Annotated in this window: 54 protein-coding genes and 2 tRNA genes (2 of these 56 running past the window's edge); 16 read left to right on the top strand and 40 right to left on the bottom strand. The window is 49.5% G+C overall.

Annotated elements, in window-relative coordinates; translation table 11 throughout:
• The 9 genes from carB to ispH form a co-directional block, all read left to right on the top strand.
• Positions 1-2,492 carry the 3' portion of a carbamoyl-phosphate synthase large subunit gene (gene carB, locus ACTHSQ_RS03530; RefSeq protein WP_440371708.1) on the top strand. Its footprint begins 724 nt before the window's first position, so 2,492 of the gene's 3,216 nt are visible here — the last part of the coding sequence; its start codon lies off the left edge, out of view; it ends in the stop codon at positions 2,490-2,492.
• A 406-nt stretch (positions 2,493-2,898) separates the two neighbouring features.
• Positions 2,899-4,578 (top strand): type IV-A pilus assembly ATPase PilB, encoded by a 1,680-nt coding sequence (pilB, locus tag ACTHSQ_RS03525; RefSeq protein WP_070749190.1) that lies wholly within the window; start codon positions 2,899-2,901, stop codon positions 4,576-4,578.
• A gap of 79 nt (positions 4,579-4,657) precedes the next feature.
• Positions 4,658-5,899: a type II secretion system F family protein gene (locus tag ACTHSQ_RS03520; RefSeq protein ID WP_003685840.1), complete on the top strand. Its 1,242-nt coding sequence runs from the start codon at positions 4,658-4,660 to the stop codon at positions 5,897-5,899.
• A 1-nt stretch (position 5,900) separates the two neighbouring features.
• Positions 5,901-6,788: a prepilin peptidase gene (locus tag ACTHSQ_RS03515; RefSeq protein ID WP_003685842.1), complete on the top strand. Its 888-nt coding sequence runs from the start codon at positions 5,901-5,903 to the stop codon at positions 6,786-6,788.
• Positions 6,788-7,408, top strand: coding sequence for a dephospho-CoA kinase (gene coaE, locus ACTHSQ_RS03510; RefSeq protein WP_003685867.1), 621 nt, complete (start codon positions 6,788-6,790; stop codon positions 7,406-7,408). The genes ACTHSQ_RS03515 and coaE overlap by 1 nt, the downstream gene beginning before the upstream one ends.
• Entirely contained in the window at positions 7,405-7,587 is a 183-nt protein-coding gene (gene yacG / locus ACTHSQ_RS03505; RefSeq protein ID WP_003682475.1) for a DNA gyrase inhibitor YacG, read from the top strand. Before coaE ends, yacG begins: the two co-directional genes overlap by 4 nt.
• Positions 7,588-7,668: 81 nt before the next feature.
• A complete protein-coding gene (gene glyQ, locus ACTHSQ_RS03500; RefSeq protein ID WP_003685919.1) occupies positions 7,669-8,568 on the top strand; it encodes a glycine--tRNA ligase subunit alpha in 900 nt (299 codons plus the stop codon).
• A 148-nt stretch (positions 8,569-8,716) separates the two neighbouring features.
• Positions 8,717-9,223: a signal peptidase II gene (gene lspA, locus ACTHSQ_RS03495; RefSeq protein ID WP_070633008.1), complete on the top strand. Its 507-nt coding sequence runs from the start codon at positions 8,717-8,719 to the stop codon at positions 9,221-9,223.
• Positions 9,224-9,236: 13 nt separating this feature from the next.
• On the top strand, positions 9,237-10,205 hold the full coding sequence (gene ispH, locus ACTHSQ_RS03490; protein ID WP_440371709.1) for a 4-hydroxy-3-methylbut-2-enyl diphosphate reductase: 969 nt from the start codon (positions 9,237-9,239) through the stop codon (positions 10,203-10,205).
• Positions 10,206-10,326: 121 nt separating this feature from the next.
• Here the strand turns inward: ispH and ftsZ are convergent, their stop codons facing one another.
• The 27 genes from ftsZ to mraZ form a co-directional block, all read right to left on the bottom strand.
• Positions 10,327-11,526 (bottom strand): cell division protein FtsZ, encoded by a 1,200-nt coding sequence (gene ftsZ, locus ACTHSQ_RS03485; protein WP_440371710.1) that lies wholly within the window; start codon positions 11,524-11,526, stop codon positions 10,327-10,329.
• Positions 11,527-11,778: 252 nt separating this feature from the next.
• Complete coding sequence (gene ftsA / locus ACTHSQ_RS03480; protein ID WP_003685882.1) at positions 11,779-13,026, bottom strand: cell division protein FtsA; 1,248 nt, start codon at positions 13,024-13,026, stop codon at positions 11,779-11,781.
• Between the two features lie 74 nt (positions 13,027-13,100).
• Positions 13,101-13,820, bottom strand: a complete 720-nt coding sequence (locus ACTHSQ_RS03475) for a cell division protein FtsQ/DivIB (RefSeq protein ID WP_003685892.1) — start codon at positions 13,818-13,820, stop codon at positions 13,101-13,103.
• A complete protein-coding gene (locus ACTHSQ_RS03470) occupies positions 13,810-14,724 on the bottom strand; it encodes a D-alanine--D-alanine ligase (protein WP_049328387.1) in 915 nt (304 codons plus the stop codon). The genes ACTHSQ_RS03475 and ACTHSQ_RS03470 overlap by 11 nt, the downstream gene beginning before the upstream one ends.
• Positions 14,725-14,811: 87 nt before the next feature.
• Complete coding sequence (gene murC / locus ACTHSQ_RS03465; RefSeq protein ID WP_003685896.1) at positions 14,812-16,221, bottom strand: UDP-N-acetylmuramate--L-alanine ligase; 1,410 nt, start codon at positions 16,219-16,221, stop codon at positions 14,812-14,814.
• 254 nt (positions 16,222-16,475) lie between these two features.
• Positions 16,476-17,303, bottom strand: coding sequence for a class I SAM-dependent methyltransferase (locus ACTHSQ_RS03460; RefSeq protein WP_440371711.1), 828 nt, complete (start codon positions 17,301-17,303; stop codon positions 16,476-16,478).
• Between the two features lie 134 nt (positions 17,304-17,437).
• Positions 17,438-18,505, bottom strand: a complete 1,068-nt coding sequence (gene murG / locus ACTHSQ_RS03455; RefSeq protein ID WP_003685904.1) for an undecaprenyldiphospho-muramoylpentapeptide beta-N-acetylglucosaminyltransferase — start codon at positions 18,503-18,505, stop codon at positions 17,438-17,440.
• Positions 18,506-18,509: 4 nt separating this feature from the next.
• Positions 18,510-19,772: a peptidoglycan glycosyltransferase FtsW gene (locus ACTHSQ_RS03450; protein ID WP_036473144.1), complete on the bottom strand. Its 1,263-nt coding sequence runs from the start codon at positions 19,770-19,772 to the stop codon at positions 18,510-18,512.
• Positions 19,773-20,043: 271 nt separating this feature from the next.
• Positions 20,044-21,540, bottom strand: a complete 1,497-nt coding sequence (locus ACTHSQ_RS03445; protein WP_440371712.1) for an amidase — start codon at positions 21,538-21,540, stop codon at positions 20,044-20,046.
• 202 nt (positions 21,541-21,742) lie between these two features.
• Positions 21,743-22,303, bottom strand: a complete 561-nt coding sequence (locus ACTHSQ_RS03440; RefSeq protein ID WP_036473141.1) for a L,D-transpeptidase family protein — start codon at positions 22,301-22,303, stop codon at positions 21,743-21,745.
• 13 nt (positions 22,304-22,316) lie between these two features.
• The gene (murD, locus tag ACTHSQ_RS03435; RefSeq protein WP_003685911.1) at positions 22,317-23,654 is read right to left on the bottom strand and encodes a UDP-N-acetylmuramoyl-L-alanine--D-glutamate ligase; all 1,338 of its coding nucleotides are present in this window, start codon (positions 23,652-23,654) and stop codon (positions 22,317-22,319) included.
• Between the two features lie 34 nt (positions 23,655-23,688).
• Positions 23,689-24,213: a hypothetical protein gene (locus ACTHSQ_RS03430; protein WP_003685875.1), complete on the bottom strand. Its 525-nt coding sequence runs from the start codon at positions 24,211-24,213 to the stop codon at positions 23,689-23,691.
• 24 nt (positions 24,214-24,237) lie between these two features.
• Positions 24,238-25,311 (bottom strand): hypothetical protein, encoded by a 1,074-nt coding sequence (locus ACTHSQ_RS03425; protein ID WP_003685836.1) that lies wholly within the window; start codon positions 25,309-25,311, stop codon positions 24,238-24,240.
• Positions 25,312-25,333: 22 nt separating this feature from the next.
• Positions 25,334-25,825: a hypothetical protein gene (locus tag ACTHSQ_RS03420; protein WP_152332609.1), complete on the bottom strand. Its 492-nt coding sequence runs from the start codon at positions 25,823-25,825 to the stop codon at positions 25,334-25,336.
• Positions 25,826-26,322: 497 nt separating this feature from the next.
• Positions 26,323-26,931 carry a DUF4760 domain-containing protein gene (locus ACTHSQ_RS03415; protein WP_003685887.1) on the bottom strand — a complete coding sequence of 203 codons (609 nt, stop codon included), beginning with the start codon at positions 26,929-26,931 and terminating at the stop codon, positions 26,323-26,325.
• 54 nt (positions 26,932-26,985) lie between these two features.
• Complete coding sequence (locus tag ACTHSQ_RS03410) at positions 26,986-27,465, bottom strand: group II truncated hemoglobin (protein WP_003685880.1); 480 nt, start codon at positions 27,463-27,465, stop codon at positions 26,986-26,988.
• A gap of 115 nt (positions 27,466-27,580) precedes the next feature.
• The gene (gene mraY, locus ACTHSQ_RS03405; RefSeq protein WP_003685861.1) at positions 27,581-28,663 is read right to left on the bottom strand and encodes a phospho-N-acetylmuramoyl-pentapeptide-transferase; all 1,083 of its coding nucleotides are present in this window, start codon (positions 28,661-28,663) and stop codon (positions 27,581-27,583) included.
• Between the two features lie 101 nt (positions 28,664-28,764).
• On the bottom strand, positions 28,765-28,914 hold the full coding sequence (locus ACTHSQ_RS03400) for a hypothetical protein (protein ID WP_003748282.1): 150 nt from the start codon (positions 28,912-28,914) through the stop codon (positions 28,765-28,767).
• A gap of 15 nt (positions 28,915-28,929) precedes the next feature.
• Entirely contained in the window at positions 28,930-30,294 is a 1,365-nt protein-coding gene (locus ACTHSQ_RS03395; protein WP_440371713.1) for a UDP-N-acetylmuramoyl-tripeptide--D-alanyl-D-alanine ligase, read from the bottom strand.
• A gap of 50 nt (positions 30,295-30,344) precedes the next feature.
• Positions 30,345-31,076: a hypothetical protein gene (locus tag ACTHSQ_RS03390; RefSeq protein ID WP_440371714.1), complete on the bottom strand. Its 732-nt coding sequence runs from the start codon at positions 31,074-31,076 to the stop codon at positions 30,345-30,347.
• 40 nt (positions 31,077-31,116) lie between these two features.
• Positions 31,117-31,977, bottom strand: a complete 861-nt coding sequence (locus ACTHSQ_RS03385; protein ID WP_440371715.1) for a peptidase — start codon at positions 31,975-31,977, stop codon at positions 31,117-31,119.
• A gap of 24 nt (positions 31,978-32,001) precedes the next feature.
• Positions 32,002-32,523, bottom strand: coding sequence for a M23 family metallopeptidase (locus ACTHSQ_RS03380; RefSeq protein ID WP_308887929.1), 522 nt, complete (start codon positions 32,521-32,523; stop codon positions 32,002-32,004).
• 180 nt (positions 32,524-32,703) lie between these two features.
• Positions 32,704-34,182, bottom strand: coding sequence for a UDP-N-acetylmuramoyl-L-alanyl-D-glutamate--2,6-diaminopimelate ligase (locus tag ACTHSQ_RS03375; RefSeq protein ID WP_440371716.1), 1,479 nt, complete (start codon positions 34,180-34,182; stop codon positions 32,704-32,706).
• A 26-nt stretch (positions 34,183-34,208) separates the two neighbouring features.
• Entirely contained in the window at positions 34,209-35,957 is a 1,749-nt protein-coding gene (locus ACTHSQ_RS03370) for a peptidoglycan D,D-transpeptidase FtsI family protein (RefSeq protein ID WP_440371717.1), read from the bottom strand.
• Between the two features lie 78 nt (positions 35,958-36,035).
• Positions 36,036-36,299, bottom strand: coding sequence for a cell division protein FtsL (gene ftsL / locus ACTHSQ_RS03365; RefSeq protein ID WP_003681879.1), 264 nt, complete (start codon positions 36,297-36,299; stop codon positions 36,036-36,038).
• Positions 36,300-36,362: 63 nt separating this feature from the next.
• Positions 36,363-37,325 (bottom strand): 16S rRNA (cytosine(1402)-N(4))-methyltransferase RsmH, encoded by a 963-nt coding sequence (gene rsmH / locus ACTHSQ_RS03360; RefSeq protein WP_440371718.1) that lies wholly within the window; start codon positions 37,323-37,325, stop codon positions 36,363-36,365.
• The gene (gene mraZ, locus ACTHSQ_RS03355) at positions 37,322-37,777 is read right to left on the bottom strand and encodes a division/cell wall cluster transcriptional repressor MraZ (RefSeq protein WP_036473121.1); all 456 of its coding nucleotides are present in this window, start codon (positions 37,775-37,777) and stop codon (positions 37,322-37,324) included. The genes rsmH and mraZ overlap by 4 nt, the downstream gene beginning before the upstream one ends.
• Positions 37,778-38,179: 402 nt before the next feature.
• Here mraZ and ACTHSQ_RS03350 point away from each other — a divergent pair, with 402 nt between their 5' ends.
• From ACTHSQ_RS03350 to ACTHSQ_RS03340, 3 genes are all read left to right on the top strand, one after another.
• Positions 38,180-39,331 (top strand): SAM-dependent methyltransferase, encoded by a 1,152-nt coding sequence (locus ACTHSQ_RS03350; RefSeq protein ID WP_036473117.1) that lies wholly within the window; start codon positions 38,180-38,182, stop codon positions 39,329-39,331.
• Positions 39,332-39,437: 106 nt separating this feature from the next.
• Positions 39,438-39,514: transfer RNA gene (locus tag ACTHSQ_RS03345), tRNA-Met, on the top strand.
• A gap of 6 nt (positions 39,515-39,520) precedes the next feature.
• Positions 39,521-39,596 (top strand) — tRNA-Ala (locus ACTHSQ_RS03340).
• Positions 39,597-39,736: 140 nt separating this feature from the next.
• On the opposite strand, the gene ACTHSQ_RS03335 is transcribed toward ACTHSQ_RS03340, so the two are convergent.
• The 6 genes from ACTHSQ_RS03335 to ACTHSQ_RS03310 all read right to left on the bottom strand — a co-directional run bounded on the left by ACTHSQ_RS03335 (position 39,737) and on the right by ACTHSQ_RS03310 (position 44,594).
• The gene (locus ACTHSQ_RS03335; protein ID WP_003685902.1) at positions 39,737-40,141 is read right to left on the bottom strand and encodes a ClpXP protease specificity-enhancing factor; all 405 of its coding nucleotides are present in this window, start codon (positions 40,139-40,141) and stop codon (positions 39,737-39,739) included.
• Positions 40,142-40,152: 11 nt separating this feature from the next.
• Positions 40,153-40,758 carry a glutathione S-transferase N-terminal domain-containing protein gene (locus tag ACTHSQ_RS03330; RefSeq protein ID WP_049328411.1) on the bottom strand — a complete coding sequence of 202 codons (606 nt, stop codon included), beginning with the start codon at positions 40,756-40,758 and terminating at the stop codon, positions 40,153-40,155.
• 214 nt (positions 40,759-40,972) lie between these two features.
• Complete coding sequence (locus ACTHSQ_RS03325) at positions 40,973-41,758, bottom strand: cytochrome c1 (RefSeq protein ID WP_039864285.1); 786 nt, start codon at positions 41,756-41,758, stop codon at positions 40,973-40,975.
• Positions 41,759-41,772: 14 nt separating this feature from the next.
• Entirely contained in the window at positions 41,773-43,122 is a 1,350-nt protein-coding gene (locus tag ACTHSQ_RS03320) for a cytochrome b (protein ID WP_049328413.1), read from the bottom strand.
• 18 nt (positions 43,123-43,140) lie between these two features.
• On the bottom strand, positions 43,141-43,722 hold the full coding sequence (petA, locus tag ACTHSQ_RS03315; protein WP_440371719.1) for a ubiquinol-cytochrome c reductase iron-sulfur subunit: 582 nt from the start codon (positions 43,720-43,722) through the stop codon (positions 43,141-43,143).
• Positions 43,723-43,844: 122 nt separating this feature from the next.
• Positions 43,845-44,594 carry a Nif3-like dinuclear metal center hexameric protein gene (locus ACTHSQ_RS03310; RefSeq protein WP_440371720.1) on the bottom strand — a complete coding sequence of 250 codons (750 nt, stop codon included), beginning with the start codon at positions 44,592-44,594 and terminating at the stop codon, positions 43,845-43,847.
• Positions 44,595-44,769: 175 nt separating this feature from the next.
• Between ACTHSQ_RS03310 and ACTHSQ_RS03305 the strand changes: the two genes are divergently transcribed.
• A complete protein-coding gene (locus ACTHSQ_RS03305; RefSeq protein ID WP_440371721.1) occupies positions 44,770-45,696 on the top strand; it encodes a LysR family transcriptional regulator in 927 nt (308 codons plus the stop codon).
• Between the two features lie 74 nt (positions 45,697-45,770).
• Here the strand turns inward: ACTHSQ_RS03305 and ACTHSQ_RS03300 are convergent, their stop codons facing one another.
• The 3 genes from ACTHSQ_RS03300 to dnaJ all read right to left on the bottom strand — a co-directional run bounded on the left by ACTHSQ_RS03300 (position 45,771) and on the right by dnaJ (position 48,450).
• Positions 45,771-46,421 carry a TIGR01621 family pseudouridine synthase gene (locus ACTHSQ_RS03300; protein ID WP_440371722.1) on the bottom strand — a complete coding sequence of 217 codons (651 nt, stop codon included), beginning with the start codon at positions 46,419-46,421 and terminating at the stop codon, positions 45,771-45,773.
• 1 nt (position 46,422) lies between these two features.
• Positions 46,423-47,001: a TMEM165/GDT1 family protein gene (locus ACTHSQ_RS03295; protein ID WP_440371723.1), complete on the bottom strand. Its 579-nt coding sequence runs from the start codon at positions 46,999-47,001 to the stop codon at positions 46,423-46,425.
• Positions 47,002-47,298: 297 nt separating this feature from the next.
• Positions 47,299-48,450, bottom strand: a complete 1,152-nt coding sequence (gene dnaJ / locus ACTHSQ_RS03290) for a molecular chaperone DnaJ (protein ID WP_440371724.1) — start codon at positions 48,448-48,450, stop codon at positions 47,299-47,301.
• A gap of 201 nt (positions 48,451-48,651) precedes the next feature.
• Here dnaJ and ACTHSQ_RS03285 point away from each other — a divergent pair, with 201 nt between their 5' ends.
• Both ACTHSQ_RS03285 and leuS read left to right on the top strand, forming a co-directional pair.
• On the top strand, positions 48,652-48,987 hold the full coding sequence (locus ACTHSQ_RS03285; protein ID WP_440371725.1) for a hypothetical protein: 336 nt from the start codon (positions 48,652-48,654) through the stop codon (positions 48,985-48,987).
• Positions 48,988-49,187: 200 nt separating this feature from the next.
• Complete coding sequence (gene leuS / locus ACTHSQ_RS03280) at positions 49,188-51,818, top strand: leucine--tRNA ligase (RefSeq protein WP_440371726.1); 2,631 nt, start codon at positions 49,188-49,190, stop codon at positions 51,816-51,818.
• 263 nt (positions 51,819-52,081) lie between these two features.
• On the opposite strand, the gene adhE is transcribed toward leuS, so the two are convergent.
• From adhE to ACTHSQ_RS03260, 4 genes are all read right to left on the bottom strand, one after another.
• Positions 52,082-54,016, bottom strand: a complete 1,935-nt coding sequence (adhE, locus tag ACTHSQ_RS03275) for a bifunctional acetaldehyde-CoA/alcohol dehydrogenase (protein ID WP_440371758.1) — start codon at positions 54,014-54,016, stop codon at positions 52,082-52,084.
• The gene (locus ACTHSQ_RS03270) at positions 53,898-54,221 is read right to left on the bottom strand and encodes a hypothetical protein (protein WP_440371727.1); all 324 of its coding nucleotides are present in this window, start codon (positions 54,219-54,221) and stop codon (positions 53,898-53,900) included. The genes adhE and ACTHSQ_RS03270 overlap by 119 nt, the downstream gene beginning before the upstream one ends.
• Positions 54,222-54,245: 24 nt before the next feature.
• Entirely contained in the window at positions 54,246-54,698 is a 453-nt protein-coding gene (locus ACTHSQ_RS03265) for a hypothetical protein (RefSeq protein ID WP_440371728.1), read from the bottom strand.
• A gap of 319 nt (positions 54,699-55,017) precedes the next feature.
• The gene (locus ACTHSQ_RS03260) at positions 55,018-56,337 is read right to left on the bottom strand and encodes an MFS transporter (RefSeq protein ID WP_440371729.1); all 1,320 of its coding nucleotides are present in this window, start codon (positions 56,335-56,337) and stop codon (positions 55,018-55,020) included.
• Positions 56,338-56,700: 363 nt separating this feature from the next.
• Here ACTHSQ_RS03260 and ACTHSQ_RS03255 point away from each other — a divergent pair, with 363 nt between their 5' ends.
• Positions 56,701-57,671, top strand: the 5' portion of a protein-coding gene (locus tag ACTHSQ_RS03255) for a Na+/H+ antiporter family protein (protein WP_440371730.1). Its footprint extends 403 nt past the window's final position; only the first 971 of its 1,374 coding nucleotides appear in the window; its start codon is at positions 56,701-56,703; the stop codon falls past the right edge of the window.

Raw genomic sequence — 57,671 nt, 5'->3', positions numbered from 1 at the left:
TGCATACCGGCGACTCCATCACTGTTGCGCCTGCACAAACATTGACCGACAAAGAATACCAAATCATGCGTAATGCTTCGTTGGCAGTATTGCGTGAAATCGGCGTAGATACCGGCGGTTCAAACGTTCAGTTTGCTGTGAACCCTGAAAACGGCGAGATGATTGTGATTGAGATGAACCCGCGCGTGAGCCGTTCGTCCGCGCTGGCATCTAAAGCAACGGGCTTCCCGATTGCGAAGGTGGCGGCCAAACTGGCTGTCGGCTTTACACTGGACGAGTTGCGCAACGACATCACTGGCGGCCGCACGCCTGCATCATTCGAGCCTTCCATCGACTATGTCGTGACCAAAATCCCGCGTTTTGCGTTTGAAAAATTCCCTGCCGCAGACGACCGCCTGACCACGCAGATGAAATCGGTGGGTGAAGTGATGGCGATGGGCCGTACCATTCAAGAAAGCTTCCAAAAAGCCTTGCGCGGTTTGGAAACCGGCTTGTGCGGCTTCAATCCGCGCAGCGAAGACAAAGCGGAAATCCGCCGCGAACTGGCCAACCCGGGCCCTGAGCGTATGCTGTTTGTAGCCGATGCTTTCCGCGCAGGCTTCACACTGGAAGAAATCCACGAAATCTGCGCCATCGACCCTTGGTTCTTAGCTCAAATTGAAGATTTGGTGAAAGAAGAGCAGCAGGTAAGTGCAGGCTGCCTGCAAGATTTGGATTTCGCCGCTTTACGCCGTCTGAAACGCAAAGGCTTCTCTGACAAACGTTTGGCACAATTGTTGAACGTAAGCGAAAAAGAAGTCCGCGAACACCGCTACGCGCTGAAACTGCATCCGGTTTACAAACGCGTCGACACTTGTGCCGCCGAGTTTGCCACCGAAACCGCCTACCTCTACTCCACTTACGAAGAAGAATGCGAATCCCGTCCTTCCGACCGTAAAAAAGTGATGATTCTCGGCGGCGGCCCAAACCGTATCGGCCAAGGTATTGAATTTGACTACTGCTGCGTTCACGCCGCGCTCGCCCTGCGCGAATCGGGCTTTGAAACCATCATGGTCAACTGCAACCCCGAAACCGTGTCCACCGACTTCGACACCAGCGACCGCCTGTACTTCGAGCCGCTGACATTGGAAGACGTATTGGAAATCGTCCGCACCGAAAACCCATGGGGCGTGATTGTTCATTACGGCGGCCAAACCCCACTCAAACTGGCCAATGCTTTGGTAGCAAACGGCGTGAACATCATCGGCACATCCGCCGACAGCATCGACGCCGCCGAAGACCGCGAACGCTTCCAAAAAGTGTTGAACGACTTAGGCCTGCGTCAACCGCCTAACCGCATCGCCCACAACGAAGAAGAAGCACTCGTTAAAGCCGAAGAAATCGGTTATCCGTTGGTTGTCCGTCCTTCTTACGTACTCGGCGGCCGCGCCATGCAGATTGTTCACTCTGCCGAAGAATTGCAAAAATACATGCGCGAAGCCGTACAAGTTTCCGAAGACAGCCCTGTATTGCTCGACTTCTTCTTGAACAACGCCATCGAAGTGGACGTAGACTGCGTTTCAGACGGCCAAGACGTCGTGATCGGCGGCATTATGCAACACGTCGAACAAGCAGGTATCCACTCCGGCGACTCCGGCTGTTCATTGCCTCCATACTCATTGGATGAAGAAATTCAAGATGAAATCCGCCGTCAAACCAAAGCCATGGCATACGCACTGGGCGTGGTCGGCTTGATGAACGTACAGTTTGCCGTACAAGATGGCGTGGTCTTCGTACTGGAAGTGAACCCACGCGCCAGCCGTACCGTACCGTTCGTATCCAAAGCCACCGGCGTACCGCTCGCCAAAGTCGGCGCACGCGTGATGGCAGGCATTTCGCTGAAAGAGCAAGGCGTAGAAAAAGAAGTCATCCCAGACTTCTATGCCGTTAAAGAAGCCGTGTTCCCATTCATCAAATTCCCGGGTGTGGACACCATTCTCGGCCCTGAAATGCGCTCTACCGGCGAAGTCATGGGCGTAGGCGCAAGCTTCGGCGAAGCCTACTTCAAAGCCCAACTCGGTGCAGGCGAACGCTTGAGCACAACCGGCAAAGTGTTCCTCGCCGTACGCGACGAAGACAAACCGCTCATCGTCAAAACCGCACAAAACTTCCAAGCACTCGGCTACGGTGTCTGCGCCACACGCGGTACCGCCGAATACTTGAAAGAACACGGCATCATCGTGCAAGCGGTCAACAAAGTGCAGGAAGGCCGCCCACACATCGTGGACGCCATTAAAAACGGCGAAATCGCACTGGTGGTCAACACCGTCGGCAGCACAGTACAATCAGTTACCGACAGCCACAGCATCCGCCGCACTTCCCTCACCCAACGCGTACCGCAATACACCACCATCGCCGGCGGCGAAGCCATGAGCGAAGGCGCAAAAAGCCGCGAGCACTTGGGCGTGTACAGCGTACAGGAATTGCATGGCCGTCTGAAAAACAAAGCCTAATAATCAATCCTATCGGATTTAAATAGTTAAAAGGCCGTCTGAAACCTGATTGCTCAGTTTCAGACGGCCTTTTCATATTTCAAATTCCAACCGTCTGTCCATCAAAACAACCTTTTCTGCCATCTCCAAACAAGCAATAGCAACATGAAATATAATTTCGTTATTGATTGGATTCATACGACAAAATTGTTGTTTTTTCATCATAATCCAAAAATATCGAGTTTAACGCCTATTCTCCTTGCTTTATAATGGCCGTCTGAAATAAAAATACAATTAAAGCAGAAGCATGTCTTTGCAATTTAAGCAGATTTGCATAATTAAACATATGCTTTAATCATAATAATGATAAAATAATACGGCTTTCCTCTAAATTAAAGGGAAAACTGCACAAGAAACGGAAAATAAAATGAGTGTCGGATTATTGCGTGTTTTGGTTCAAAGCCAGACCATCTCAAATCAACAAGCGGAACATTACAACAGCCTTTTACAATCGGGCAAAGAAATCCTGCCCAACCTGTTTTCAGACGGCATCATCTCCCCTAAAGCTTTGGGAGAGTTGGTTGCGCGCGTATTCAGCTATCCCCTTTTGGATTTGCGCTACTACCCGCGCAATAATGTAGTCAGCGACATTCTGACGGAAGAGCAAATGGTGCAAAACCGTTGCATTCCGATTTTCAAACGCGGACGCAAGGTTTATTTCGCCGTATCCGATCCGACCCAAATCCAAAAATTTCAAAAAATTGCTTTTGCTTCAGGTTTAAATGTCGACTTGGTAGTAGTTCCAGACGACCAGCTCAGCTCATTGCTGGAATGGCTGGGTCAACGTTCGACCACCATTCTGAAAGAAATCAACGACGAACATGAAGCAACGCAGCAATCGCAATCGCTTTATATCGACAATGAAGAGGCTGAAGACGGTCCAATCCCCCGCTTCATCCATAAAACCTTATCCGATGCCCTGAACGCGAGCGCATCGGACATCCACTTTGAATTCTACGAACAAATGGCGCGCGTTCGTTTCCGCGTGGACGGGCAGTTGCGTGAAGTCGTACAGCCTCCTGTCGCAGTACGCGGCCAGTTGGCATCGCGTATCAAAGTGATGGCGCGTTTGGATATTTCCGAAAAACGTATTCCTCAAGACGGCAGAATTCAAATTGCCTTCCATAAACACGGCCGTCCGATTGACTTTCGTGTCAGCACGTTGCCGACATTGTTTGGCGAAAAAGTGGTGATGCGTATCCTAAATTCCGATGGGACATCGCTCAATATCGACCAGCTCGGCTTAGAGCCTTTCCAAAAAGAAATGCTGCTTGAGGCCATCAACCGCCCTTACGGCATGGTGTTGGTTACCGGTCCGACAGGTTCGGGCAAAACCGTTTCACTCTATACCTGCCTGAGTATTTTGAACACGGAAGATGTGAACATTTCGACGGCCGAGGATCCGGCCGAGATTAACCTGCCGGGCGTCAACCAAGTCAACGTCAATGAGAAACAAGGTCTGACGTTTGCTGCCGCACTCCGATCCTTCTTGCGCCAAGATCCTGATATTATTATGGTCGGTGAGATCCGAGACTTGGAAACCGCCGACATCGCCATTAAAGCCGCCCAAACCGGCCACATGGTTTTCTCGACCCTGCATACCAATAATGCACCGGCCACGCTGTCCCGCCTTTTGAACATGGGCGTAGCGCCTTTCAATATCGCCAGCTCGGTCAGCCTGATTATGGCGCAAAGGCTGTTGCGCAGACTGTGTCCAAACTGCAAACGCGAAGTTGAACGCCCGCCGGTTCCGGCATTGAAAAAAGCCGGCTTTACCGATACGGACTTGGCTCAAGATTGGAAACTCTACCGCCCGGTTGGCTGCGACAGCTGCCGCGGCAAAGGCTTTAAAGGCCGCGTCGGTATTTATGAAGTCATGCCGGTCAGCGATGAAATGCAAAAAGTCATTATGAACAACGGTACAGAAGTTGATATCATGAACATGGCCTATCAGGAAGGCATGGTAGACTTGCGTCGCGCCGGCCTCATGAAAGTCATGCAAGGCCTGACCTCGTTGGAAGAAGTGACTGCTCATACCAATGACTAAACTGCCATATTTTCGAAAATTAAAATAAAGCGGCACGGGGAAACAGTCCGCTTTATTTCTTACTAACAAGGGATAACACATGGCTCAAGCAGAGCAAAAAAGAAGTCTGTTCGGCTCAAGAAGCAAAGGCAAGCGTTTTACTTTTGAAGGAAAAAATACCGAGACCGAACGTCTTGTCCATGGTGAAGTAGTTGCCAAAGACGAAGAAGAAGCACGCAAGAAACTCCAACGCAGAGGCATTCGTCCTTTGCGTATCAGCAAAGTTAAAACCGCACGCAAACGCCGTATTACCCAAGAAGACATTACAGTGTTCACCCGCCAACTGGCAACGATGATGAAGGCAGGCTTACCGCTGATGCAGGCTTTTGAAATCGTTGCGCGCGGCCACTCCAATCCGAGCATGACCGAAATGCTGATGCAGGTTCGCTCCGATGTCGAACAAGGTAGCGCATTGGGTAAATCGTTCTCCAAATATCCAAAATATTTCGACCGCTTTTATTGTAATCTGGTTAGCGCAGGCGAGTCCGGCGGCGTACTGGAAAGCCTATTGGACAAACTGGCTGTCTATAAAGAAAAAACGCAAGCCATTAAGAAAAAGGTTAAAACCGCACTGACCTACCCGATTGCCATTATCGTGGTGGCAATTGCGCTTATCTTCATCATGATGATGTTTGTACTGCCTGCCTTTAAAGAAGTTTATGCCAATATGGGGGCAGAGCTGCCAAGCCTTACCCAACTCGTCATGAGCTTGTCCGATTTATTCGTCGACTATGGCTGGATTATGATCATCCTTTTGATTGTTTCCGCCTTCGGCCTGTACAAACTCCATGAAAAATCGCCTACCTTCCAAAAACGAATCGATGCTCTGATTTTGAGACTCCCTGTTTTTGGCGCCATCGTCCGTAAAGCAACCATTGCCCGTTGGGCGCGTACGACTTCCACCCTCTTCGCAGCCGGCGTTCCTTTGGTGGAAGTATTAGATTCAGTTGCAGGCGCATCCGGCAATATTCTCTATGAAGAAGCCACTCAAGACATCCGCGCCAAGGTAACCCAAGGTCTGTCGCTGACATCCAGTATGCAAAGTACGGATATGTTCCCCAATATGGTGATCCAAATGGCGGCCATCGGCGAAGAGTCAGGCTCTTTGGACGATATGCTGAACAAAGCTGCCGAATTCTACGAAGATGAAGTAGACAACTCCGTCTCCCGATTGTCTCACTTGATGGAGTCTATCATCATGGTGGTATTGGGTTCGATCATCGGTATCTTGCTGATTGCCATGTATCTGCCGCTGTTTAAATTGGGTAATGTCGTAGGTTGATATGCTTGATAGTATTTACTCTGCCATCGACGCCCTCTCCGTTCTTGCGCCATTCGCCATTCCTTTAGCCGTTATTTTAGGATTGCTGATTGGCAGCTTTCTAAACGTTGTCATTTATCGCACGCCGATAATGATGGAACGCGAATGGACACAATTTTCTAAAGAGCATTTGGGCATCAAGCTGACAGATGAAGAAAAACAGCCATTTAATCTGTGCAAACCGAATTCACGCTGCCCAAAATGCAAAAACCCAGTCAAACCTTGGCAAAACATCCCCATCCTCAGCTATGTTTTACTGGGCGGGAAATGCCACTCCTGCAAAACCGCTATCGGCATACGCTATCCGCTGATTGAGCTGCTGACAAGTGTCTTATTCGGTATTGTCGCGTGGCAATACGGCTGGTCATGTACAACTATTGGCGGATTAATTTTGACTGCCATATTGATTGCGCTGACCTTTATTGATGCCGATACACAATATTTACCCGACAGCCTGACTCAGCCCCTAATCTGGATCGGCCTGCTGTTTAATCTGAATGACACATTCGTACCCCTGCATTCAGCCGTTTTAGGCGCAATCGCAGGCTATATGAGCCTTTATACTTTATGCGCCGTCTATAAACTTCTGACCGGTAAAATCGGCATGGGCAATGGCGACTTCAAACTTTTGGCCGCGCTCGGGGCATGGCTGGGCGTAGGTATCTTGCCTGTTCTGATCTTCATGGCTGCCTTAGTCGGACTGGTGGGCGCACTCATTGCCCGCGTCGGTAAAGGTCAATATTTTGCTTTTGGTCCCAGCCTTGCTGTAGCAGGATGGATTATTTTGGTTGCCAATGCACCTATTACCCAACTGGTACAATGGTGGCTCGTACAATCAGGATTCCGATAATGACATTATGGATAGGCTTGACCGGCGGTATCGGTAGCGGTAAATCATCTATTGCCCAAATGTTTGCCGAACTTGGCGCACCCATTATCGATGCCGATGCCATCAGCCGTTCACTGACCGCTGAAAACGGTGAAGCCCTTCCTGCCATCCGCCAGCTTTTCGGCGATGAGGTTTTTGACAGTGAAGGCCGTCTGAATCGTATGGCTTTACGGGAAGAAGTTTTCAGACGGCCTCAATCCAAAAAACAACTGGAAAACCTGCTTCTGCCATTAATCTTAAACAAAATCCAACAGCAGAAACAACAACTTGCCTCCTCTGCTTACGGCATTGTCGATGTACCGCTTTTAATTGAGAATCCGGCATTTAAAGCGGAGACTGACCGCATTTTGGTTGTAGATGTTCCAGAGTCCGTCCAAATCGAACGCGTACATCAACGCAATGGTTTTTCAGAAGAACAAACGCGTCAAATCATGGCTACCCAAGCTTCTCGATGTGACAGACTGCTGCATGCCGACGATGTATTGGACAATACCCATAACATGGAAGAAGCAAAAATCAAGGTTGCCCGCTTGCATCAATACTATCAATCCATTGCACAATCACTGAAAGAAACTGCATGACCGCTCCTGTTGTAAAATGTCCGACCTGCCACAAAGAAGTCGTTTGGAACACCGACAGTCCCTACCGCCCTTTCTGCAGCAAACGGTGCAAACTCATTGATTTAGGTGAATGGGCACAAGAAAAATACACCGTTTCTTCAGAAGACGACCCCTTTTCAGACCTGTTGGACGGCAAATAAACTGCGCCACTTCCTTCAGCCTATCCAAAACAGGCTCAAAACAGTAAAATACCCTCTTTATTCCAATCTATTCCATCCACCATGCTCACCTTCCAACAAATTATTTTCAAATTACAAAACTACTGGGCAGACAAAGGCTGTACCGTTATCCAACCTTTCGATATGGAAGTCGGTGCCGGTACTTCGCATCCAGCCACCTGCCTGCGCGCGTTAGGCCCAGAGCCTTGGTTTGCCGCTTACGTTCAACCCAGCCGCCGCCCCAAAGACGGCCGCTATGGCGACAACCCCAACCGTCTGCAACACTACTATCAATTCCAAGTTGCGCTCAAACCTGCACCAGCCAATATTCAAGACCTCTATCTCGACTCCCTGCGCGAATTGGGTATCGACCCTAAAGTACACGACATCCGTTTTGTCGAAGACGACTGGGAAAACCCTACGCTCGGCGCTTGGGGCTTGGGCTGGGAAGTTTGGCTCAACGGCATGGAAGTAACCCAATTCACCTACTTCCAACAAGTCGGCGGTATCGACTGCTCCCCTGTACTCGGCGAAATCACCTACGGTATCGAGCGCCTTGCCATGTATCTGCAAGGCGTGGAAAACGTATACGACCTCGTTTGGGCAAAAACTCTTGATGGCAACATCGTCACTTACGGCGACGTTTATCATCAAAATGAAGTCGAGCAATCCACCTACAACTTCGAATACAGCGATGCCGATTGGCTCTTGCGCCAATTCAACGACTATGAAGAACAAGCCAAACGCCTGCTTGCAGTTGAAGACACCAGTCTTGCCCTGCCTGCTTACGAGCTTGTACTCAAAGCCGGCCATACGTTCAACCTCTTGGATGCACGCGGCGCCATTTCCGTTACCGAACGCGCAACCTACATCGGCCGCATTCGTGCACTGAGCCGTATCGTTGCACAAAAATTCGTTGAAAGCCGCGAAAAACTGGGCTTCCCATTGCTTAAAAACCAATAAGCCCACACATACTTACTATGCCGCCCTTTGATATATTCAATTGGCGGCGTTTCTATTTTCAGACGGCCTTGACGTCAATGCCATCGTAAACACTTCCAGCCTGCTTTCAGGTAAAATAAACCCTTTATTACATAAGCCGTCTGAAAACATGAGTTCATCCTCTTCTGCAAAAATTCCCTTTTTCTTACTTTCCCTCGTTGCCATCATTCTTGACCAACTGAGCAAATGGGAAATCTTGAAACACTTTACCGAAGGCGAACGCCTCAATATCATTCCAGGCTTCTTTGACCTGACCCTTGCCTATAATCCAGGCGCGGCATTCAGCTTTTTGGCCGACCAAGGCGGCTGGCAGAAATTCTTCTTTTTAGGTCTGGCCGTCGTTATCAGCTTGTATTTAGCCCGTGCCATTTTGCGTGATGAGTTTGGCCGCTGGGGCAAACTAGGGGCTGCCATGATTATCGGCGGCGCGATTGGCAATGTGGTTGACCGTCTGATTCACGGCCACGTTGTCGATTTTCTGCTTTTCTATTGGCAAAACTGGTTCTACCCCGCATTTAACATTGCCGACAGCTTTATCTGCGTTGGCGCAGTTTGCTTGGTAATAGACGGTTTGCTGCACAAAAAAACACCTTCAAACGACACAAAGGCCGTCTGAAAACGGAACACACATGACTCAAAAAACCATTATCCTTGCCAATCCCCGCGGCTTCTGTGCCGGTGTTGACCGTGCCATCAGCATTGTTGAACGTGCACTCGAAGAATTCGGCGCGCCTATTTACGTCCGCCATGAGGTCGTTCACAACAAATTCGTCGTCGACAATCTGCGGGCAAAAGGTGCCGTATTTGTCGATAACTTGGCGGATGTCCCAAAGGGTGCCACACTGATTTACTCAGCTCACGGCGTATCCAAAGCAGTCCAGGAAGAAGCGGCACAACGTGGTTTCCGCGTTTTTGATGCCACCTGCCCTCTGGTAACCAAAGTCCATAAAGAAGTAGCCCGCCTCGATGAGCAAGATTACGAAATCATCATGATCGGCCACAAAGGCCACGTCGAAGTAGAAGGCACGATGGGGCAATTGCCTCCGGGTAAAATGTTTCTGGTTGAGACAGTGGAAGATGTAGCCGGACTGAACGTCAAAAATCCTAACAAACTTGCCTACGTCAGCCAAACCACTTTATCGATAGACGAAACCAAAGACATCATTGCAGCTTTAAATCAACGCTTTCCCAATATCCGTAATCCGCACAAAGAAGACATCTGCTACGCCACAACCAACCGCCAAACTGCTGTTAAAGAATTGGCCGAAGAATGCGATCTCGTAATTGTTGTCGGTTCACCCAACTCTTCCAACAGCAACCGCTTGCGTGAAGTAGCCGCATTGCGCGGAGTTGATGCCTATATGGTCGATAATGCCTCCTATCTGAAAAAAGAATGGTTTGAAAACAAAACCAAGGTCGGTGTAACTGCCGGTGCATCTGCGCCCGAAGTCTTGGTTCGAGAAGTCTTACAAACCATTCAAGATTGGGGACATGAGACCATACGCGAAGGAGAAGGCGCAGAAGAAAGCATTGTATTTGTCTTGCCCAAAGAGTTGCGTCGTGAGGGCGAAAACAAGCAGATCCTAAATAAAGGGTAAGTTTGTTATTTGCTTTATTTGAAAACTTAAGGCCGTCTGAAAACTTTCAGACGGCCTTAAGTTTATTCTGCTAATAAAAAAGACCCGCCTTTAAGGCAGGTCTTTTCATGCATGATCCTGATTATTTATCAGAAGTATATTGCTGACGGCGCAAGATAGCCGGAATTTCAAAGTCATCCAGTACAGACTGGTTGCTGAAATCAGCCGCAGTCAGATTCATAGAACGGATATTGCGGTTGGTACGAACCAAACTTTCAGCACTGCTTTGGCTTTGAGCTTGAGGCACTTCTGCCGCACCGCGTACCAATTGTTGGGTACGGGCAGCAGCACGCAGTTGGTTGTCAGTACCGTTTTCTTTCAAGCCGGTAGCAATGATGGTAATACGGATAGCATCTTCGCTCATGCTCTCGTCTTCGGCAGCACCAAATTTGCATTCCACTTCAGGGTGTGCATTTTGGTTGACGATACGCATAATCTCGTTGAACTCAGACATTTTCAGGCAGCCAGGAGCAGTGGTAATGTTTACTAATACACCGCGTGCGCCATCCAAAGTAACGTTATCCAAGAGCGGGCTGGAGATAGCTTGATCAGTAGCCAAACGGGCACGGTCGATACCTTGTGCAAAACCTGAACCCATCATGGCGATACCGCGATTGCTCATCACGGTTTTCACGTCGGCGAAGTCCAAGTTGATCATGTCGCTAGGGCAAGTCACCACTTCAGAAATACCGGCAACCGCATCACGCAGTACATTGTCAGCCGCACGGAAAGCTTCACGCATGGTCACGTCTTCGCCCAAGGCAGTCATCAATTTGTCGTTCGGGATAATGATCAGGGAATCAACGCGCTCTTTAAGTTGATCCAAACCTGCTTGAGCGATATGTACGCGCTTGCCTTCGTAAGCAAACGGACGGGTTACAACCGCAACGGTCAGGATACCCATTTCTTTAGCGATTTCAGCCACAACAGGAGCGGAGCCGGTACCTGTACCACCACCCATACCGGTAGTGATAAACAGCATGTTTGCACCGCGGATGGCATCTTCGATGGCTTCGCGATCTTCTTGAGCAGCGGCGCGGCCGATTTCAGGATTTGCACCGGCACCTAAACCGCGAGTCAGGTTTGTACCCAATTGAATGCGTTTAGCCGCATTATTTTTAGCCAATGATTGCGCATCGGTATTGGCACTGATGAACTCAACACCATGAATAGTGTTGGCAACCATGTTGTTGATGGCATTACAGCCGCCGCCGCCCAAACCGATAACTTTAATAACAGCAGGGCTCGTTGCTGATTCTGCTACGTCGTAAACAAATTCCATTCAATAATCCTCCGCGCCCCGCTTTATAAGGACGGTTCAAAAATAACTCATTATCCGTATTATATAAGAAGTATCCAGATACTGGCAAAATTCTTCTTACCATTCGACTGTCGGCGTTATATTTTTACTACATTTTTTAACAGAAAATATACAAGTTTTAAATTATCCACTTGACAATTATTTAAAACCGCTTAATTCCACTTAAATATTCAGGACAAACGGTTGCTACACCGTCCGCCCTGAAAACTTTTATCAGAAATTTTCTTTAACGAATTTCATCAGTCTTGCCCACAGACTGATTTTTTCAGCCTGATCATGAACCACAATGGCACCTGTCACCGGTGCACCGTCTTCCTCTCCTCTTGCAGCCTGCAAAAGACCGATGGCGGTTGAATAGCGTGGATTGCGGATACGCTCAGATACGCCGCCCATTTCTTGTGGAACACCGATACGCGCCGGCAAGTTGAATACTTCTTCCGCCAACTCAACAATACCGGTCAACATAGAAGCACCACCGGTCAAAACAATACCGGAAGTTAACACTTCTTCAGGGAAACCAGAGCGGCGTAATTCGTTCAGCGTCAATTCCAAAATTTCTTCTACGCGCGGACCGATGATTTCAGCCAATACACGGCGTGAAATTTGACGCGATTGACGGTCGCCAACGCTAGGGACTTCAATCATTTCATCCAAGCCGTCCATAGTCGGAATCGCAGCGCCGTAATGGATTTTGATGTACTCAGCTGCACTGTGCGGCGTACGCAAGGCTTGTGCCAAGTCTTTGGTAATCAAATCGCCGGCAACGGGAATAACCGCGGTATGGCGGATTGCGCCATTGGTATAAACCGCGATGTCGGTTGTACCGCCACCGATATCGATGACGCACACGCCCAAATCTTTTTCGTCTTCAGTCAAAACGGCGTGACCGCTTGCCAAAGGCTGAAGCATGATTTGATCCATTTGCAGGCCGCAACGTTGGATACATTTTTGGATATTTTGCAACGCAGTGTTCGCACCGGTAATGATGTGTACACGGGTATCCAAACGCACGCCGCTCATGCCGATAGGCTCTTTCACACCGGGTTGGTTGTCGATGATGTACTCTTGAACCACGGTATGCAAAATGTTGTGATCAGGCGGAATATTGATGGCTTTGGCCGTTTCGATGGCACGATCAATGTCGGTTTGCGATACTTCACCATCTTTAATTTTGACCACGCCTTGTGAATTCATGCTGCGGATATGGTTACCGGCAATACCGGTGACGACGCGGGAAATTTTGGTATCTGCCATCAGCTCGGCATCTTCTACCGCCTGACGAATGGCTTGCGCAGTGGCATCAATGTTGGTCACCATACCTGCACGCAAACCGCGTGAAGGGCTTTGACCCAAGCCAACAATGTGGATTTCGTTATCTTCCCGAATCTCACCGATTAAGGCGATGACCTTGGACGTACCAATGTCTAAGGCACTGATATATTTGTTTTGTTGTTGTTCCATAATTGCTCGTTCGCTATGTTGTCTGACTGACGGTTTGATTATTTTTGAAACAAGATTGCTTCACGTCTAATCGGCTATTCACTGTCGGAAGGGTTTTCAGACGGCCGGTAACGGACTGAAAAACCATCCTTATAACGCATATCGACATACTCGATACGGCTTTGTTTTTCACGCAGCAACGATGGCCAAATCTGGGCAAACTGCTGCAAACGTTTGATTTCGTTTTCACGCCCCAATCGCACGGTAATGCCGTTGTTCAATACAAGCAGCCATGCCGAACGCGGCGTGTAGATCAATTCTTTGATGGTCAGTTTCAACGGGCTCAAAATTCCGGAAAAGTCCGCATAATGTTTGACCATGTCTTTGCCTGTCCCCTGCTGCCCTTCAAATATAGGCAGGTCCTGTTTCAGGCTTGCGGCAAACACATTGCCCTTACTGTCCACCAAGCCGCCAGCGCGCCAGTGTGCAACCGGCACACGCTCGGTCAGGATAATTTCCACGGTTTCCGGAAAACGACGGCGTACCATTGCCGAGTCAATCCAAGGCAACTCCTGAAAAGCGGCCTGCGCTGAATCAATATCGGCGCGGAACATATTACCCCTGATATGCTCTCGTGCAACAGTTTGCAATTCTTTGTTGGAAGCATATTTCAGCTTACCCTGAATGGCAATCTGTTTCACAGGGAAATATTTTGAATTGTAAAGCCAAGCTATGCCCGAACCTATCAGTAGAAAGGTCATCAGCACCAATAGCCGGCGGGTCAGCCGACCCAGTGCGCCTGCATCATCCCACATGAGCGGTCTTCAAAATCTCAATACATAAATCAGCAAAATCCACGCCGGTATGGCCTGCAGATTTTGGCACCAAACTATGGCTGGTCATACCAGGCAAGGTATTGATTTCCAAGAGATACAATTTACCGTCCGTATCTTTCAGAAAGTCCACGCGCGAACAGCCGTCCGCACCAATCGCCTGCGCACCACGCACAGCCAGTTCGCGCATCAGGTTTTCCTCCGCCTCGCTCAAATCTTCCGATGGGCATTGATAAACCGTATCGTCGCGGTTGTATTTAGCTTCGTAGTCGTAAAACTCGGTAGCCGGAATAATATGAATGCTCGGTAGGCCTTTGCCGTTCAATACCGGGCAAGAATACTCGCCGCCGCCTATAAAGCGTTCGGCAATGATTTCACCCTGCAAGTGTTTCAATTCTTCGTAAACGCTTTTCAGACGGCCTTTTTCTTTTACTTTTACCACGCCGACGCTACTGCCTTCTGAGGCAGGTTTCACAAACATCGGCAGGCCCAATTTTTCTTCAACGGCATCAAAGTCGCTGTCGTCATGCAATACGACAAACTCAGGAACAGGCAAGCCCACAGCCTGCCAAATCAGTTTGCAGCGGTATTTATCCATACCCAGCGCAGAAGCGGCCACGCCACTGCCGGTGTAAGGAATACCCATCAATTCCAACGCGCCTTGAATCGCGCCATCTTCGCCGAAAGTGCCGTGCAGAATATTGAAGGCCGTCTGAAAACCTTGTGTTTTCAATTCAGACAACGGGGTTTCTTTAGGATCGAACGCATGGGCATCGACGCCTTTGCTTTTCAAGGCAGCCAAAATAGCGGCGCCGCTGTCCAGCGAAACTTCACGCTCGCTGGAGAAGCCACCCATCAACACGGCCACTTTGCCAAAATTCTGCATAATTTCCACTTTCTTAAATACTGATACAGGCCGTCTGAATATTATTCAGACGACCTATCTGTCCTCAAAGGCCAATATGCCTGTTTATTATGATTGTTTCGACAATTCCACCAATGCAGACGGAACGCGGTTGATGCTGCCGGCACCCATATTCAGAACGACATCGCCGTCTTGCAAAACATTCAGTAGCATTTGCGGCAGGTCGACAACGTTTTCGCAGTAAATAGGCTCAAGTTTGCCCAATACGCGGATGGCGCGCGCCAAGGCACGGGAATCGGCTGCGGCAATCGGCTCTTCGCCTGCAGCATAAACTTCGGTTAACACCAGCGCGTCAACGGTATTGAGGACTTTAGTAAAGTCTTCAAACAAATCGCGTGTGCGAGTATAGCGGTGCGGCTGGAAGGCAAGCACCAAACGTTTTTCCGGATACGCGCCGCGTGCAGCGGAAAGGGTTGCCGCCATTTCGACAGGATGATGGCCATAATCGTCCACCAGCAAAGCGGTTCCACCGTTTGGCAATTTGATGTCGCCATATTTTTGGAAGCGGCGGCCGACGCCTTCAAAGCCGAGCAAGCCTTTTTGGATCGCTTCAACCGATGCGCCAACTTCCAGTGCAACACCGATAGCCGCCAACGCATTGAGGACGTTGTGGCGGCCTGGCATATTCAAAACAACCTCAAACGGCTCTTGCTCATGTCCTTTCATTTGAACATGAACGGTAAATTTCATTTGCGCGCCGATGTTTTCAATATCGGTTGCGTAAATATCAGCAGTATCGTCCAAGCCGTAAGTAGCATAAGGCTTGCTCACTTTGGGCAAAATCGCGCGGACGTGTTCGCTGTCGATACACAAAAACGCTTTGCCGTAAAACGGCATACGGTGGATAAAATCAACAAACGCCTGATGCAGCTTCTCAACGCTGTGGCCGTAAGTGTCCATGTGGTCTTCGTCAATATTGGTCACGACGGACATAATCGGAGTCAGGTACAGGAAAGAGGCATCGGATTCGTCGGCTTCTGCGACGATGTATTCGCCTTTACCCAAACGGGCGTTGGTACCTGCGGCATTGAGTTTGCCGCCGATAACGAAAGTCGGGTCGAGTCCTGCCGCACCGAGAATAGAAGCAGTCAGGCTGGTTGTTGTGGTTTTACCGTGCGTACCAGCAATGGCGATACCATCGCGGAAGCGCATCAGTTCCGCCAACATTAACGCGCGCGGAATCACGGGAATCTGCTGCTCCAACGCGGCAACAACTTCAGGATTGTCTTTTTTGACGGCAGTAGAAGTAACAACTACGTCGGCACCATTGACGTGTTCGGCAGTATGGCCGGGGTAAACTTGAATGCCAAGAGCGCTCAAATGCTCAGTAACAGCATTACGCGCCTGATCCGAACCGGAAACTTTAAAGCCCAAATTGTGTAAAACTTCGGCAATACCGCTCATGCCGACGCCGCCGATTCCGACAAAATGGATGTTGGTAACTCGATTTTTCATCATAACGTTGCGTTCCGGTTGGTTTTTAGTGCGTAAAGGCGTTATTTTAAAGGGCTATCTGCTTCTGCGCCATAGTTTTCTTGTAAATTAAAGATGTTTCGGCATACAGGATTTCACATTGGTGGCAATATGGGTAAAAAAGAGGTTTCGTTCAGCGGCGAATTACCCATTTTTAAACTCGACTTCAGCTACCAAAATACCAGCAAAAACAAAACATAAGGTCGTCTGAAAACTGTTTTCAGACGACCTCTCGTTTATCAACTTGACGGCACTTGTATCCTCATCAAGCGCATATCCAATTTGCGCCGTCCCCACGCGGTCGCATACAAAAGGCGCAAGAGCCACGGATAACGTGGTTTGCAGACGCTGCTCAAGCCCGCTTCTTCGATGATTTCCACACCCGATATCAGGCGTCGGATGTCGTCCGTGCCGCTTATCGCCCAGCGGAACTCGGGCGGTTTGTCCATTTTACCGAGCGCGTCGTGGTGTTTGCTTTGTCCGATGTAGGCTTTGGGGATAGTGTCAAAAGCAAGTTGGGCATTCGGCAGGCGGCGGGCAACCTGTTTGAAAAAATCCTGCACTTGCGTTTCTTCGAAATACATCAACACGCCTTCGATCACGAGCAACACGGGTTTGCCGTGTGCAGCGACGGTATTCATCCACGCTTCGTCAAACATGGATGCACCCAGATAATGATTGTCCGATTCAGGCAGCAGCATACGCCGCACTTCAATCACTTCCGGTAAATCCAAATCATACCAAGCGGTAATGCGCGGCTTGCCCAAGCGTTCGTAACGCGCATCCAGCCCCGCGCCGATTTGCACGACGACGGCATCGGGATGTTCGGCGATAAAGTGCCGGGTCATATCGTCCAACAGCTTCGCCCGCCCGCAACAGCCAACCTGCGATGCTTTGACTTTGGCAAACTTGCTGAAATCGTAGTCTATCTTGTCCAACATCCGCACGGCTTCGTCATCGCGCAAAAGCGGCTGCGCCCTACCCTGCTCCACAGCCTTCGCCCACAGGGGAATCAGCATGGTGCTGGACAAGGCGGAAACGGTTTCGGGAGAGATTTTTTCGGACATGGCAGCCTCCAATGAGAGAAATTCCTATTTACATCATACTCCCGCACAATACGGCTGCCAAGTTGCAAAAAGATCGTCTGAAACCCGTTTCTTGGTTTTCAGACGACCTCTGTTTCGTTCATCACATTATGTCATCATGCCGTACACGCGATAGCGGCTTCCGCCACATCGTCCGCACTGTGCGGCAACGCCAACGTACGGGCATTTTTCGCCCATTTCAGGCATTTTTCACGGTTTAATCCGCCGAGGATTTCGGCCAGTTTTTCTGCCGTCAGTTGAGTTTGCGGCAGCAGCAAACCAGCTTCGGCCTGCACCATAAAGCGCGCATTAGCTGTTTGATGGTCGTCTACCGCGTGCGGATACGGCACCAGCAATGCACCCAAACCTGCAACCGTCAGCTCGGCAATCGTCAGCGCGCCGGCACGGCAAATCACCAAATCGGCATCACGGTAGGCAGATACCATATCGGTAATAAATTCGACGCACTCGGCCTGCACACCCAACGCATCGTAATCCGCCTGCAGGTTGCCCAATTTATTGCGGCCGGACTGATGATACATTTGCGGACGGGCCGCCTCAGGCAATAATGCCAAAGCTTGCGGAACGGTTTTGTTCAACACATCCGCACCCAAACTGCCGCCCACCACCAAAACTTTCAGACGGCCCTGACGGTTTTCAAAGCGTTCTTCAGGAACAGGCAATGCCGCAATATCGGCACGAACAGGGTTACCCACCAATCCGCCTTCATGTTGAAAGGCTTTCGGGAAAGCATACAAAACACGTTTTGCCCAACGCGACAGTTGGCGGTTGGATAAACCGGCTACGGCGTTTTGCTCATGAATCACAATCGGCACACCGGAAATTTTTGCCGCCAAGCCACCGGGGAAAGTAACAAAACCGCCAAAACCAATCACACACTCGACACGGTGTTTCTTAATAATCTGTTGCGCCGCACGGACGGTTTTATACAGCGTAAACGGCAACATCAGCTTGCGCTTGATGCCGTTGCCGCGGATTCCTTTAATGGCCAGCGTTTCCAAGCGTATGCCGTATTGCGGCACGATACGCTCTTCCATCGAATCCTGACTGCCCAGCCAAATCACATGATGGCCGCGCTTTTGCAGCGACTCGGCAACCGCCAATGCAGGGAAAATATGACCGCCCGTACCGCCGGCCATCAGCATAAAAGTTTTACCGCTCATGGTTTTACTCCACCGAATAACCGCGCATTTTTTGGCGGTTTTCATAATCAATGCGCAATAACAAAGTAACGCACACCAGCATGATAAAGACAGCCGAACCGCCGTAAGACATAAACGGCAAAGTCAGGCCTTTAGTAGGCAGGATACCGATGTTTACACCGATATTGAAGAAACTTTGAATACCAATCCAAATACCGATTCCGTTGGCAATGTACGCGCTGAACATCAAGCCCGAATCACGCGCCTGCTTGCCGATGGAAAACGCACGCCACACCAGCCAGCCGTAGCAGAACACCAAAACCAGCATCCCAACAAAGCCAAATTCTTCACCGATGACGGCAAAAATAAAATCCGTATGCGCTTCGGGCAGATAGAAACGTTTTTCCAAACTCGCACCCAAGCCCTCGCCAAACCAGCCGCCACGCGCAATCGCCATCAAAGAATGCGTCAGCTGATAGCCTTTACCCAAAGGATCGCTCCAAGGATCCAAAAACGCCGCCACACGCGCCATACGGTAAGGCGCGGCCAAAATCAGCAAGCCCATACCGCTCACAACGGTCGCCACCAATACGGCAAAATACTTCCACGGAAAGCCTGCCAAAAACAGCATACCCATGGTAATCCCGACAATCACGACAAACGAGCCAAAGTCCGGCTGACCCATAATCAAAACCAAACCGACCGCCACCAACATAATCGGCAGAATCAAGGTCTTAAACTTGCGGAAACGTTCCTTTACCCTTACCCGAGCTTCACTTTTAAAAGGGCTGCACACCAAATCGCCAATACCGGTAAACAAAGACGACCAACCCAAAGAATCCAAATCGCGCAACATTTCTTCACGGCGCGTAAACAGGCTGGACAAATACAAGACCGTCGCCAATTTGAAAAATTCGGTCGGTTGCAGGTTGAGCGGCCCGATATGAATCCAGCGCGTCGCGCCGTTAATCTCGCGGCCGACAAACAAAACCAGCAGCAACAGCAAACCCGAAACAGCAAAATAAAACGGAATAATCCGCCGCCAGAAGCTCATCTTCAGCAAAAAAAGCGGCAAGCATATGGCCACCGTAAACAGGATAAACATTGCCTGCTTAGACACAAAAGAAAACTGGCTGCCCCCTTCCGATGCCGCATACGCAATAGAAGCCGAATAAATCATAATCAGGCTGAAGACCGTCATTAAGACGACCATCCACAAGAGAGAAACATCAAACTTCCGACCATCGCGCGCAATCGGCCGGTCAAGCATTTTGGAAAGACTAATCATGAAAACATCCGTAACGGCTTGAATAAAATATTCAGACGGCCTGCAAATGGGCAAGAGGCCGTCTGAAAAAATGAATTAACGTTATTTTAAAGGTTTATTTCCGAACCAACAATTCAGATTCTTTAAAGATGTCGGATTCCGACGTTCTTTGCGCCCTCTCCTACCCTTTGATACCGGCAAAAGGCCGTCTGAAAACACTTTTATATTTTCAGACGGCCTTGTATAAATCTTTTCTTCAGGAAAATAGGCTACTTTTTATCTAATGCAAACCCTAAGCCAACTGCGGTATTTCCGCCCACGGCTGTATCTGTTCCAACTGCGCGGCGAGGCTAAGCAGCGTGTCTTCGCGCCCGTGTGCGGCGGCGAACTGGGTACCGACGGGCAGCCTGTGATGCCGGTAAAGCGGTACGCTCATGGCGGGGTTGCCGCTCATGTTCAGCGGCGACGTATAACCGACGTATTGCAGCGCGGCGGCGGCTTCTTTTTCTAAAAACGGGTTGTTTTTCAACAGGAAACCCAAGCGCAGCGTACCAAACAGCAGGCGCATGGCTTTTTGTGCGGCGGGCGGCGGCATCATCTCGCCGATTTTCGGCGTGGTGCGCGGGCAGACGGGCGTCATCAACACGTCGTAGCGCGTAAAAAATGCTTTGGCGGCACGTTCCTGCGCCAGCATCACGTCGCGTGCCCAAGCCATTTCGCCCGCGCTGATTTGCCGCCCCTGCACAATCATTGCCCACGTTGTCGGCTCAAGCAGGCGGTGCGGCAGTTTTTGCCCGGTTTCGTATTGATATTGGTAGAACAGTTTTGCCGTTTCGCCCATGACGATGATGCGGGCGGCTCGGTTTAATTGTTCGGGCGGCGCAAAATCGGGCGTGGCTTCTTCCAATTCGTGTCCCGCGTCTTGCATCAGTTTCAAACTATGGGCGAACGCGGCTTCCGTGCCTTCATCGTTGCCGCCGCCAAACCATGCCTGTTTCCAAAAAGCGATTTTCAGACGACCTGTTTCTAGTTTCAGGCTGTCTGCAAAACCGTTTTCGGGCGGCGGCGGGCAGGCATACAGGGCGCGGGCTTGGGTTTGGGCGGCGATGTCCAGCAAAACCGCGCTGTCGCGTACACTGCGGGTCAACACATGGTCGCATACCAAGCCTTGCCATGCCTCCGATGCGTTCGGCGCGTAACTGCTGCGGCCGCGCGTGGGTTTCAGCCCGAACACACCGCAGTTATGCGCGGGTAAGCGGATGGAGCCGCCGCCGTCGTTGCCGTGCGCTGCGGGTACGACGCCCGAAGCCACTGCCGCCGCCGCGCCTCCGCTGCTGCCGCCCGCGGTGTAATCCAAATGCCACGGATTGCGCGTGATGCCGTAAATTTCGGTTTCGGTAACGGGATACGCGCCCCATTCGGGCGTAGTGGTTTTGCCGAACACGCGCAGCCCCGCATCGAGATAGGCCTGGGTCAAATCGCTGTTTTGCTTGGCAATGTAATGCTGCATCATGCGCGACCCCGACCATGTCGGCGCACCTTCCCAATCCGCCAGCAGGTCTTTGAGCAAAAACGGTACGCCCGACAGCGGCGTATCGGCATTTTCAGACGACCCCTGCCACGCCGCCGCGCGTTCGCGCAAATCGTGCGCCAACAGATTGAGCTTGGGATTGACTTCGTCCAAGCGGTTTAAAGCAGCCTGCAACACTTCATCGGCGGACACTTCTTTTTTGCGGATCAGCTCTGCCAAACCGACGGCATCGTAACGGATGTAGTCTTGAAAATTCATGGGTTTTCCTTTCGGATTGATAAACACACGTTTTTTCGGTCAGGCATGGCTGCCCGCCGCCTCGCCGTTTGCCCGCATAGGCAATTTTTAAGAAACAGTAACACCGGATAAGGCAAAGAACAAGTTTGCCGCTGCTGCAAAAAGGTCGTCTGAAACTGCCTTGACGTTTTCAGACGACCTTTGAAGCAATGTCGCACATGGTTTACGGCAGAATCTCAATTTCCGCATTGTGTTTTACGCTGCGGTAGAGTTCGTCGACTTCTTCGTCCGTGACTGCGATGCAGCCATTGGTCCAGTCTTTTTGCAGGTGTTTTTTACCGATAAAACCCCAGCCATTTTTCATGCCGTGGATTTTAATCAGCCCGCCCGGGCTTTTACCTTGTGCCGCCGCGTAGGCTTTGTCGGCTTCGTTAGGGTAGGAAACGCCGAGGTTTTTATGGTAGCCGCTGTTGGGATTACGTTCATTGATGCGGTATTTTCCTTCGGGCGTTTTGCCGTCGCCTTCAAACTGTTTATGCCCGACCGGTTGCTTGCCCAACGAAATGGGATAGGTTTTCAGCAGCCTGCCTTGCGAGTACGCCGACATAGTGCGTTTGCTTTTATGCACAACCAATCTGTCGATAACTGCATCTTCAGGCAACGGCGTTTCGCTTGGCGTGGTAACGGTTGTCGTGGAACGAATCGGCGCAGCAAACCAGAACACCGAAGCGGCGACAGCCAAAAGTACGACTGCCGCCAAGCTGATTTTCAACCCAACCTTCATCTTTCAGACGGCCTTACAAAGCTTTGAAAGCTTCGGTAAACACTTCCGAACGGTGCGCATAGCCTTTAAACATATCAAAGCTCGCACAAGCCGGGCTGAGCAGCACAATATCGCCCACTTCGGCTTGGGCGTATGCCGTCTGAACCGCTTCTTCCAAAGTGGCGCAGTCGGTCATATTTAGATCGCAGCCGTCCAAATCTCGGCGGATTTGCGGCGCATCGACACCGATCAGGAACACGCCTTTTGCCTTGCCGGCAAGCGCGTCGCGCAGGGGCGTGAAGTCCTGCCCTTTGCCCATGCCGCCCAAAATGACGAAGAGCGGATTTTGCAAACCGGCAATCGCGGCGGCGGTCGCGCCGACGTTCGTGCCTTTGCTGTCGTCGATAAACACCACGCCGTTTTTCTCGCCGATTTTTTCCACGCGGTGCGGCAGGCCTTGGAAGGTTTTGACGTGTTCGAGCAATGCTTCGCGCGGCAAACCGACAGCTTCGCACAAGGCGACGGCAGCCATGACGTTGGCGGCGTTGTGCAGACCTTGCAGCGGGATGTCTTGCGTGGCAATCAAATCTTCGTTGCCTTGTTTCAGGCGGCCTGTCTCGCGCTCCAACCAAAAATCGGCTTTATGTTCCAACGAAAACCATTTCACCTCGCGCCCGGCGCGTTTCATGGCGTGGCAGAACACATCGTCCGCATTCAAAACCTGCACGCCATCGCCACGGAAAATCTTATCCTTGGTATGCGCGTAATCGAGCAAGTCGTCGTAGCGGTCGAGATGGTCTTCGGAAATGTTCAGCACCGTCGCCGCAGTCGGGCGCAGGCTTTCAGTGTTTTCCAGTTGGAAGCTGGAAAGCTCCAACACCCACACGTCCGCCTTTTTGCCTTCGCGCTGCAATTCAGCCTCCAAAACCGGTGTGCCGATATTGCCCGCGATGACGGTATCCAGCCCGCACTTAATGCAAAGATAGCCGACCAGGCTCGTTACCGTGGTTTTGCCGTTGCTGCCGGTAATCGCAATCACCTTGTCGCCGCGGCGGTTCACAATGTCCGCCAACAATTCGATGTCGCCCAACACGCGCCCGCCGTTTTGCTTGAACGCCTCGATATCCGGCTGACGCTCGCTGATGCCTGGACTGAGTGCCAAAATATCGAAACCGTTGTCCAACGCATCTTTCAGACGACCTGTGTAAAACACCAGCCCGTCAAACATCTTACCGATTTGCGACACACGCTCAGCTTTCAGCTCCGCATCATACGCAGCCACCTCCGCACCGTTTTTGCGCAGATAGGCAATCATGGAAATACCCGTACCACCAAGCCCGGCAACGAGGATTTTTTTATTTTGAAAAGTCATTTTGGTTTTGTCCTAAGTTTTTTCAGACGATGTTTTATTTCTTTCTCGGTTTTGCCTGACGATAGCCGTTACCGACATTTTTACCTGTATTGATACAAATGCGCCCTTCACATATGTAGGCATCCGACTCAGCAAATGCTTTGGCAGTTTCAATGGCATGTTCATAACTCTCCAATTCCGCACGCCTATCAGCCAAATCAACAACCGTATATCGCACCACCACAAACAATATAATGACAGCAATAGCTAATACTACGCCTATGCCGATATACCAGCTTTTGATAATTTTATTGAGTTTTCCCACTTCACGATTTAATTCATCAACTGCCTTCTTATACCCTTCACTTGCTAAGCCCAACGACTGCTCAGTTTCTTGACGGATAGTTTTCCCTGCATTGTCAACTATATTACCAACCTGTCGTCTGAATCGGTCAGACTCCTCCGACAAAGCACGCTGTTGCTCATTAATTCGGCCATCAATTTTTCGCCCCTGTTCGATAACGTCCGCCCGCAACATTACCAACACCTTTATAGCCTCATCAAATTTCTTATCGTCCATTTAAACCTTCCCCAATATACGGATTTAAAGCGTTCTGACCATTGCACGGCTTGAATGTACCAACTCCTGTTGCCGCTCCAATTCCTGCTGTTCTTTATATTCAGCCAACAGATTTTCTCCCTGCCTCAGCATACGCTGACCTTCTTCCGACTGCGCCAGACTTTTACCTAACATATCTAACTGACTGCTGTCCGCAGACAAAACTGCAGCGTATAAATCACTACCGTTCAAATTATTCCAGTCAGGCAAATTATAGTTGAAAGAGGACTCATCTTGAATTTGTTTGATAGGCTCTCCATTTATATCAGTAACCGTCTCACTTTCCACTGGCAAACCACGCTCATCTTGACGCAAATAATCAGTATTTACCGTCTTGATAGTTTCATTTTTTTCGTCGTAAGTTTTGACTGTTTTACCTATAAGGTTGCCATCTTGGTCGTAATGATTGGTTTGAGAATTGATGGGATTAGGTACAGAAACAAACATTGACTCACCGATATAATCAGGTCTTATTGGCTCATTATGAAATTTACTGACTATTTCGTTGGACATCGTTACAGCCAAATATTCAGGAGCGTTATAAAATTTATGTTTCTCGTCACCTGATGCAAAAGGCTTATTATAACTGTCCATTTCAACATCAGATTTTGCCAAATTAGGATCAGTTGCATGAACCAACTCATGAAACAAAACATTAGCAGCAGATTGGACTCCTAATGAAACTTTTTTCCCATTAATTTCAGAAAAAATCTCTGCCGATTGATTAGGGTTCCAAAAGATAATCCCATCAGTATTATTGGGTCTTAGTGGATAAAAAGTGTTATCTCCCTCTTTAAAGATTACGATATGAACACCCATATCAGAAGCCTTTTGAATCAGTGAATTAGCTTTTTCATTTTGCTGCAAATATTGCAAAGCCAAGTCTAATTTTTTGACATCATCCAAATCCGCAGGCATTAAAGCATTGACTTTTGTTTTATCAAACTCTTTCGACTTATTACTGTAAGCGTTATTTTCTATTAAAACTCTCCCAAAAGTTTCCTTATTTTGCACACTGGCAACAAAACCTTTTTTATTAAAATCCACACTGCTTGTCATAAATAGCTCCAACCTAAATTAATTATTTTAGGATATTTTGATTTGGATCGATCATATTAAATAACTCTTTTAATCCTTTTGAATCCAATAAAATCAAAAATCTCTCATCATTCTTAATAATTTTACTGAATAAAAAAGCTTCTCCCACTGCTGCCTCTCGAGTAAGTATTTGGACAGAATGGGTGTTATACTTAATTTCAATCAATATCAAATATACTGAATCAAATTGATCATAGGGATTTAATGTACTTTTAATTCTATTAAAATCAGAGAAAAAATGAGAATAGTCTTTTGGTTCTAAACGGTAATGGACAGATTTTGTACCAAATAAGTCTTTATAACCCAAACCTTCCCCTACTCTTTGTTTAATTTGCTCAGCAGTAGAAATGGGTGAAAATGATTCAACAAATCCATAAAGAGCATATACGTCGATAGATTTAACACCCTCACTAGGAATTTGTATCACCTCATCTAATTTTTTTGCATTCTTAGCAAAATAAGTATTCATATTCATATTATGCAACTCCTGTTTTTTCGAAATGTTCACATCTTTTACCAAAGTTTCTGTTTGGCAAGCTGATAATGTTATACAAAAACTAATTCCAAGTAGAAATCTCAACATAACTATCCTTTCTTATATCTTTTCCACAATTTTAAAAATATACGTAACTGGAACTTTAGAAATTTCCTCTCTATTCAATTCAGCATTTTACCTACTAATCTTAGACCACGATAACTACACATTCGTTTTCACAGCCTTTGATAAAAAACGACTTTGCCGTTTTAGGACTGGTAAGGAAAGAATGGTTATATACCTGCTGTCTAAATAAACCATGACCATAGCTCGGATTCTTGAATCTGAAATTTTAATATTCCCACGACAAGAGAAATAGAAACAGCGGCAATATCGGATGTTTTATCACAAGTACCCTATTTACATCGAAACATGGTTTTCAGACGACCTCAAACGTTGTCTGAAAAGCAAATTCTATCCCTATTACCGCAAGACGGCTATTTCATTCCCCCCTCGGAATCCGCTCCCCACTGACGTACCAGTTCGCAAAACGCCTGGGCGTATCCTGCGTCGTGTTTTTGTTTGGCACGGATAAAGTTTTGGATGCGGGCGTAGTCGTGCAGGAAGGCGCGGCGGCGGACAAGGCGGTAGGCGTTTTCTTCGAGGAGTCCGTGCAACAGGGCTTCTGCGGCGGTGTTGCGCGCTTCGACGAGGGTTGTGAGGCTGTGACTGCCTTGCAGGTAGCCGTGCAGCAGGTTTTGTGCAGCGGGATTTTGGGAAACGGTATAGCTTTCTATGCCGCCGTCGGCGCGACTGCGGATGCTGAGGTTACCTGAAAGTCCGTGTTTTTTGAAATATGCGGCAATGTCAGCATAATCGGCCAAATCGGTATCGGACTGCATTGCCGCCTGCCCGAGCCACTGTCGTGCGTTGTACAGGTGCGGGTCGGCGTTTTCGGTTTCGATAAAGCGCAGGGTGAAGTTGTCGAAAGTCTGACGGGCGGAATGTTTGGTGTTGCGGTAGCCGGTTATGGCGACGATGGCGGCGATGGTGATGGAAATGACGGCGGTCAAATCGGCAAGGGCTAGAGTTTCGGTAATCTGCATGGCAGTGTCCTGGGATATATAGGTTGGAATAAGGAAGCCGTTTTTCAGACGGCCTTATGCTTCAAAATAACCGTCCACGCCGTATTGCTTTAAGACGTTTTTCAGTTCGGGGATGCGGATGGTGGGATCGACCGCCATCGGCGGCATGGGCGGTTCGATACCGTCTTCGTTTTGGTTACGGCACCAATCTGCCATGGCAAAAATTTGGATTAAAACAGGTTCGGCAAGTGCTTTGTCGATGTCCAGTTCGCTCATGGCTTGGGCAAAGCAGGCGATCCATTCGTTGCGGACTTGTACGTTGACGGCAAAAGGCATATGGCGGGCGCGCAGTTGGGGATGGCCGTATTTTTCGACAAAGAGTTGCGGGCCGCCGAGCCAGCCGCTGAAAAATTCGTAGAGCTTTTCGCGTATCAGGGTCATGTCTTCGCCGTGCATTTGCCGCAAGGCTTGGTATTGCGGCTCAAGTTCCATTAGGTCGTAGAAACGGTCGGTCAGGGTGCGGATGCCGGTTGCGCCGCCAAAAGATTGGTACATGTTTGGGGACTTTCTGTGTGGATTATTGCGGGATTTATTTTGAGATGTAGGATTCAGGCAAGCATGCTTACCTTACATAATGGCCGTCTGAAACTTTCAGACGGCCTTTGGAGATTTAGCGGATTTTGAGGGTACTCAAACCAATCAGCACCAAGACGATGGTAATAATCCAGAAACGGACAACGACTTGGGTTTCTTTCCAGCCTTTTTGTTCGTAATGGTGATGAATCGGCGCCATCAGGAAAATGCGTTTTTTGGTGCGTTTGTACCAACCGACTTGCAACATAACGGAAATGGCTTCAACAACAAACAGGCCGCCCATGATGACGAGGACAAACTCTTGGCGGATGATGACGGCAACAGTACCGAGTGCCGCGCCAAGCGCGAGCGCGCCTACGTCGCCCATAAAGACTTGTGCCGGATAGGCGTTAAACCACAAAAAGCCGAGACAGGCGCCGCACATGGCGGTACAGAAAATCACCACTTCGTTTGCGCCGGCAACGTAAGGTAATTGCAGGTATTGGGCAAATTGGGAGTGGCCGCTGGCATAAGCAAAGATGGCAAGGCCGGCGGCGACAAGTACAACGGGGAATGCGGCCAAACCGTCCAAACCGTCGGTCAGGTTAACGGCATTGGATGTGCCGACGATGGTCAGGTAGGACAATACCAAGAAGCCGACTACGCCAAGCGGCAAGGCAACTTGTTTGAAGAAGGGAACAATCAGGATATTGTTGGCAGAGTTTGTAGCAAGGTAGAACAATGCCAAACCGGCGATGATGGCAACGCTGGACTGCCACACCATTTTAAATTTGGCAGACACGCCGTTAGGGTCTTTATAAACCACTTTGCGCCAGTCGTCGTAAAAACCGAGTGCGCCGGTAGCGAGCAAGACTCCTAAGAGAATCCAGATATAAGGATTTGCCCAGTTGCCCCACAAGATTGTGGACACGGTAATGGCGGTCAAAATCAGCGAGCCGCCCATGGTTGGCGTACCGTTTTTGATCAGGTGGGTTTGAGGGCCGTCAGTACGGACGGCTTGACCGACTTTAAGCGCAGTCAGCTTGCGGATGGTCCACGGACCCAACAATAATGAAAATACCAGCGCAGTCAGCGCAGCCATCACGGCACGGAATGTGGTGTATTGAAAAATATTCAGACCGGTTAACCAGTTACTGAAATGTGCGAGCCATAAAAACATGGGGCTTCCTTTTTTGTTTTTGTTGTTACAGCGGGCTTATTGCCCAATTAAAAATAAATCGGTATGCCGTCTGAAATTGCAGACGGCCTTGTTGAGTAAGATTATTTTTCTACCACGCAAATCGGATAGTTTCCAGGATTCTTTCCGCCGCCCAAGTCCAAACAGGTATCCTCATAAATAAATGCCTGTACTTTCATTCCGGCATAAAACGCGGCAATCAGCAAACCAGCCAATAGTAAAATCTTTTTCATATTTCAGACAACCTTTTACGCGGTTGTTGCTGCCAACGCTTCAACCACTTCTTCCATCTTCATAAAGCGCGAGCCTTTGACCAATACAGTAGCGCGTTCAGGCAAATCATGGCTCAACACTTGAATCAGCGGATCTTTGTCTGCAAACCACAAACCTTCCGCGCCAAACGTTTCCGCCGCTTCAACGCTGTTGTCGCCGACAAAATACGCGGCCTCGATGCCTTTATCCCGTGCATACGCGCCAACTTCGGCGTGCATGGCAGCGGCTTCATCCTCACCCAATTCGCCCATATCGCCCATCACAAAAATACGCGGCGCAGGCATAGCGGCAAGCACATCAATGGCGGCTTTCATGCTGTCGGGGTTGGCATTATAAGTATCGTCAATCAAAGTTGCATCTTTAATGCCTTGCTTGATATTCAGACGGCCTTTGATATTACTGAAATTTTTCAGGCCGTCTGAAACTTCGACAAGGCTCAAACCTGCCGCCAAAGCCAGAGCCGCCGCCGCTACGGCATTATGCACATTGTGACGGCCGGGGACTGGCAATACCACGGCAACACGTTCATTACCACGCACCAAATCAAATTCGCAGGACAACGGTTTCAACTCAATATTTTCTGCATGGATATCGCCACTGGCAACGCCGAAAGTCTGAGCGTTCAATTGTGCAGTAGAAGCTTCAAATGTAGCGATATTGGCATCTTCGCACGGAATCAGCGCAATGCCGTCTGAAAGCAAACCTTCGTAGATTTCACTTTTGGCTTTGGCAATATCGGCGACACCATCAAAACCGCAACCGACATGCGCGCGCAAAGCGTTATTGACCAAAGCAACATTCGGACTAGCAATTCGGGTCAGCAAAGATAATTCGCCAAAATGGTTCATACCCATTTCAATGACGGCATAGCGGTGTTTTTCGTTCAGTTTCAACAAAGTCAGCGGCAGACCAATATGATTGTTGAAATTGCCGGCAGTCGCTAACACAGCTTCATCACCGAATCGATGACGCAATACGCCGGCCAACATTTCTTTAACCGTCGTTTTACCGGATGAGCCGGTAATACCAAAGACAAACGGATTCACATTTTCACGCCACGCCTTCGCCAGTTTTTGCAAAGCCGCAAGCGTATCGTCAACTTTCAGCGCGCCTTTCAAAGCCGCACAATCTTCGCGCGAAACCACAACTGCCGTTGCCCCCGCTGCCAACACATCTTCAACAAAGTCATGCGCGTCAAAGCGCTCACCGGCAAGCGCGAAAAATACGTCGCCGTCCTGAATATCGCGGCTGTCTGTAACAATACGCGAAACGGGTTGATTTTCAGACGGCATCGGAAGCTTGAGGGTTTGGCAGATGAAGTTTAGGTCTAGTGGTTTCATGGTTTCTTTCGTTTGTTTTTTTCAAACAGACATTTTGTTGCAAAGGCATTTTACACTTTGGCAGAAGGCAGCAACTCTTCGACGAGCACCTTTAAAGCGCGCCTTCCTTCTCGATTTCTGGTACTGGGATGAGGTGCTCGGTAACATATTATTTCCTTATCACCTTCAAAAGAAAATTTTTCCAGTTTTCCCTTATTCAAGCCGTTTATGCCTTGACCCGAGCCGGACAAATCAGGAAAGCACTCCCTCCGCGCCGCTACGCCGCCGTCTCCGCTCACGAAAAGAATAATCTGTGGCTTTAAAATTTCAATTTGGGCACGTAACAATTTACAGGAAAGTGTTTTTATATCTTCGAACCAATCCGAATGTTTAGGATGTTTAGTTTTATAGTCCACCGCAAAAATATTAGCCCACAAGATGCCCTCATTCCCACTTCGCTTGGCAACCTTGCGGACGAAATTGAAAAATGTTGCTCCTTTTGTGTTTCTTTTTAAATCCCCAGTCAAATTCCGCCAAATAAAATCTTTGCTTAACGACATCAGTTGCCTTACATTTTCGGCATGATATTCATCAAATTTCTTGCTATCGTACCAACTTCGTGTTTCTCGACCGACAATCAGAATTTTATGTTCTGCGCTTTCATAATGCTCAGGGACAAAGCCCAAATGGATATTGGATAATTTATTGTCTTTATTGCTAATTGCACGCAACAAGTTCTGATGTTCCGGTTTGTTTAAAATCTCTACATACTTATTCAGCAATAATTTTTGTAAATCACTCACTTGACGTATTCCTGTACTATTGAAACCGATTTTCCCACACTCAACTACCGATTTTTCCATACTCTTGATAATCGGAAAAACACAAGATGATGGTTTTACCGTTTTTACGATAAGGGTGGCAGAGGCTGTAATGACCGTCTTCCGCTTCATAGCGCATTTCCTGGGTTTGTCTGGCAAATACTTTTTGCAGGTATTCGCGCTCCTTCAAATCCGGGGAATAGACATAGTCCGTTTTCTTGACTGCTACTTTCTCACCATTTCGATTCACGACAAAATTATCGCTACCTTCTGCATTCTGATTGGTGGCAGGCACGACTTCGTCACTCAGGGTAAGACGGGAGGAGTCGGCTGAAAAAGCCAGATAAACCGGTTTGTTGTCGATCTTATCCGGCACGATAATCACGGCAGACTTAAAAGACGAATTATCTTTAGCCATCAAATCCAGGATTTCCGACGTTTTTCTGATATACGCCAAGTCAAAACGGTAATCAGCCAACGCATCTATTTGAGCAGGATTGTCTTTGACGATACGCTCCGACGATTGGATTAAGATGTCGCGTTTTTGTTGAATTGTCAGGTAATTGCCACCGAACAACAATGCTGCCAACAAAGGAAATACTGCCAACAACAAAGATAAGGTTTTCCGGCCACCTTTGCTTTCTTCCTCTTGTCCTCGCTCGGCGATACGGGTCAAATTCAGCATGATGTTCAGTATCAAGGCACCCGCCATCACGGCAAGAATCCCAAAAATACTCATCAGGAAAATTTCCGTAATGTATTCGCGGAATACCTTGAGTCCGAAAACTTGAATCAATATCAGCGCGAACACCCAGTACACCAGCAGCACGACTGCCACCATACCGACGATATTCGTTGCCTTAACCAATTTCTTTGCGTTCATACTCTCAAATCTTGTTCAGACGGCCTATCTGCTCTGATTAATCAGCGGATACGGATTCACCGCGCCGCTCGGCAGATACACGCCGTAATGCAGGTGGGCCGGTGTGGTTCTAGCGTTGCCGGTTTTACCGACATAGCCGATGACCTGCCCTTCTTTTACTCGTTCATACAGACGGATACGGGCAAATTTATTGAGGTGGGCATAGTAATGCCACGCACCCGGCCCTTGAATACCGATAACTTTACCGCCCAATCGGTTGCGCCCAATTTTGGTCACGATACCGGGCGTGGTACTGCGTATCGGCGTATTTTTCTTAGCAAAAATATCCACACCTTCATGCCTGCGCCCCTGACTGCGGGCTGCACCCCAAGTGTCGTCAAAACGCTTGCCTTTAACAGGATTGGGCAGGCTTTGCTCGGCCGGAGGCTGTTGCGCCCTCAACTGCTCGATTTCGGCAGTAGGACGCGGAAGTTGTTTGGTGGTACAGCCTGCGAATAAAACTACAGCTGCACTGATTAATAAGGTTTTTGTCGGCATTTTCAGCATCAAATCGGTCTCCTTGTTGTTCAGACGGCCTTGTTAAAAAATCCTCTGAAACAAACAACTGTGATGGGTTTAATGGCTGACGTGCCGTAATGCGTGTATCGTATTGCTTTTATTGTATAGGTTTAAATCTTTTTCAGACGGCCTTAAGGTTTCGGGCCGTCTAAATATTTGCGTTATGGCTTAACTGCGCTCTGCCAATGCTTTTTCTGCAATTTCAAAATCGGAGAAATGGTGCTTCACGCCTTGTACATCCTGATAGTTTTCATGCCCTTTACCGGCAATCAGAATGATGTCGTTTGCGGCAGCGCGTTCGACTGCATAACGGATGGCGGCGGCGCGATCGGCTTCGACACATTCGGGCGCGGGAACGGCGGGCAGGATGTCGTTGATGATGTCTTGCGGATTTTCCAAACGCGGGTTGTCGCTGGTTACGACAACTTTATCCGCGCCCTGTACGGCTGCCGCACCCATCAGCGGGCGTTTTCCGCGGTCGCGGTTGCCGCCGCAGCCGAATACGCACCACAAAGCCGCGCCCTGCGGTTTGATTTCCTGCAAGGTGGAGAGTGCTTTTTCCAGTGCATCGGGCGTGTGGGCGTAATCGACGACAACCAAGGGCTTGCCGCTGTTCATGATGCAGTCCATGCGACCTGAGGCGGGACGGATTTTTGCCAGCACATCCAATACTTTATCAAGCGAATAACCGTTGGCACAAAGCAAGGCGATGCAAGCGGCGAGGTTTTGCGCGTTGAACCGTCCGAGCAGGCGGGTACGGCATTTTCCTTCGCCCCATGGTGTTTGGAATACGGCTTCCATGCCGTCTGAAGAAGCGGTGAAATCGGTAATGCGGATATCGGCTTGCTCGCTGAATCCGTAGCCGTAAACGGCTAAATCGGGACAGTCTTTTTTCAGACGGCCTACCAGTTCTGCGCCGTATTCATCATCGACATTGATGATGGCATGTTGCAGACCATGCCAGTAGAACAGGCGCGACTTGATGGCACCATAGGCTTCCATGGTGCCGTGGTAATCGAGGTGGTCGCGGGTGAGATTAGTGAAGATTGCGCTGCGGAACGGCACGCCGTTGACGCGCGATTGGTCAAGGCCGTGGCTGGAAACTTCCATCGCGGCAGCTGTTGCGCCTTGCTGGCGGAAGCGGTAGAGCAGGGTTTGGACATCGACAGGGGCAGGCGTGGTATGCGTGGTCTCTTCCAATGCGCCCCAAAAGCCGTTGCCGACTGTACCGATAATGGTGGTTTTTTCGCCCAACAAATCGGCGGCTTGCGCCAGCCATTGTGTGATAGAGGTTTTGCCGTTGGTGCCGGTTACGCCCCAAACTTTAAGGCCGTCTGAAACATTGCCGTAAACTTGCGCCGCCAACATACCAGCGCGATGTTTCAGATCTTTAATGCCTTGATTGGAAACCTTCCATTCGGGATTCCATGTGAATTTGCCGTCATCATCCCAAAAAACAAAGGTTGCACCGTTGGCGATGGCGGCAGGAATATAGCTGCGGCCGTCTGTATATTCGCCCTGACAGGCAACGAAAATGTCACCCTGTTTAATTTGTCGGCTGTCTGAATGCAACAAACGCCCTGCTGCGTTTTCACACAGCAGAGGCGGAAAGTTGGTTTCAGCCAAGGGGGTTAACTTGCTGAACATAAACAATATCTCTTTGATTGTTTGGATTATGACGGTACTTTGACAGTAGCGGTATTACTTAAAGGCTTGGTCGGGGAAACGCCCAAGATGTTCAAGCTTCCGCTCATGACTTCTTTGAATACGGGACCGGCAACCACGCCGCCGTAATAGCCGTTGGCAGTCGGTTCGTCGATGGTAACGGCCACAATCACGCGTGGATTTTTAGCCGGAGCAAAGCCGATAAACGTACCGACGTGTTTGTTGTCCACATAGCGGCCATTGACCAATTTACGCGCCGTACCGGTTTTCGCACCTACGTCAAAACCATCTACCGCACCGGCAGTACCGGTACCGCCGGCTTCAGTAACGGAAACCATCAACTCGCGCACTTTTTTCGCAGTAGAGGCTTTGATGACGCGCTTACCTTTAGGGGCAACCGCTTGTTTTTCAAAACTTACCGGCAACAATTCGCCGTCATGGGTCAAGACAGTATAGGCTCGCGCCAATTGCAATAAGCTTAATTGCAGACCATAACCGAAAGACATGGTTGCCTGTTCGATTTTTTGCCATCTGCGCCAGCTTCTCAACAAACCTGCAGTCTCGCCAGGAAAGCCTGAATGCATACGCACGCCCACACCTAAATCGTGATAGAAATCGTACATTTCTTTAGGCGTAAACATGGCAGAAAGTTTACTGGTACCGACGTTGGAAGATTTTTGCATAATGCCGCGTACATCCAAAGTAGGATAAACGTGGGTATCTTGTACGGTAGCCGGACCGATTTTGTAAGGCAGGGTGTTGAACGTATCGGTTGCATCCACTTTGCCTGAATCCAATGCTTTGGCAATGGTAAACGGCTTCATGGCAGAACCAGGTTCAATCATATCGGTTACGGCGCGGTTGCGGCGCTGTTCGCTATTGGCCTGACCCGGTTGATTCGGATCGTAAGCCGGGCTGTTGACCAAAGCCAAAATCTCGCCGGTTTGCGCATCCAATACCACAACCGCACCCGCTTTGGCTTTGTGATAAGCCACAGCCTTGTTCAACTCGTCATAAGCCAGCGTTTGAATACGCTGATCCAAAGACAAAATCATGTCTTGGCCGTTTTTAGGCACGCTGTTGCGTGGAGAGTCGAGACTGTCAACGATATTGCCTTTATTATCGCGCAATACGACTTTCGCACCATCCTCACCGCGCAGGCTGTCTTCACGGGAAAGCTCCAAGCCCTCCTGACCTTTGCCGTCGATATTGGTAAAACCGATAACGTGCGCAAACAGATTGCCCATCGGGTAATGGCGTTTCAATTCTTTTTGGAATGCGATGCCTTTAATGCCCAATGCTTTTATTTCTTCTGCTTTCTCGTAGCTGAGTTGACGTTTCAGGTAGATAAAGCCTTTGTCTTTTTTAGACAATTTATTTTTCAAAACTTCAACAGGCACATCAGAAATGGCCGACAGTTTTTCTAATTGTTCTGCAGTCGGCATTTCTTCCATACCGGAAGGCATGGCATACAATGATTCGGTAGGCGCACTCAAAGCCAATGTGGCGCCATTGCGGTCGGTAATCATACCGCGTGATGCCGGCAGCGGAAGCGTACGCACAAAACGTTGGTCGCCCTGATTTTTCAAAAACTCATGCTGACTGGTTTGCAGATAAACCCCGCGTACCAACAGACCGGTAAATGCCAGCGCAACAGCGCCCAGCACCAAACCGATTCGCCCGTTACTTGTCAGCGGCTTTTTCGTTTTTGTTGTTCCAGACAGCATTTGAGGTTTATATTCGTTCTTAATTAACATGTTGAACTTCTCATGACTTAGCTGCTCAGTGAGCCATCAAATCCCGTAAATCTTGCACTAATGCAAGGCTCTATATTCTTATTTTTTGCGTTCCAGCATAGCCGTATTATGCGCACCCGGTGGAAGCAGATGTTGCTTTTCGGCCGCCACTTTAATCAGTTTGTGGTTTGCCAATCTTGCTTGCTCCAATTTCAAGCGCGCGTAATCCTGTTCCAACTGAATTTCCCGTTTTTGTGCCTTATCCAACTCGATAAAATGCAAACGGGACTGGTTTTGCTTAAATACTACGGCAAAGGCTGAGACCGTCACCAAAACCAGCAATAAAATATTCAACTTACCCATCTCAAACTTTCAGACGGCCTGTCAACAGGACTATCTCTTACGACAGCGTTCAGACGCCATCCCCTACTCAATAACCAAAAATTCGCCACTGCTTCGTTCCGCCACACGCAAAACTGCACTGCGCGCACGCGGATTGGCTTCAGTCTCGGTCGAACCCGGTTTGATTGCTTTGCCTACAGCCTTCAAAGGCGGCTGAGGTAAATCCGCTTCCTTAACCACCGCCCAACGGGGCAATGGCGCATGTTGCGAATATTTTTTAATAAACTGCTTCACAATTCTGTCTTCCAGCGAATGGAACGCAATGACAGCCAAGCGTCCACCCTCTTTCAGACGGCCTGCAACCTGCGGCAAAACTGCCTCTACCTCTTCGAGCTCGCGGTTAATAAAGATGCGAACTGCCTGGAAGGTGCGCGTTGCAGGGTCTTGTCCGCGCTCACGAGTACGGACGTTTTGCGCCACAAGCTGCGCCAGCTTGCGGGTTGTATCGATGGGACTCTCCTCGCGTTGCGCAACAATGGCGCGCGCAATCTGGCGACTAAACCGCTCTTCACCATAATTCTTAATTACCTCGTGTAAATCCTGTTCGGATGCAGTTGCAATCCATTCTGCCGCAGACATCCCGCGAGTCGGATCCATCCGCATATCCAACGGCGCATCAAAGCGGAAACTGAATCCGCGGCTGCCATCGTCAATTTGCGGCGACGAAATCCCCAAATCAAAAAGCGCACCGTCAATCTTATCGATGCCTAATTCATCCAAGGCCGTCTGAAATGTTTCAAAACCATTGTGTACGACACTGACGCGCTTATCTTGCTTTGCCAATTCATTAGCTACCGCAATCGCCTCAGGGTCTTTATCAAAAACAACCAAACAGCCCTGCTCACTCAAACGCGACAAAATCAGCCGGGAATGCCCTCCCCTACCGAACGTACCATCCACATAAATCCCGTCCTTACGGATTGCCAACGCATCCACCGCTTCATGCAACAAGACAGTAACATGCTGATAATTTTCAACTTTACTCACAATTGCAAATCCGTTTGACTCAATTGGAAAGCCAACTCATCAGGATCAATATCCAAAGCCTGATTCATTTCCTCTTCCCAATGTTCGCGACCCCACAACTCCATACGGTTTGCACGGCCAACCAAAGTAACTTCTTTTTCAAAATCCACGCGTTTGCGCAGATTGGCCGGAATCAAAACGCGTCCGGCGCTGTCCCATTCCAAAATCTCCGCATTGTGCAGCAGTAAATTCTGATACCGTTGCAAAGACTCATTGCCGGCCACTTTCAACTTCAAAATCTGCTCGGCTTTTTCTTCCCAAACGGGCTCGGGGTACATCAATAATTTTTTTCGAGAATCCAGAGTAACCACAATTGCAGGCGTATAACGGCGCAGCAAAATATCGCGGAATTTGGCAGGAATCGCCAACCGCCCTTTACCGTCCATACTCAATTCATGAGCACCGCCAAACACATCACACCCCAAATTCGATTAAAATAAAACTAGAGTGGGATTAAAAATCCCACCTCCCTAAAATATTTCGTTTTCACTTCCACGGAACACTTTTTAGGGAAAAGTAGCCACTTTCACCCACTATGCCCCACTAACCGACACTATAAGAAATTTTGGCAATCAGGTCAAATCAACCCTTTATCTGAAATGAAACACTAAACACTTAAAATTCAATAGGTTACATATACAAAAATGCATGACAAATTAATATGCCAGTTATTTCATATAGCATAAAATACTATATTTAGTATTATTTACTTTTTTAAAATACTACATATAGTGCTTTTACACCCAATTACCACCCCTCTCACAAGGGGCTATAATATACAAACAAATTCAAATTTTTTACATTATCTAACAGTCATGAAGCCACAACTTCCCCTCCCTTCTACTGATGCACAAGCCTCTTCAGCACACCTGACGAAGCTCATAAAAAACGAAATTGAACAACATCAAAACTGGATATCCTTCTCCCGTTTTATGGAGCTTGCCCTTTACACACCTCAATACGGTTATTACAGCGGAGGCAGCCATAAAATCGGCACAGACGGCGACTTCATTACTGGCCCTACCCTCACCCCCCTATTCGGACAAACCCTTGCCAAACAACTTGCCGAATTACTGCCGCAAACAGCAGGCAATATCTACGAATTTGGTGCAGGTACAGGTCATCTCGCTGCCACACTCTTGCAAAACCTTTCAGACGGCCTGAATCATTACTACATTATTGAGCTATCGGCAGAGCTTGCAGAGAGACAACGCCAACATATTATTGAGCACACATCTCCCGAAGCAGCAGCAAAAGTCATCCACCTTACCGCATTACCAGAACACTTTGACGGCATCATCATCGGCAACGAAGTATTGGATGCCATGCCGGTGGAACGCTTGATTTATCAAGAGGAAAGGTTTCAACAAATCGGCGTCAGTTTAGAGAATGACGGGCTAATCGAAGCCATCAGACCATTGGCACAAGCCGAACTTACGCAAACAGCCGCCTTATACTTCCCTCCCCTTCCCTCATACACAAGCGAGCTGCATCCTGCACAATATGCCTTTATCCAAACCCTGGCCGCCAAATTGCAGCGCGGCGGCATGATATTTATCGATTACGGCTTCGATGCCGCTCAGTATTACCATCCGCAACGCAAGGAAGGCACATTCATCGGCCACTATCGCCACCACACTATCCACGACCCATTTTTCAATATCGGCCTGACCGATTTGACTGCGCACGTCAATTTCACCGATATTGCACGCGCCAGCACGGAATCAGGTTTAGACTTAATCGGCTACCTGCCCCAATCTTATTTCCTGCTCAATCTCGGCATCACCGATCTGCTAGCACAAATCGGCAGCCCGGATTCGGTTGAATATATCCAAGCCGCCTCCGCAGTACAAAAACTGATACATCAGCACGAAATGGGCGAACTTTTTAAAGTCATCGCTTTTGGCAAAGACATTGATATCGATTGGACAGGCTTCAGCCACGGAGATATTTGCCATAAGCTATAACCTAACAATCTACTTTTTATTTTTTAAAAACAATAAGAAATAAAAAAAATCAAAATTAGCGCTTGCCAAATATTCAAAAAAAACTATAATAGCGACTTCACGAAACGGCGAATTAGCTCAGTCGGTTAGAGCAGAGGAATCATAATCCTTGTGTCCGGGGTTCGAATCCCTGATTCGCCACCAAATTTCGGGGGTATAGCTCAGTTGGTAGAGCGCTTGCATGGCATGCAAGAGGTCAGCGGTTCGATCCCGCTTACCTCCACCACTAAACAAAAAAGCTCTTGTTAAATACAAGGGCTTTTTTGTTTGGCTTAATTAATAACTGATTGCTCATTAATTTTGCCATTTCAATAACTAATCAATAAAGGCCGTCTGAAACATTTCAGACGGCCTTTTATCTTTTAATTACTTCACAAGCTTCAATACTTTTTTCGGTTTGTCTTCCGCAGATTCAGCTTTTTTATCTTCGGCCTCCGCAGCTTCAACAGAAGCAGGCTGATATGGCTCTACCTCAAAACCCATACCCTCTCCACTTTCACGGCCAAATATACTGACAATATGACCGACCGGAATCCAAATCTCGTGCGCTACGCCGGAAAAGCGGGCAGAGAAATTGACCCATTCGTTGTCGATATTCAAGTTATGACTGGCGGTAGGTCCAATATTTAAAACAATTTCATTGTCGCGCACATACTGCATCGGCACACGGGTATGTTCATTTACCCAAGCCACGATGTGCGGTGTTTGGTTATTATCCAAACACCATTCATACAAAGCACGCAACAAATACGGTTTGGTTGAAGTTGCCATAGATCTGTCCTTTAGCGGCGCATGGCTTTTTCAGCCGGCGTCAATGCCTCAATGAAGGCTTCGCGTTGGAAAATACGCTCGGCGTACTTCAGCAAAGGCGCAGCAGATTTACCCAGTTTGATGTCGTAATAGTCCAAACGCCACAACAGCGGAGACAAGGCAACATCAATCATAGAAAAGTCGTCGCCCAAGATGTATTTGTTTTTAGTAAAAGATGGTGCCAACAGTGTCAAACCATTGCCAATGGCTTCACGCGCTTTAGCTTGTTCTTTATTGGTAGATTCAGGGTTTTCCAACACTTGCACCAAGCTGAACAATTCTTTATCCATACGGTACAGTACCAAACGGCCGCGACCGCGCATAACAGGATCGCCCGGCATCAACTGAGGATGAGGGAAACGCTCGTCAATGTATTCGTTGATAATGTTTGATTCGTGCAAAATCAAATCACGCTCAACCAGAACCGGTACTTGGTTATACGGATTCATCAAAGCCAAGTCTTCAGGTTTATTGAACACGTCCACATCTTTGATTTCAAAATCCATGCCTTTTTCGTACAGCACAAAACGGCAGCGCTGGCTGAATGGACAAGTAATACCTGAATACAATGTCATCATAATCTTTTACTCCTGATAAATCTTTTCAGACGGCCTTAAGCCTTATAAAAATTCAGAAAGAATTATACATAATTTCAAACACTTAATCCAGAAATTTCACATATCATGTTGTTTATATTAAGTAATTTTAAAATTTACATTATTTTCGCATAAACCAATTTCACAAACAAAAAAGGCAAACCTGAAACAGGTTTGCCTTTTTGATTCAAAAGAATTAGTGAACGTCTTTCCAGAATTCTTTTTTCAGGAAGTAAGCCAATGGCAGCATTACCGCAAACAGGAATGCCAGAACCATGTAGCCGATGCGGTGGCGTTGCAACTGAGCAGGCTCACCCATGTACACCAAGTAGTTCACCAAGTCGCGTACATAAGTATCGTACTCTTTTTGGATTACTTTACCGTTAGGCAGGCGACGGCTGTGCAGACCGGTAGATTCCCAATACAACTTAGGAGTCAGGTTACCATGCTCGTCTTTAATCATAACGGGCTGACCTTTGGCATCCAACTCAACGGCTTGAACACCTTGTTGCTCCCACAATGGGTGAGGCATACTCGCACCGGCCAAAACAGTATTGTTCCAACCGGTCGGACGAGTTGGGTCTTTATAGAAGCCGCGCATATAGGCATACAGGTAGTCTGCACCCTTAGAACGGGCAATCAGGGTCAAATCCGGCGGAGGCGCACCCAACCATTTGGAGGCATCTTTCGGATCCATTGCCGCTACCATGACATCACCAACGTTGTCTGTTGTGAACATCAGGTTTTTCTTGATTTCATCTTCAGTCAAACCGATGTCTTTTAGACGGTTGAAGCGCATACCGCTTGCAGAGTGGCAAGACAAACAGTAGTTTGTAAAGATTTGCGCACCGTGCTGCAGGCTGACTTGGTCACGCAGGTCGATATCGACTTTTTCGTAGTGTCCGCCGCCGCTGGCAACGGCTGCACTCATAGGCACTGCCAGCAATAAGGCAGCAAACCAGTTTTTCAGAGTTTGTTTCATTTTCGCTGCCCTCATCAGATATTGGTTGCAAACAAGTAAGCACCGACAACGGTAATACCGACGTAAACAAAGAACATAATTTTTTGTTTAGTAGTGCTCATGGTTACGCGTTCAGGAACTGGTTTGTTGGTATCCAGTTTGGTATAGAACGGCATACCCAGGAAGAATGCAAAGTAGACGAAAGACAGGATACGTGCAACCAAAGTACGAGTATCAGTCGCTACCATTGCACCCAAAATACCCAAACCGATGAAGGCAATGATGAACAGAACCAACGCGGTTTTGAAGATTGGGCCGCGATAGCGGACAGATTTAACCTCGCCTTTATCCAACCAAGGCAACAAGGCGATCAGTACAACTGCTGCACCCATACCGATTACACCCCATACCTGAGTACCGGCAAAGGAAGGAATCGCACGCAGAATTGCGTAGAACGGAGTGAAGTACCATACCGGAGCAATGTGCGGAGGTGTTTTCAGCGCATTAGCTGCATCGAAGTTTGGTGCTTCCAAGAAGTAGCCGCCACCTTCAGGTGCAAAGAACAACACAGAACAGAAGACAATCAGGAATACAACGACGCCCAAGATGTCTTTAACGGTGTAGTAAGGATGGAATGGGATACCATCGCGCGGAATACCGTTTTCGTCTTTGTTTTTCTTGATTTCAACGCCATCAGGGTTGTTAGAACCCACTTCGTGCAAGGCGATGATGTGAGCCACAACCAAGCCGAGCAATACCAGAGGTACTGCGATAACGTGCAGGGCGAAGAAGCGGTTCAAAGTAACGTCGGAAACGTTGAAGTCACCGCGGATCCAAGTGGACAAATCAGGACCGATAACAGGGATGGCGGAGAACAGGTTAATAATTACCTGCGCACCCCAGAAGGACATTTGACCCCAAGGCAACAGGTAACCCATAAAGGCTTCTGCCATCAATGCCAAGAAAATCAGGGAACCGAAAATCCACACCAATTCACGAGGTTTTTTGTACGAACCGTAAATCAGACCACGGAACATGTGCAGATAAACGACGATGAAGAAGAAAGATGCGCCGGTGGAGTGCATGTAGCGGATAATCCAGCCGCCGGACACGTCGCGCATGATGTACTCTACTGCGGTAAAGGCAGCAGGCAGATGGTAGGCGTTAAGGTTGCCGTCCGGTTTGTAGTTCATGGTCAGGAAAATACCGCTGACGATTTGAATTACAAGGACGAGCAGGGCCAAAGAGCCGAAGTAATACCAGAAGTTGAAGTTCTTCGGCGCATAGTATTGAGCCAAATGCTCATTCCACATTTTAGACAGAGGGAAGCGATCGTCCATCCAGCCTAACAATGCTTTTGCTTTGCTATTGGTTTGGTTTGCCATAATTATCGTTCCTTATTTTTAGTCTTCGCCCACCAAAACAGTCGTATCGCTCAGATATTTGTAAGGCGGTACAACCAAGTTGGTCGGTGCAGGAACACCTTTGTATACTCGGCCTGCAATGTCGAATTTCGAACCGTGGCAAGGGCAGAAGAAGCCGCCTTTCCAGTCTGCGCCCAAGTCGGCGGGAGCAATATCGGGACGGTAAGTTGGGGAGCAACCCAAGTGGGTACAGATACCGATAGCGACGAGGAGGTTCGGCTTGATCGAACGGTACTCGTTTTTAGCGTATTCCGGTTGCTGATCCACTTCGGAATTAGGGTCTGTAACTGCACCATCCAAACTTTTCAAGTCTTTGAGCTGTTGATCTGTGCGGTTGACTAGCCAAATCGGTTTACCCTGCCATTCGGCAGTCAGCATTTGGCCTGCTTCGATTTTGCTGACATCTACTTCGACAGCAGCACCGGCAGCCTTAGCTTTCTCCGATGGGAAGAAGCTGGCCACGAAAGGCGTAGCTACGCCCAGAGCCGCCACACCGCCTGCACCGCAAGTAGCCAGTGTCAGAAAACGGCGGCGACCGTTGTTGATTTCTTGATTATCCATTATTCAGTCGTCCTAAAATTTTGGGAATACCGAGCCATTAAACAGCGTAATTCTACCTAGTTTGTTGTAATACTCAAAGCATTATTTAAAATAAGGTAAAGTTTTATGATATTGCTCAATACTCAGGCAGGGTTGTTTTCATCAAAGTGAACCACTTCGATACCGAATTTTTCTGCCACGGCATCGCCTAAGGCGCGTACGCCGTAACGTTCTGTCGCGTGGTGGCCGGCGCTGATAAATGCCACACCTGTTTCATTGGCAAGATGATATTGCGCTTCAGAAATTTCACCGGTCAGATACGCATCGACACCTTCGTCTACGGCCGTCTGAAAAAATCCCTGCGCACCGCCGCTGCACCAGGCAATACGTTTGATTTCGCGGTCAAGATCACCGATAACGGTCGGCTTGCGGCCGAATAACGCCTCAATGCGTTCAGACAACTGCGCCAATGTTTGCGTGGTTTTCAGACGGCCTGTATTCAACAGGTTTTGCTCGCCGAATTGTTTTTCGAGCACCCAATCGAGTTTCTCGGCTAACTGTGCGTTATTGCCTAGTTGCGGGTGCACGTCCAGCGGCAGATGGTAGCCCGCCATATTGATTTGGTGTTGCAGCAAGGTTTCAATGCGTGCTTTTTTCCAACCGGTAATCGTGACAGGCTCGCTTTTCCAAAACATGCCGTGGTGAACCAAAAGCATATCTACCCCCTGCTCTACGGCAAAATCGATTGCAGCTTTGCTGGCGGTAACCGAAGTGGCGATTTTGGCAATTTCTTCTTTGCCTTCGACCTGCAAACCATTGGGCGCATAGTCCTTAAACAGCCCTACCTGCAATGTCTCATCGCACCAAGCCAGAATTTCGCGGCGTAAAGCCATATTCCGCTCCTTATATCTATCTTCAAAAACAGCTTCGCATTCTAACCGCAAAATCTGTTTATGCCTCAAATTCTTACATTCCGATTTCAGCAATCATTCCCAACATTAATCATTTGCACATCATCATGAATTATTTTAATATACCCCACCTTACCCACAGGCCGTCTGAAAACACATGGACTCTATTATCGAATTGCGTCATCTCAAAACCTTGCTGGCTTTAGAAGAAACCGGCAGCGTTTCCCTTGCCGCCAAACGGGTTTTCCTGACCCAATCCGCCCTGTCGCACCAAATCCGCGCCTTAGAAAATTATTACGAAACGCCGTTGTTTGAACGTAAATCCACACCTTTGCGCTTCACTCCGGCCGGTATGCGCCTGCTGCAACTGGCGCGCGAGCTGTTGCCGCAGGTTGCCGCCGCCGAACGTGATTTGGTGCGGATTATCGAAGGCGAAGCGGGCGAACTCAGGCTTGCCGTCGAATGCCACACCTGCTTTGACTGGCTGATGCCTGCCATGGGTGAGTTCCGCCCGTTATGGCCGCAAGTTGAATTGGACATCGTTTCCGGTTTCCAAGCCGATCCGGTCGGACTGTTGCTGCAACACCGCGCCGACCTTGCCATCGTTTCCGAAGCCGAGCCGCTCAACGGCATCAGCTACCGCCCTCTGTTTGCCTATGAAATGGTCGGCATCTGCGCGGAAGACCACCCGCTTGCCGACAAAGACGTTTGGGAAGCGGAAGACTTTATCGACGAAACCCTGATTACTTATCCCGTCCCCGACGAAATGCTGGATTTGCCCAAAAAAGTGCTGCTGCCCAAAGACATTAATCCACCACGCCGCCATAGCGAGCTGACCATTGCTATTATTCAACTGGTTGCCAGCAAACGCGGCATCGCTGCCCTGCCCTATTGGACAGTCATGCCGTATCTGGAAAAAGGCTACGTCGTCCACCGAAAAATCACTTCAGACGGCCTGCAAAGCAAACTTTATGCAGCCATTCGTACGGAAGATGCCAACAAAGGCTATCTGGACAACTTCTGCCAAATCACACATGACCGCTGTTTTGCCGACTTGCCGGGTTTGAGCGAATTGGAAATGTAAACTTGAAACAATCAAAAGGCCGTCTGAACAATTTCAGACGGCCTTTTTTAATACATACAAAAATTTCACTGCTTCTATTCGGACTCATCCGAACCCAAACACGCCGACAAATCGATTTCAGACGGCCATGTTTTATCAGGCGCAACCCGAATATCGAAATGCTCGCCATAATAGTCGAAAACCAAACGCCAAGCGTGCAGAAACAGATGTTCCGCCTCATCGCCGCCATACAGCGTATCGCCCAAAATCGGACTGCCTATGCTTTTCATGGCCACGCGCAGCTGATGGGTTTTGCCGGTAAACGGTTGCAACACAAACAGGCGCAAACCGGGCTTCAGGCTTTGGCTGCTGAAACGGGTAACGGCAAAATTATCCTCGTCACGCGTCAGCTTCCATGTACCGCGCCGCGAACGCGCCATACCGCCTTTCACCCAGCCCTGCTTTTTTGCAGGCTTGTGCGTACCGAGTGCCAAATAAGTTTTACGTATGGTTTTCTCGGTAAACTGCGCCGACAAAGCCGCCGCGCTGTCGCGGTTTAACGCAAACAGCAACAAGCCGCTGGTGGCTTTGTCCAAACGGTGAACCAGCCACACGCGTTCAACGCCGAGCTGCTGCGCCAGCGAAGCGGTCAGGCAAACATCCCCTTCCGATTCGCTGTGTACCGATACGCCGCAAGGCTTATTGATGATCACAAAGTCTTTGTGTTCAAAAACAATATCCCACATTTCAGACGGCCTTCAACACGATACCGTCGCCAAGCAGGGTCAAAATACCCAATAAGCAGAACAAGATACACGCGGCAATGCGCACTGCTTTGGCCGGAATTTTGCTCATCAGCATTTCGCCCAAATACACGGCAGGCACAGAAGCAATCATCAAACCGGCAATACTGCCGACCACGACCAGCAGGATAGATTGGTATTTGGCTGCCAAAAGAATCGTCGCAATTTGCGTTTTATCGCCGATTTCAGCCAAGAAAAACAGGACGACCGTTGCTGTAAATGCGCCGTATTTCAACCACTTACTATCAGGGTCTTCGTCTTTGTCCGGCAACAGCAGCCATAATCCGACCGCAATAAAGCTGCCGCCGACCACCCATTTCATGACTTCTGGCGAAATAGCAGATGCCAGCCAGACACCGAGTGCGGCTGAAACAAGATGGTTCAACAGGGTTGCAACAAAGATACCGGCAACAATCGAGTTTTTGTGGGCAAAACGTGCTGCCAAAAAGAGCGCCAGTAATTGCGTCTTATCGCCGATTTCGGCAATAGCAACGCCCAGCGTTGAGGAGAAAAAAGCTTCCATGATTTAAGATACTCAACCGAAAAGCGGGCAAACAAAAAGCGCTGTGCATACCGCCCGCAAGGGTATGGACAACGCTTACGTCTTGCCTGTCTTCCGATAAAGCAGAGAAGATACCGCTGCCACGGCCGCACAAGCCGATTATGTTGACAACGGTTTCGGCATTGCGCCGAATGGCTACTCCCGTAAGAGTGAAGCGCGAATTGTAAGGCAAACCATGGCTTGAAGCAACAAAAAGAAAAACAAAAGGCCGTCTGAAACCTCATTCAAGCAGGTTTCAGACGGCCTTTTTCACAGCGATTAATTATCGGAGAACAAATCGCCTACTTTTTCGCCTACTTTTTCCCAAAACGATTTTTTGCGCGGGGTTTGGCTGAGATTGAGACCAGAGGAGATTTTTTCAAATTCTTCCAACAACTCTTTCTGACGATCGGTCAGGTTAACTGGTGTTTCAACCAAAATGTGGCAGTACAAATCGCCGGTCGAGCTGGAGCGCAGAGACTTGATGCCTTTGCCTTTCACGCGCATACGGCGGCCGGTTTGTGTTTCTTTCGGAATGTGCAGTTTGACTTTGCCGTCCAAAGTCGGCACTTCGACTTCGCCACCCAATGCGGCAATGGCAAAGCTGATCGGCAGTTCGCAATGCAGGTCCAAGCCGTTGCGCTCGAAGATTTTGTGCTGTCTCACACGGACATTTACATACAAATCGCCTGCCGGTGCGCCGTGTTGACCCGGTTCTCCCTCACCGCTCAAGCGGATGCGCTGACTGTCGTCGATGCCTGCCGGAATGTTGACTTCAACCGTTTTGCTGGTTTTGGTGCGGCCTTCGCCACGGCATTTGACGCAAGGATCTTTGATTTCTTTGCCTGTACCGTGACAAGTCGGACAAGTCTGCTGCATTTGGAAAATAGCTTGGCGGACGTGTACCGTACCAGAGCCGTGACAGGTCGAACAAGTCGATGCGGTTGTGCCCGGTTTGGCACCTGAGCCGTGGCAGACATCACACTCTTCGTAAGTCGGAATGTTGATGCGTTTTTTCACGCCTTTGGCGGCTTCTTCAAGCGAAATCTCTATGCCGACCTGCAAGTCCGCACCGCTGTAATCCGGCTGACGGCCGCCTGCGCTGCCGCCACCGCCGAACATTTGGCTGAAAATATCGGAAAAATCGAAGCCTTGCGCGCCGCCGAAACCGCCAAAGCCACCGAATCCGCCCGCACCTGCGCCCTGTTCAAACGCGGCATGGCCGTATTGGTCGTACATGGTACGTTTTTCCTTGTCAGACAAGGTGTCGTAAGCTTTTTGGACTTCTTTAAATTTTTCTTCCGCCTCTTTGTTGTCAGGATTGCGGTCGGGATGGTATTTCATTGCCAGCTTGCGGTAGGCTTTTTTGATTTCATCGTCGCTAGCGCTGCGGGCAACACCAAGGGTTTCGTAATAATCTTGGGTACTCATAATTTTGATAGTGTTTTGAATAAGTTTGAACTGGGTCGGATATGTGGGCGAAAGGCAAAAAACTCAAGTCGATATTTTTAAGGCCGTCTGAAAATTTTGTTTCAGACGACCTCCCTTACCTTGTCAAAGCATGATAATGGCCTTAAAGTGAAAGAGTATTTTACCCTATGCCGCTGTTTTATATTAGAAAGGTTTTCCTCCATGATGCAAAAAATTGCTTCCTTTTTATTCCTGATGCTGATGGCGACCGCTGTCCAAGCCGTGCCCTCCGACAGCGAACGCATTGCGGCACTGGAGCGTCAGGTAGCCAAACTGACTGCCCAAGTAAACCGCCTACTGAGCGAACGTTTGGATGAGCGTTCCGCACGCAGAAACAACGAAGTTCATGTGTGCACGTTGTCGGCATTTACCGATACCTTCCATGCTGAAAACGTCAACCGCGGCCACGCCCGCTTGGATGTGATTCAGCAATGCCGCCGCCAGCACGCGGAAATGTTCTGCAAAGAAGAAGCCGTCCGCTGCCAGACTTACCGTTAACCTTTCATACTCAGGCCGTCTGAAACCCTGTTTTCAGACGGCCTTTTGATTGTTTACGTTCTTCCACTTCAAAACAAACGGGAAACAACAATGCCAAAGCGGTTTGACATGATGTTACGACACAAGCAATCCGCTCCTGAATCCGCTATAATCTACGTTTGATTTTATTTTCCAACGCCTTTTGTACAAAGCGAAACATCATGCAAGAACATTACCAACCCGCCGCCATCGAGCCTGCGGCGCAGAAAAAATGGGACGACGCCCGTATTTTCAACGTCTCCGAAGACGCTTCCAAACCCAAATACTACTGTCTCTCCATGTTCCCCTACCCCAGCGGCAAGCTGCACATGGGGCATGTACGCAACTACACTATCGGCGACGTATTGAGCCGCTTCAAACTCTTAAACGGCTTAAACGTCATGCAGCCTATGGGTTGGGACGCGTTCGGTATGCCTGCGGAAAATGCGGCGATGAAAAACAACGTCGCCCCCGCCGCATGGACTTACGACAACATCGAATACATGAAAACCCAGCTCAAAAGCCTGGGTTTTGCGATTGACTGGAAACGCGAAGTCGCTACCTGCAAACCCGAATACTACCGCTGGGAACAATGGCTGTTTACCAAGCTGTTTGAAAAAGGCATCGTCTATCGCAAAAACGGTACGGTGAACTGGGACCCTGTCGACCAAACCGTCCTTGCCAACGAGCAAGTTATCGACGGACGCGGCTGGCGTTCCGGCGCGTTGATCGAAAAACGCGAAATCCCGATGTATTACTTCAAAATCACCGATTACGCCGAAGAGCTGCTCAACGATTTGGACAAGCTGGAACACTGGCCGGAACAAGTCAAAACCATGCAGCGCAACTGGATCGGCAAATCTCGCGGTATGACCGTGCGCTTTGCTGTTTCAGACGACAGCAAACAAGGCTTGGAAGGCGATTACGCGAACTTCCTGCAAGTTTATACCACCCGCCCCGACACGCTGATGGGCGCGACTTATGTTGCCGTTGCCGCCGAGCATCCGCTGGCAACCGCCGCAGCCGCCGACAAACCCGAATTGCAGGTATTTATCGCCGAATGCAAAGCCGGTTCGGTTGCCGAAGCCGATATGGCGACGATGGAGAAAAAAGGCGTGCCGACCGGCCGCTACGTCGTCAACCCGCTCAACGGCGACAAGCTGGAAGTGTGGATTGCCAACTATGTATTGTGGGGCTACGGCGACGGCGCGGTGATGGCGGTTCCGGCGCACGACGAACGCGATTTCGAGTTCGCCACCAAATACAATCTGCCGAAAAAACAAGTCATTGCCGTCGGCGACAACGCATTCGACGCAAACCAATGGCAAGAATGGTATGCCGACAAAGAAAACGGCGTATTGGTCAACAGCGGCGACTTGGACGGCATGAATTTTCAGACGGCCTTTGACGCCATCGCCGCCAAACTGCAAAGCCAAGACGCGGGCGAACCGAAAACCCAATACCGCCTGCGCGACTGGGGTATTTCGCGTCAACGTTACTGGGGCTGCCCGATTCCCATCGTCCATTGCGAACAATGCGGCGACGTCCCCGTCCCAGCCGACCAACTGCCCGTCGTTTTACCCGAAAACGTCGTACCCGACGGCATGGGTTCGCCGCTGGCAAAAATGCCCGAATTTTACGAAACCACCTGCCCATGCTGCGGCGGCGCGGCGAAACGCGAAACCGACACCATGGACACCTTCATGGAATCAAGCTGGTACTTCTTCCGCTACATGTCGCCCAAGTTCGCAGAAGGCATGGTATCGACTGAAGCCGCGAAATACTGGGGTGCGGTCGACCAATATATCGGCGGTATCGAACACGCCATTTTGCACCTTTTATACGCGCGCTTCTTCACCAAACTGATGCGCGACGAAGGTTTGGTCAGCGTGGACGAACCGTTTGAACGCCTGCTCACACAAGGCATGGTCGTCTGCGAAACCTACTACCGCGAAAACGCCAACGGCAGCAAAGACTGGATCAACCCTGCCGATGTCGAGCTGACTTTCGACGACAAAGGCCGCCCCGTTTCCGCCGTCCTCAAAGCCGACGGACAGCCCGTCGTCATCAGCGGCACGGAAAAAATGTCCAAGTCCAAAAACAACGGCGTCGATCCGCAAGAACTGATTAACGCCTACGGCGCGGACACCGCCCGCCTGTTCATGATGTTCGCCGCACCGCCCGAACAGTCCCTCGAATGGAGCGACAGCGGCGTCGAAGGCGCACACCGCTTCCTGCGTCGTCTGTGGCGTACCGTTTACGAATACCTGAAGCAAGGCGAAGCAGTCAAAGCGTTCGCAGGCAACCAAGACGGCTTGTCTAAAGAACTCAAAGACCTGCGCTACAAACTGCACGCCACCACCGCCAAAGTCAGCGACGACTACGGCCGCCGCCAGCAGTTCAACACCGCCATCGCCGCCGTGATGGAACTGCTCAACCAATACGACAAAACCGACACCGGCAGCGAACAAGGCCGCGCCGTCGCCCAAGAAGTATTGGAAACCGCCGTACGCCTGCTGTGGCCCATCGTGCCGCACATTTGCGAAACCCTGTGGAGCGAATTGAACGGCGTGAAACTGTGGGAAGCAGGCTGGCCGACAGTCGATGATGCCGCTTTGGTCAAATCCGAAATCGAAGTAATGGTTCAAGTCAATGGCAAACTGCGCGGCAAAATCACCGTCGCCGCCGACGCATCCAAAGCCGACCTCGAAGCCGCCGCACTCGCCAACGAAGGTGCAGTGAAATTCATGGAAGGCAAGCCTGCCAAGAAAATCATCGTTGTTCCCGGACGTTTGGTAAATATCGTCGTCTAAACCGCTTTTAAGGTTTAGCCATACGGATAAAGGCCGTCTGAAAACTTGGTTTTCAGACGGCCTTTTATTTTGGCTTTCAAGCCCAACCGTTATTTCATTTAAACGTAAGGTTTTCAATTAGATCAAAATCATAAAGATATTTTTTGGACCATCGTATTCAAATGAAAACCTTAGCTTTGATAAAAACAAGGTTTAGACGAATAAAGAAAGGCCGTCTGAAACCCTATATTCAGGTTTCAGACGGCCTTTTTAACTACCCGATTTTATTCGCCGTAATAGGCTTTGGTCAGGATTTCTTCCATATCGGCGACCAATGCCAGACGTGGGTTGGCGGGGGTGCATTGGTCTTCGAAGGACAGCAGTGCCAATTCTTTGCGGCCGTCGATGAAGGTTTTTTCGTCAATGCCTTGTTCTTTGAGCGACATTTTGATGCCGACGTTGACCGCCAGTTCATGACAGGCGCGGGCGAAGGATTCTACGCCTTCGGCAGGGGTGGCGCACGGTAGGCCTAAGGTACGGGCGATTTCCTGATATTTCAGGTCGGCTTTGTAGTAGTTGTACTTCGGCCAGGTGGCGGTTTTCTGCGGGCGCGTGCCGTTGTAGCGGATGACGTGCGGCAGCAGGATGGCGTTGGCGCGGCCGTGCGGAACGTGGTATTTGCCGCCGATTTTGTGCGCCATCGAGTGGTTGATGCCGAGGAATGCGTTGGAGAACGCCATGCCTGCGATGGTGGAGGCGTTGTGCATGTGTTCGCGCGCTTCGGGGTCGGACGCGCCGTGTTTGTAGGAGCGTTCGAGGTATTGGAACACGAGCTTGATGGCTTGCAGGGCGAGGCCGTCGGTAAAGTCGTTGGCGAGCACGGAAACGTATGCTTCTACGGCGTGGGTCAATACGTCCAGACCGGTGTCGGCGGTTACGCCGGCGGGAACGGTCATGGTAAACGCGGGATCGACGATGGCGATGGTCGGGGTCAGCGAGTAGTCGGCGATGGGGTATTTTTTGTCGCCGTCACTGATGACGGTAAACGGCGTGACTTCGGAGCCTGTGCCCGATGTGGTGGGGATGCCGATGAATTTGGCTTTGCGGCCCAATTCGGGGAAGCGAAAGGCGCGTTTGCGGATGTCCATGAATTTTTGGACGAGGTCTTCAAAATCGACTTGGGGCTGTTCGTAGAAGAGCCACATGGCTTTTGCCGCGTCCATCGGCGAGCCACCGCCCAGCGCGATGATGGTATCGGGTTGGAAGCTGCGCATCAAATCCGTGCCTTTATAGACGGTTTGGACGCTGGGATCGGCTTCGACATCGGTGAAAAGCTGGATGGTTACTTTGTTTTTGCGTTGGTGGAGCTGATGGGTCACTTTATCGACGAAGCCCAAATCGACCATCGAACGGTCGGTCACAATCATGACTTTTTCGCAGTCTTTCATGTCTTGCAGGTATTGGATGGAATCGCGCTCGAAATAGATTTTGGCGGGTACTTTGAACCATTGCATGTTGTTTCTCCGACGGCCTACTTTTTTGATGTTTAACAGGTTGACTGCGCTGACGTTGCCGCCGACGGAGTTTTTGCCGTAAGAGCCGCAGCCCAAGGTCAGGGACGGCAGGAAGGCGTTGTAAACATCGCCGATGCCGCCGAAAGTGGAAGGCGAGTTCCAAATCACGCGCAGGGCTTTGACACGGGTGCCGAAGGTTTTTGCCAATTCTTGATCAGCGGTATGGATGGCGGCGGAGTGTCCCAAGCCGTCAAAGGCGACCATTTGTTCGGCAAACTGCAAGCCTTGTTCGGTGGAATCGGCTTTGAGCATTGCCAGTACGGGCGAGAGTTTTTCGCGGGTCAGCGGCTCGTTGGGGCCGACTTCGCGGCATTCGGCGATGATGATGTTGGTTTTTTCGGGAACTTTAAACCCAGCCTGTTCGGCAATCCACGCCGCCGGTTTGCCCACCACGGCAGCATTGAGTTTCGCGCCGCCGCAGTTGGCGCAGTTTGCCGTAACGCCGAAGATGAAGTCTTCGAGCATGGCTTTTTCTTTTTTGTTGGCAAAGTACACGCCGTAGGATTTGAACTCTTCGACCAGCTCTTTATAAATCTCTTTGTCGGCGATGACGGCTTGTTCGCTGGCGCAAATCATGCCGTTGTCGAACGCTTTGGACATCACGATGTCGTGTGCCGCCTGCTGGATGTTTGCCGTTTTTTTCAACATAGGCAGGCACGTTGCCCGCACCGACGCCGAGCGCGGGTTTGCCGCAGGAATAAGCGGCTTCCACCATCGCATTGCCGCTGGTCGCCAAAATCGTCGCCACGCCCGGATGCTTCATCAGCGCGGAAGTGCCTTCCATAGACGGTTTTTCAATCCACTGGATGCAGTTTTCCGGCGCGCCGGCGGCAATCGCGGCATCACGCACGATTTGGGCGGCGTGGGCGGAACACTACTGGGCGGAAGGGTGGAACGAGAAAATAATCGGATTGCGGGTTTTCAGCGCAATCAGGGATTTGAAAATGGTGGTGGAAGTCGGATTGGTGGTCGGCACGATACCGCAGACGACCTCGACCGGATCGGCGATTTCGGTAATGCCGGTTACATCGTCTTCGCTGATGACGCCCACGGTTTTCAAATCGCGCAGGCAGCGCACGACGTTTTCGCAGGCAAACAGGTTTTTGGTCGCTTTATCTTCAAATACACCGCGTCCCGTTTCTTCTACCGCGTGCATGGCGAGCACACCATGTTTGTCCAGCGCGGCAATAGAGGCTTTGGCCACAATAAAATCAATCTGTTCCTGATCCAACTTAAGAAACTCATCCAACGCGCGCAAACCCTTTTCAACCAAACTGTTGACCTCGGCTACGGCGGGGCTGACGACGTTGTCGGCTGATGCGTTCATGGTGTATCTCCTTAATAAAAGGTGGCAATAAGGTCAATAAATTTTCACTACGATAACTATAAGTAATTAAGTTACGTTTTGCTTTGACTTACATCACAAACCATGATTGAACTTTTCAGACGGCCTCTTTATCATTTATTCATTTTAATTTATTGAAGTATAATAATTTTACCCTAAAGCAACCAAAGACGGCCATTCTTGGTCGCTTTCCCCGCATATTAAAATAAGAACAGAAAACCAATGTATTAAAATTACATACTCAAAATAAAACAAAGGCCGTCTGAAAATATTTTTCAGACGGCCTTTTCATGCCTATCTTTTATTGGCTGATGTCCTCCAGCGTACGCCCTTTGGTTTCTTCACCCAATACCAAGATTACCGCCACAATCAGCAGCATAACCAGCGCAAACATCATAAAGATATTGCCGAAGCCGCCGCTGTTGCCCACCATCGCCGCCACTACCATGGGCGCGAGTATGCCGCCGACGCGGCCGATGGCTCCTGCCCAGCCGGATGCGAAGGCACGGAAGCGCAAGGGGTAGAGTTCGGGGGTGTAGGTGTACAAAACGCCCCATGCGCCCAAGTTGAAGAAGGACATCAGGCTGCCCCAGATCATGACTTCGGCCGCAGTTGTGCTTTGCCCGAAAAACCATGCGCACACGGCGCAAGCGGCCAGAAAGCCCGCCAGCGTTGCTTTGCGACCGATTCTTTCCACTAAAGCCGCGGCGGCAATATAGCCGGGCAGTTGCGCAACAATCATCACCAGCACATATTCAAAGGTTTTGACCACGGTATTACCCTGCTCGACTAGTAATTTGGGCAACCAAGTAAAAATGCCGTAATACGAAAACACAATGCCGAACCAAACCAGCCACAGCATCAGCGTGCGCCGTGCAAACGGATGTTGCCAAAGTTGGACGAAGCGGATGCGTTCGCGCGGGGCAGCCGGTGCGGCAACGGCTTCTGTCGGCGGCGTTATGCCCGATTGAATTTCCAGCGCGAATACCAAACGGTGCGCTTCGTCGGTTTTGCCACGGGAAAGCAGGTAAGGCACGGATTCGGGAACGAATTTCAACACCAACGGCACATAAAACAGGGGCAAGGCGCCGAATAAAAACGCGCTGTGCCAGCCGGTTTGCGGAATAAAGAAATAAGACACCAGCGCAGCCGAAAGCCAGCCCAAGCCCCAAAAGCTTTCCAGCAATACAATAAAACGGCCGCGTACTTTCGGCGGCGCATATTCACTGACCAGCGACACGGCAACGGGCAGTTGGCCGCCCAAGCCGACGCCGACAAAAAAGCGGCACACCAGCAAAACCGTCAAATCAGGCGCAAGCGCGCACAAACCTGTGGCAATGCTGTACACCACCATCGTACCGGCAAAAACGGTTTTCCGTCCGAACCTGTCCGCCAGCCAGCCGCTGAATACTGCTCCCAAAGCCATGCCGACAAAGGCAATGCTGACAATCCAGCCCAACTGCGCCGGAGCCAGCGCCCAATCTTTGCCCAAAGCCGGCAATACAAACGACACCAAGCCTGTATCCATGGCGTCAAACAGCCAGCCTATGCCGACCAGCACTAAAAGTTTGTAATGAAAGCGGGAAGGCGGCAGATTGTGCAGCCGCGTCAGAATATCCATAGTTTCTTTCCTTTGTTTGTGTATTATTGAATTAGATTTTATAAATAACTGCTTAGTTTCAGCTACAAACCTAAGAATAGAGCATTATGTCGATTTTAACATTTATACAATATGCAAAGAATAGGAAGCGCGCGTTTTTTGGCTATTTTTGAATATCTTAATTTCGGTGATAAACCGCATACCATATTGAAACATAAAACAAGAAATTACTTCAGGCCGTCTGAAAGTTGATAATCTGGGTTTCAGACGGCCTGCCGTTTTTTGCAAAGGCTTCATGCTTGGGTTATGATGTTTATTTGTAATATGTAAACAGATGATTGCCTGTTTTTACATAACAGGCCGTCTGAAACAACGGAGAACGATATGAATGCGGTTGTAATTGCGGTCATCATCATGCTTGTGCTGTCTTTATCGCGCGTGCATGTTGTGCTCAGCTTGGCTGTCGGCGCGTTTGTCGGCGGCTTGGTGGCCGGTATGCCTTTGGAGAATGTAACCAACGCGGCCGGAGATGTGGTGCAGCAAGGGATTATTCCTGTTTTTAACGAAGGCCTGAAAGGCGGGGCGCAAATCGCGCTGTCTTATGCCATGCTCGGCGCGTTTGCCATGGCCATCACGCATTCCGGCCTACCGCAACAGCTCGCCGGCGTGATTATCCGCAAACTCAACGGCGGCGAAGGCAATGCGAAAGGCGAAGGCGCGGTCAAATGGCTGCTGCTGGCGATTATTTTGTGCATGGGCGTGATGAGCCAAAACGTCGTGCCGATTCATATTGCGTTTATCCCGATGATTATTCCGCCGCTGCTGTTGGTGTTCAACCGTTTGAAACTCGACCGCCGCTTGGTGGCCTGCGTGATTACGTTTGGCTTGGTAACGACTTATATGTTCCTGCCTTACGGTTTCGGCGCCATCTTCTTGAAGGACATCATGTTGGGCAATATCCGCTCGGCAGGCATGGACACCAGCGGCATCAATGTGATGCACGCAATGGCGATTCCGGCTTTGGGCATGGTATCCGGCTTGCTGCTGGCCTTTTGGCACTACCGCAAGCCGCGTATTTATCAAAACAATACCACTGACACGGAAGACAACCGTGCAGCAGTGCAACAACAAGAGCCGTCAACCTATCGCAGCTTGGTGGCGGCCGTGGCGATTGCCGTGTGTTTCGCCATTCAGCTTTTGTATGATGGTTCGCTGGTGTTGGGCGCTATGTTGGGCTTTGCCGTGTTTATGATGTTGGGCGTGATGAACCGCTCCGCCGCCAGCGATGTCTTCGGCGAAGGCATCAAAATGATGGCGATGGTCGGCTTTATTATGATTGCGGCGCAAGGTTTTGC

Origin of the sequence: Neisseria sp. P0009.S008, assembly GCF_051958615.1 — a bacterium.
Taxonomy (GTDB): Bacteria; Pseudomonadota; Gammaproteobacteria; order Burkholderiales; family Neisseriaceae; genus Neisseria; species Neisseria subflava.
The sequence above is the reverse complement of the archived record's forward strand: the minus strand, read 5'-3'. Positions and strand labels throughout refer to the sequence as shown.

Bases quoted from the DNA above. Each gene is read 5' to 3' on its own strand.
- murC (WP_003685896.1), bottom strand. From the start codon at position 16,221: ATGATGAAAAATCGAGTTACCAACATCCATTTTGTCGGAATCGGCGGC.
- ACTHSQ_RS03470 (WP_049328387.1), bottom strand. From the start codon at position 14,724: ATGCAGAATTTTGGCAAAGTGGCCGTGTTGATGGGTGGCTTCTCCAGC.
- ACTHSQ_RS03450 (WP_036473144.1), bottom strand. From the start codon at position 19,772: ATGATTAGTCTTTCCAAAATGCTTGACCGGCCGATTGCGCGCGATGGT.
- ACTHSQ_RS03440 (WP_036473141.1), bottom strand. From the start codon at position 22,303: ATGAAGGTTGGGTTGAAAATCAGCTTGGCGGCAGTCGTACTTTTGGCT.
- leuS (WP_440371726.1), top strand. From the start codon at position 49,188: ATGCAAGAACATTACCAACCCGCCGCCATCGAGCCTGCGGCGCAGAAA.
- ACTHSQ_RS03410 (WP_003685880.1), bottom strand. From the start codon at position 27,465: ATGTACCAATCTTTTGGCGGCGCAACCGGCATCCGCACCCTGACCGAC.
- mraY (WP_003685861.1), bottom strand. From the start codon at position 28,663: ATGTTTTTATGGCTCGCACATTTCAGTAACTGGTTAACCGGTCTGAAT.
- dnaJ (WP_440371724.1), bottom strand. From the start codon at position 48,450: ATGAGTACCCAAGATTATTACGAAACCCTTGGTGTTGCCCGCAGCGCT.
- ACTHSQ_RS03325 (WP_039864285.1), bottom strand. From the start codon at position 41,758: ATGAAACAAACTCTGAAAAACTGGTTTGCTGCCTTATTGCTGGCAGTG.
- ACTHSQ_RS03370 (WP_440371717.1), bottom strand. From the start codon at position 35,957: ATGTTAATTAAGAACGAATATAAACCTCAAATGCTGTCTGGAACAACA.
- ACTHSQ_RS03400 (WP_003748282.1), bottom strand. From the start codon at position 28,914: ATGAAAAAGATTTTACTATTGGCTGGTTTGCTGATTGCCGCGTTTTAT.
- ACTHSQ_RS03380 (WP_308887929.1), bottom strand. From the start codon at position 32,523: ATGCTGAAAATGCCGACAAAAACCTTATTAATCAGTGCAGCTGTAGTT.
- ACTHSQ_RS03375 (WP_440371716.1), bottom strand. From the start codon at position 34,182: ATGTTCAGCAAGTTAACCCCCTTGGCTGAAACCAACTTTCCGCCTCTG.
- yacG (WP_003682475.1), top strand. From the start codon at position 7,405: ATGACCGCTCCTGTTGTAAAATGTCCGACCTGCCACAAAGAAGTCGTT.
- ACTHSQ_RS03330 (WP_049328411.1), bottom strand. From the start codon at position 40,758: ATGATGACATTGTATTCAGGTATTACTTGTCCATTCAGCCAGCGCTGC.
- ACTHSQ_RS03420 (WP_152332609.1), bottom strand. From the start codon at position 25,825: ATGAATATGAATACTTATTTTGCTAAGAATGCAAAAAAATTAGATGAG.
- ACTHSQ_RS03475 (WP_003685892.1), bottom strand. From the start codon at position 13,820: ATGTGGGATGATGCAGGCGCACTGGGTCGGCTGACCCGCCGGCTATTG.
- lspA (WP_070633008.1), top strand. From the start codon at position 8,717: ATGAGTTCATCCTCTTCTGCAAAAATTCCCTTTTTCTTACTTTCCCTC.
- ACTHSQ_RS03445 (WP_440371712.1), bottom strand. From the start codon at position 21,540: ATGAATTTTCAAGACTACATCCGTTACGATGCCGTCGGTTTGGCAGAG.
- ftsL (WP_003681879.1), bottom strand. From the start codon at position 36,299: ATGGGTAAGTTGAATATTTTATTGCTGGTTTTGGTGACGGTCTCAGCC.
- ftsA (WP_003685882.1), bottom strand. From the start codon at position 13,026: ATGGAACAACAACAAAACAAATATATCAGTGCCTTAGACATTGGTACG.
- ACTHSQ_RS03425 (WP_003685836.1), bottom strand. From the start codon at position 25,311: ATGACAAGCAGTGTGGATTTTAATAAAAAAGGTTTTGTTGCCAGTGTG.
- ACTHSQ_RS03415 (WP_003685887.1), bottom strand. From the start codon at position 26,931: ATGCAGATTACCGAAACTCTAGCCCTTGCCGATTTGACCGCCGTCATT.
- murG (WP_003685904.1), bottom strand. From the start codon at position 18,505: ATGAGCGGTAAAACTTTTATGCTGATGGCCGGCGGTACGGGCGGTCAT.
- pilB (WP_070749190.1), top strand. From the start codon at position 2,899: ATGAGTGTCGGATTATTGCGTGTTTTGGTTCAAAGCCAGACCATCTCA.
- ACTHSQ_RS03310 (WP_440371720.1), bottom strand. From the start codon at position 44,594: ATGGCTTTACGCCGCGAAATTCTGGCTTGGTGCGATGAGACATTGCAG.
- ACTHSQ_RS03385 (WP_440371715.1), bottom strand. From the start codon at position 31,977: ATGAACGCAAAGAAATTGGTTAAGGCAACGAATATCGTCGGTATGGTG.
- ACTHSQ_RS03295 (WP_440371723.1), bottom strand. From the start codon at position 47,001: ATGGAAGCTTTTTTCTCCTCAACGCTGGGCGTTGCTATTGCCGAAATC.
- ACTHSQ_RS03350 (WP_036473117.1), top strand. From the start codon at position 38,180: ATGAAGCCACAACTTCCCCTCCCTTCTACTGATGCACAAGCCTCTTCA.
- ACTHSQ_RS03285 (WP_440371725.1), top strand. From the start codon at position 48,652: ATGATGCAAAAAATTGCTTCCTTTTTATTCCTGATGCTGATGGCGACC.
- ACTHSQ_RS03395 (WP_440371713.1), bottom strand. From the start codon at position 30,294: ATGAAACCACTAGACCTAAACTTCATCTGCCAAACCCTCAAGCTTCCG.
- ACTHSQ_RS03260 (WP_440371729.1), bottom strand. From the start codon at position 56,337: ATGGATATTCTGACGCGGCTGCACAATCTGCCGCCTTCCCGCTTTCAT.
- ACTHSQ_RS03320 (WP_049328413.1), bottom strand. From the start codon at position 43,122: ATGGCAAACCAAACCAATAGCAAAGCAAAAGCATTGTTAGGCTGGATG.
- ACTHSQ_RS03520 (WP_003685840.1), top strand. From the start codon at position 4,658: ATGGCTCAAGCAGAGCAAAAAAGAAGTCTGTTCGGCTCAAGAAGCAAA.
- murD (WP_003685911.1), bottom strand. From the start codon at position 23,654: ATGACTTTTCAAAATAAAAAAATCCTCGTTGCCGGGCTTGGTGGTACG.
- ACTHSQ_RS03265 (WP_440371728.1), bottom strand. From the start codon at position 54,698: ATGAACGCATCAGCCGACAACGTCGTCAGCCCCGCCGTAGCCGAGGTC.
- coaE (WP_003685867.1), top strand. From the start codon at position 6,788: ATGACATTATGGATAGGCTTGACCGGCGGTATCGGTAGCGGTAAATCA.
- ispH (WP_440371709.1), top strand. From the start codon at position 9,237: ATGACTCAAAAAACCATTATCCTTGCCAATCCCCGCGGCTTCTGTGCC.
- ACTHSQ_RS03335 (WP_003685902.1), bottom strand. From the start codon at position 40,141: ATGGCAACTTCAACCAAACCGTATTTGTTGCGTGCTTTGTATGAATGG.
- ACTHSQ_RS03430 (WP_003685875.1), bottom strand. From the start codon at position 24,213: ATGGACGATAAGAAATTTGATGAGGCTATAAAGGTGTTGGTAATGTTG.
- ACTHSQ_RS03515 (WP_003685842.1), top strand. From the start codon at position 5,901: ATGCTTGATAGTATTTACTCTGCCATCGACGCCCTCTCCGTTCTTGCG.
- ACTHSQ_RS03305 (WP_440371721.1), top strand. From the start codon at position 44,770: ATGGACTCTATTATCGAATTGCGTCATCTCAAAACCTTGCTGGCTTTA.
- ftsZ (WP_440371710.1), bottom strand. From the start codon at position 11,526: ATGGAATTTGTTTACGACGTAGCAGAATCAGCAACGAGCCCTGCTGTT.
- glyQ (WP_003685919.1), top strand. From the start codon at position 7,669: ATGCTCACCTTCCAACAAATTATTTTCAAATTACAAAACTACTGGGCA.
- petA (WP_440371719.1), bottom strand. From the start codon at position 43,722: ATGGATAATCAAGAAATCAACAACGGTCGCCGCCGTTTTCTGACACTG.
- ACTHSQ_RS03300 (WP_440371722.1), bottom strand. From the start codon at position 46,421: ATGTGGGATATTGTTTTTGAACACAAAGACTTTGTGATCATCAATAAG.
- ACTHSQ_RS03460 (WP_440371711.1), bottom strand. From the start codon at position 17,303: ATGTCCGAAAAAATCTCTCCCGAAACCGTTTCCGCCTTGTCCAGCACC.